Source organism: Bacillus sp. PPSBB_11 (assembly GCF_038023285.1).
Taxonomy (GTDB): Bacteria; Bacillota; Bacilli; order Bacillales; family Bacillaceae; genus Bacillus; species Bacillus altitudinis.
Genome location: NZ_CP150633.1, coordinates 1,486,200 through 1,541,478, shown reverse-complemented (window position 1 = coordinate 1,541,478; position 55,279 = coordinate 1,486,200). Strand labels below are relative to the sequence as shown.

Here is a 55,279-nt window from a genome sequence, read left to right as displayed (position 1 = left end):
GTATCATAGGATTTTTTTATAAAAACTCGAATTAACAGGTACGTTTTGTCTTGTTTAGTTTTCAAAGATCATCTTCGTTATCGCTCGTAAGCGACTTTAATATCTTAACATTTTGCTTCGGTTAAAGTCAAGAACTTTTTTCATTTTCTTTTTCCAACCTCGTTGCTGTTTTGCGGCAACGAATAATAATATACCATCTGGATTCTTTTCTTGCAATAGTTTTTTTAAAAAAGTTTCATTTTATGAAAAATAAAAAGCGCCACAGATCAAATGGCGCTTTTGTTGATGTATTAACGGTTTCTCATTTGCGGGAAAAGCAGTACATCTCTGATTGATGGAGAATTTGTTAGCAGCATGATTAATCGGTCGATACCGATTCCTAGTCCGCCTGTTGGCGGCATGCCATATTCTAATGCTTCAACAAAATCGTCATCCATGAGATGCGCTTCGTCATTTCCTTCTTCACGTTCTTTTAATTGAGCTTCAAAACGTTCTCTTTGGTCGATTGGATCATTCAGCTCGGTGAATGCATTTGCATGCTCGCGGCGCACGATGAATAGCTCAAAGCGGTCCGTGAAGCGCGGGTCTTCAGGATTTTTCTTAGCTAATGGAGAAATCTCGACTGGGTGCCCGTAAATAAAAGTAGGCTGAACCAGTGTTTCTTCTACTTTTTGCTCGAAGAACTCATTGATAATATGACCTACTGTCATGTTTTTTGTGATTTCAACACCGTGATCAGCAGCATTCTGTTTTGCTTCTTCTACAGACATCTCTTGCCAGAAGTCTACACCTGTCGCTTCTTTGACTGCTTCAACCATATGGAGTCTCTTCCATTCAGGTTTTAGATCAATTTCATCTTCTCCATATTGAATCGTTGTTGTTCCTAGTACCTCTTGGGCAATATGAGCAATCAAGTTTTCCGTTAGGTTCATGATATCTTTATAGTCTGCATATGCTTCATACAGCTCAATCATAGTAAATTCCGGGTTATGACGAGTTGAGACTCCTTCATTACGGAATACGCGGCCAATCTCGTATACTTTCTCTAGACCACCGACAATCAGACGTTTTAAATGCAGCTCGATCGCAATACGCATATAAAGCGGCATATCAAGTGCATTGTGATGAGTAATGAAAGGACGAGCTGATGCACCACCAGGGATGCTATGCATTGTTGGTGTTTCAACTTCTAGGTATCCTTTTGAATCTAAGTATCTTCTCATTGATTGAATGATTTTGCTTCGCATGATGAACGTCTGCTTACTTTCTGGATTGACAATCAAGTCAAGGTAACGCTGACGATAGCGTTGTTCTACATCTTTTAGTCCGTGATATTTATCAGGGAGCGGGCGAAGTGCTTTTGTAAGAACCTCAAAGCTAGTCGCTTTAATTGAAAGTTCTCCTACATTCGTTTTAAATACGGTTCCCGTCACACCGATAATATCGCCTAGGTCTGAGCTTTTGAATAATTCGTAAGCTTCTTCTCCTACACTATCTTTACGTACATAGATTTGAATTTGTCCTTCTAAGTCTTGAATGTGTGCAAAGCCAGCTTTCCCTTTTCCCCGTTTTGTCATCATACGGCCAGCAATTGTTACTTGAGCTGCTTTTTCTTCTAAGTCTTCTTTTGAAAACTCGTCATATTCAGCAATAATTTGTGCAGATTGATGAGAACGGTCATATCGTTCACCGAATGGATCGATACCCTCTTCTCTCATTTTATTCATTTTGTCACGTCTTACTTGGAATTGATCATTTAATTCTTCGTTATTAAGCCATTCATTACTCATTTATATCACTCCAATAATGTATTTTGCAGAGAAAAGCAGAAAAACTGCCAGTACGTGCACTAGCAGTGAGCTACAAAAAGAAAGATAGTCTTATCCTACTTTTATTCTTTGAAGCTCTTTTGCCTCGGCTTCGATCGTAAAGTCATCTAGAACTTTTACAAGCTCCGCTCTCGTTTCACTTTGATTGATTTGGTTTCTTACATCTGCATTGCCTCGGACACCTTTTAAGTACCATGCTGCATGTTTTCTCATTTCTCTGACAGCCACATGCTCGCCTTTCAGGTCTATGAGTCTGTCTAAGTGAAGTTTGCACACAGACATTTTCTCACGCACATTAGGCTCTTCTTTTAGTTCACCCGTTTCTAAATAATGAACCGTCCGGTAAATCATCCACGGGTTTCCTAGTGCGGCTCTTCCGATCATCACAGCATCCACACCTGTTTCATCAAGCATACGTTTTGCATCTTGAGGAGTTTTGACATCTCCATTCCCGATGACAGGAATTGATACAGATTGTTTCACTTCTTTCATGATATCCCAATTCGCCGTTCCTTCGTACATCTGTACACGGGTCCGTCCGTGAAGGGCAACGGCTTGTCCGCCTGCCCTTTCAACAGCACGGGCATTTTCGATAGCGAAAATATGGTCTTCGTCCCAGCCCATTCTCATTTTCACAGTAACAGGTTTATCTACAGCTTCTACGACTGCAGATACCATTTCGTAAATCTTGTTTGGATCCAGCAGCCATTTCGCTCCTGCGTCACATTTCGTGATCTTTGGTACAGGACATCCCATATTAATATCAATAATGTCCGCAGTTGTATTCTCGTCTACAAACTTGGCCGCTTCCACGAGCGTGTCCTTTTCTCCCCCAAATATCTGAAGGCTCAACGGTTTTTCACGTTCATCAATGTACAGCATGCCCATCGTTCTGGCATTATTAATCAAGATCGCTTTGTCACTGACCATTTCAGCGCAGACTAAGCCCGCTCCAAACTCTTTCACCGTGAGTCTGAAAGCAGAGTTACATACACCAGCCATTGGTGCGAGCACTACTTTGTTTTTAATTTCGATATCTCCGATTTTAAACATCATGTCCCCTCCTTTCTTCTTCAAGTATTGGTGAAAGTTCTTCCACCGTTATATTTAAAGCATCTGCTATTTGACCAACCATTTGGTTTGTTGGTAATCGATTGCCTCGCTCAATTTCCCCTAAGACAGAGACAGAGATGCCCAGTCTTTTGGCGAACCCTTCCTGAGTATACCCTTTTAGCTTTCGGTATGCACGAATTCTTCTACCCCACATGTCTTTTTCCATATGCTTACACCTTCTTGGTCTGTTACGGCGTTTATCTGGGCTTCGCCGATTTCTGGGCAAATCTCACTCATCGGAACAAGAACGAATAAACGTTCGTACATTCTAGGATGCGGCACTACAAGTTGTTCTGTTTCAATATTTTCACGATTATAAAGTAAAATGTCAAGGTCAGCTGTCCGCGGACCCCACCTCACTTCTCTTGTTCTGCCTAACTCCTGCTCAATGTTCTGAGTCAGTGATAGAAGTTCTTCAGGACGAAGCGAGGTGGAAATCTTCACAGCCATGTTCAAGAAGTCATCCTGATTCTCGTAACCTACAGGTGTTGTCTCATATATAGATGAAATGGATTCAACTTGAACACCTGGATGTTCGTGAAGTTTTTTGACAGCTTCTTTTAAGTATGTTTCCTTTTTTCCTATGTTTGAGCCTAAAGCGATATATGCTGTATTGTTCATGCGCGTGATCTCGTCATTTCAATGGCAACGGACTGATAGTGTCCTGGAATTGGCGGATCTGGTTTGATTACTTTTACTGTACATTCTTGAACTGTCGGAAAGTCCTTTAACACTTGGTTTGCAATTCTTTCTGTCAGCGTTTCAACGAGGTTCACTGGGTCCCCTTCTACAATATTTTTGCAGATGTTGTAGAGCTCAGCATAGTTGATGGTCTCATTTAGGTCATCCGTTTGTCCTGCCTTACTTAAATCAAGTGAAGCTGTTAGGTCCACACGAAAGCGCTGGCCTAGTTTATTCTCTTCTGCAAATACACCGTGATAGCCGTAAAATTCCATTCCGTTTACATATACTTTATCGATGATAAGCGCCTCCTTTATTCAGCATGGCATCCATCATTTTTGCCATTCTTGCGATTTCTTTTACATCGTGCACTCGGACCATCGCGCTGCCCTTTTGAATACCAAGACAGACCGTTGCACCCGTTCCTTCAGTACGTTCTTCAGGCGGCAGGTCTAAAACTGCACCGATGAATCGTTTGCGGGATGTTGCTAGCAGCAGCGGATACCCTAGGTGGCAAAAATGTTCAAGTTCATTCATGACCATGAGGTTGTCAGTTTTATTTTTCGCAAATCCTACACCAGGGTCTAAGATGATCATGTCATCACGGACACCCGCTTGTTTCACAATTTGAACACTTTCTTTCAGATCTGCAATCATATCTGAAATCAGATGGGTGTAATTCCGCTCTGGTCGATTGTGCATTAAGATGATTGGCACGTTGTGCTTCGCTGCCACATGCGCCATTTGAGGATCAGCTTTCGCGCCCCATACATCATTAATGATTGAGGCTCCTGCTTTCACTGCCTCATCTGCGACATGGGCTTTATACGTATCAATAGAAATAGGTATGTCTAATTCTTTTGTGATCTTCTCAATGACAGGAATGACCCTTGAAAGCTCCTCTTGCTCTGAGACAAGTGCCGCTCCCGGCCGAGTCGATTCACCGCCAATATCAATAATATGCGCCCCATCTTCTATGAGCTGCGCTGCATGAGCCAGCGCTTTATCCATTTGATTGAATTTTCCTCCATCTGAAAAAGAGTCCGGTGTGACATTTAAAATGCCCATGACCAATGTCTTTTCTTCATAACTAAGGGTATGGTGCTTGGCTTGTATGATTTTAGGCTGTTTTATCAATTGTTGTGTCATTGTGTCCACCTACTCTTTATGTTCTAGACGTGCTTTTGTATATTCTGTTCTCAGCTTGGTCGAAATCGTTCGGTTGTGGTTTTGCAGGACGTTGTCTCCGATATTTTTAAAAGGCACAATTCCCTGAACCGAATTGGTCATCCACGCCTCATCAGCTGAGAGCAAGTGTGAGAGTGGATATCTTCCTTCTATTAGTGGGATCCCCGAAGCTTGCAGCGTTTCGATACAATATCGACGGGTAACCCCGTTTAAAATGCCGGTATCAAGTGAAGGTGTATAGATCACATCTTTTTTTCGCCAAAATAGATTTGATGTAATTCCTTCTGCCACATCGTCTCCTTTTGTTAAAAAGATCCCTTCTACAGACGGATCGTTCCCTACTTCTCTTTTCGCCAGCAGGTTGTTCATGTAATGATGCGACTTGAGCCGTCTTGGACCTTCCGGTGTGTTTCTTCTTGTATCAAGAATGATTCCCTGTTTTTCATCTACTATTGATTCAGGCCGGAATGGGGAGATCATCACAAAAACAACAGGCTCCTCATAAGGGTCTGCAGAAAATCCATTGCCTCTGCCCGCAGAAACATTGAAGCGGATCCTCGCATGACCGCCCGTTATTTGGTTTTGATTGAATAATGTATGAATGATGTCGAGTACAAATGGTTTCTCTATTGTGGATTCGATGCAAAGGTCACGCAATGATTGATTGAGCCTTTCAAGATGCCAGTCTAACAAGAAGACTTGTCCTGCTAGAGAGGTAAATGTTTCGAATACACCGATGCCATATAGAAAACCATGATCAAAAGGAGAAAGAGTCGCGTCTTTCTCCTCTATATACTGACCGTTCAGGTAAATGATCATGCGTTTACTTCATTCCCCTTTTTACGATAGGTTTCAATGAAATTTCTGAGCATTTCTTTACCAAAGGACGTCATAATCGATTCTGGATGGAATTGAACACTTTCAATCGGAAGTTCTTTATGGCGAATGGCCATGAGTTCGCCTTCCTTTGTGCTCGCTGTTCTGACAAAGCACTCCGGCAGCGTCTCGTCTTTAACAATTAATGAATGATATCTCGTGGCGACGAGCGGATTTTGTAGTCCCGTGAAGACACCTTTGCCGTCATGTTCAATCTCTGATGTTTTCCCATGCATTAACCGCTCCGCACGAATGACATCTCCACCAAATACTTGTGCAATGGATTGATGACCTAAACAGACACCAAAGATCGGAATCTTCCCAGCAAAATGTTTGATCGCTTCCATACTAATTCCTGCTTCATCCGGACTGCAAGGTCCTGGAGAAATCATCAGAAAGTCTGGCTTAAGCTCTTCGATTTCTTGAATAGTGACTTGATCGTTTCGTTTTACAATCAGTTCTTCCCCAAGCTCACCTAAATACTGGACCAGGTTGTACGTAAATGAATCGTAATTATCAATCATTAATATCATACTCTGCTCACCTCTAACTCAAAATAGTCTCTTCTTTGCTCAACTGTAATGCTTTTTTCACTGCATAGGCTTTTTTAATCGATTCTTTGTATTCGTGCTTTGGTACAGAATCGATGACAATGCCTGCACCTGACTGCATGAAGGCTCTGCCCCCTGTACAATAAGCCGTACGAATAACGATATTAAAATGCATATCTTGATTGAATCCAAACCAGCCTATAGATCCAGTATAAAGCCCACGCCTTGTCGGCTCAAGCTCTTCTATGATTTCCATTGTTCTCACTTTTGGCGCACCTGTAATCGTTCCGCCTGGGAATACAGCTCTCATGACATCTACTGCATCACAATCATCACGCAGCTCCCCTTGGACATTTGATACAATGTGCATCACATGTGAATATTTCTCAATGGCCATAAACTCGTTCACCTTGACTGAGCCATAAGTAGACACTCGCCCAAGATCATTCCGCTCAAGATCAACGAGCATCACATGTTCTGCGCGTTCTTTTTCATCTTCAATGAGTTCTTTTGCCAGCGCTTGATCTTCCGCATCATCCTTGCCTCTTGATCTTGTGCCAGCGATCGGTCTTGTTTCGAGCTGAATGCCTTTTTTCTTAATAAGCAGTTCTGGAGATCCACAGACAATTTGGAAATCTGGCGTGTGCAGATATGACATATATGGAGATGGATTCACGTGACGTAATATTTTGTATAAATGATATGGGTGGGTATGAAGCTGTTCATCTTGTCTAATCGATAAGTTCACTTGGAACACGTCACCGTTCGCGATATATTGTTTAATTGTTTCTACAGCTTCCCCGAAAACTTCTTCAGTAAAAGGTGCAGCAGGTACACATTCCGAAGAAGACACGTTGACAGGTGAATGTGCTGATTCTTCTGATGTGCTTGTCCAGCTTTGCTTTAATTCTTCGAGTCTTTGATGAACTTCACTGACAGGTTCGTCTCCTTCTGTATGAGTCATCAGCCAGAGGACGTCTTCTTTATGATCAAAGACAGCGACATCATTGAATACGAGGAAATACAAGTCGGGCGTCTTCAAATCATCAATGGAAAGCATTTTAAAATGCTCGATATATCTCGCATAATCATAGCTTAAAAATCCAATCGCTCCACCTTGAAAGTCAGGATATTCGTCGCTCGTTTCGGTTTGAAGGGTTTGAAACCAATCAGCAAATGCCCTGAAAGGATCTCCCTCTTTGAAAAACACCTCACCCTGATAATGGATGGTGGTCATCCCGTCCTTCCCTTTCGCTTTAGCGATCGGATGAATGCCGGCAATACTGTATTCTCCGCCACGTGCACTTTCAAGAAGGACGTGATGTGATTCATGAGCCGTTAATTGTTCGTATCGTTTCAAGAATGCATCTTTCGTAAAAGGAATTTTGATGCCCATCGGCCTACGTTGTGTCATGTTATCATCCTTTTTCATTTTCATTAATCTTATTGTAATGCAATCCAATTTATTTAGAAAATAGTATTTGCTTTCCATCTTCAGAATTCATGAAAAAACCCCAGCAAATGCTGGGGTGTATTGTTTAATCAAATTGATAAAGCGGCGTACTAAGGTATCGTTCACCGTTACTTGGAATAATCGCTAGAACCTTTTTCCCTTTACCAAGCTTCTTCGCTGTTTGTAGCGCTGCATAAATGGCTGCTCCTGAAGATATACCACCAAGGATTCCTTCTTCTTTCGCTGCCTTTCTTGCAAGTTCAAATGCATCTTCGTTTTTCACTTGGATAATGCCGTCATATACTTCTGTGTTCAAGATAGATGGAACAAACCCTGCTCCGATGCCTTGAATTTTATGCGGACCTGGTTTCCCGCCTGATAGTACAGGAGAATCTGTTGGTTCTACCGCATAAAGCTGAATAGATGGGATGGCTTCTTTCAGGACTTCACCAGCACCTGTAATCGTACCGCCCGTACCAACTCCTGCAATAAATGCATCAAGGTCGCCGTCAAACTGTTCAAGAATCTCTTTCCCTGTTGTGCGGCGGTGAATCTCAGCATTGGCTTCATTGCTGAACTGCTGAGGCATGAAGTATCCGTGCTCTTCTGCTAATTCTTCTGCTTTTTTGATGGCACCTTTCATTCCTTCTGCACCCGGTGTTAATACAAGCTCTGCACCGTAAGCGCGTAAAAGGTTGCGGCGCTCCTGACTCATTGTATCCGGCATAACTAAAATCGCATTGATTCCTTTTGCAGCCGCGACCATCGCAAGACCGATTCCTGTGTTTCCACTTGTTGGCTCAATGAGTGTGTCACCAGCTTTTAATGTACCTTTTGCTTCAGCATCTTCGATCATCGCTAACGCAATACGATCTTTTACACTGCTGCCTGGGTTCATATATTCAAGTTTCAAGTAGACATCCGCACTGTCTTCATCTACTAAACGGTTTAATTTAACGACTGGTGTATTTCCTATTAGTTCAAAAACTGAATTTGCAATACGAGCCATCACTAACACCTCTATCTCCGAGTAATTTTATTGTATTAATATTAAATTATCAATTTCGAAAAATTTTGTCAATGCTTTTAGTCCTGCTCTCCATCGTAAAACCATGTGACTTTTGCTTCTTTCCACAGGGTTTTGACATTCGCCTTTTCACCCAGATCTTCCATGGCGATCTGCCTTTTGATCTGATCTTTGACTTCTTCATAAGAGAAGGAGCGGCCATTTAATTTTTCTTTTAATTGTATGATGGCATAACCATTTTTGATCTCGATCGGCTCTTTCGTCCATTCATCTGGCTGAAGCTTTTGGGCTTCTTGTATGTATAGGGCTGGGATGCTTTCTTGTTCTTCTGTGACAAATCCAAGATCTCCGCCGTAAGGAGAGGTATATCGATCGGTGGATCGTTCAGCTGCTACAGCTTCGAAACTAGATCCGCCCTTTAAATCTTTTAATACACTTTGTGCCTCGTCTTTTGTTTTCACAACAATGTGTCGAATTCGGTATGAGTCATCATATTGATACAAGTCTTTGTTTTTTTCATAAAAGGATTTGGCTTCTTTTTCAGAAACGACCGCATCTCTCGTTAGAAGCTGTTCCAATAAAATTTGATAACGAATCTGCTCTTTCCATTCCTTTTCACTTGTATGACCGTCTTCGTAGAAATTATTAGATACCGCTTTCAGCATCAGCAGCTCACGATTGATCTCTTTTGAAGATACCTCCAGCTTGTTTTCTTTCGCAAGCTGATTGACTACCTTCTGATTGATCATTTGTTCAAGTGTTGCCTTTCCGTAGCGGTCTTCCATTTTCTTTAACCATTCTTGACGTGTGACTTTCTCTTTCCCAATAGAAGCAATTTCTTCACCGCTCTTCCCATTTGAAGAAGCTTGCGACATTTGTGACTTTGTTAATACATATGCAATGACAACGGCATTAATCATGAGCAGAACGAGGATAAATGTCCATACCACTCTTGCTTTCAGTCTCATCTTTCGTCTCCTTTCCATTCTAAAAAGAAAACCCGCTGCTTAGAGCTTAGCGGGTTATTTCTTCACGTAGCTCTTCTAGCTCTTCTTTTGTAAATACATACGTTTCGTTACAAAAATGGCATTGAGCTTCTGCTTGTCCGTCTTGTTCAATCATATCCTCAATTTCGGCTTTCCCTAGGCTGATAATACCGTTGGCAAACCGTTCTTTTGAGCAGTTACAAGAAAATTCGACAGGTACAGTTTCTAAGATTTGAGGTTTTTCACCGAGCACTTCTTCTAAAATTTCTTCAGGAGTCATCCCTTTTTCAATCAGTTTAGAGATTGGTTCAATGGTTGATAATCTCTTTTCGAGTCTTTCGATGACTGCATCTTCTGTTCCAGGCAGCAATTGAATGATGAAACCGCCTGCTGCAAGGATCGAGTTATCTGGATTGACAAGAACACCCACACCTACAGAGGATGGCACTTGTTCAGAGGAGACGAGGTAATAAGTAAAGTCATCTCCAATTTCACCTGAGACAATTTCTGTTTGCCCTGTAAAGTGGTCTTTCAGTCCGATATCTTTGACAACACTTAACGTTCCAGATGTTCCAACAGCACGTCTAACGTCCAGCTTCCCATGTTCATTTAAATCAAAGTGAACTTGTGGGTTTGAGACATATCCGCGCACCTGACCTTTTGCGTTTCCATCCGCAATGATGGCTCCGATCGGCCCACCGCCTTCAATTTTGACAGTTAATTTATTCTCGCCTTTCAGCATGGCTCCCATCATGACAGTCGCTGTCATGGTTCTGCCGATTGCAGCTGAAGCAGTTGGCCACGTATGGTGTCTTCTCTGCGCTTCGTTGATTGTATCTGTTGTGTTCGCAGCATACGCACGGACTTTCCCGTCATATGCTAACGCTTTAACTAAATAATCCATTTTGATTAAACCCTCCTATAATACACCGACACGATTGCGTTCATAAATTAATTGAAGTCCTTTTAATGTGAGGAACGGATCGACAATATCAATACAGTCTGATTCATTTCCAATCAATGTAGACAAACCGCCTGTTGCAATGACTTTCGGTGTTTGTTTGGCTTGCTGCTTCATCCGTTTCACTATGCCCTCGACTTGACCAACATATCCATAAAGGATGCCGGATTGCATCGCACTGATGGTATTTTTTCCAACAATGTGATCTGGACGGACAATTTCAATTCTCGGCAGTTTTGCCGCTCTTGTATATAAAGCCTCTGTTGAGATGGTAATACCAGGTGCAATCGCCCCACCCATGTATTGTTTCTGTTCATTGATATAGCAGTAGGTTGTGGCTGTTCCAAAGTCTACCACAATGAGAGGTGCCCCATACAGGTGAATGGCCGCCACTGCGTTCACAATTCGATCAGCGCCGACTTCCTTTGGATTGTCACACATAATGTTTAATCCAGTCTTCATGCCAGGCCCAACGATTTGAGGAGTAATGTGAAAATACTTTTCGCACATTCTTTCCAGAGCAAACATCATTGGCGGGACAACAGAAGAAATGATAATCCCTTCTATCTGGTCAAACATCAGCCCTACATAGTCAAATAAGGATCGGATTGCCATACCAAATTCATCTTCTGTTTTATGACGGCTTGTTTCAATCCGCCAATGGTAGTTCAAATCGCCATTATGATAAACACCTAAAACGGTATTTGTGTTTCCTACATCTATCACGAGTAACAACTTCATCACCACTTTGAATAGTGTCTCAAAAAGAGCATTTTTCGACTTTCTATCATACCATACACGAATTGAGTTCCATTTGTAAACAATTCGAAACCGATCCATTCATGAATCGAAATAAAAAAAGCTGCCGGTGAGCCCGACAGCTTTTTATAGAAGGAGATTAAATCTCCTCGTCTTCTTCTTTTTTCTTGATGTTCACTTTCACATCATCGTTTTTCTCTTCGTCATCTGCGTATACACGCTCTGGAAGCTTTCCAGTATCGTAAAGAGATTTAATTTGTTCAGCATCTAATGTTTCCACTTCTAGAAGAGCTTGTGCGATGATTTCTAGCTTATCTTTATTCTCAGTGAGAATTTGTTTCGCACGTTCGTAGCTTTCTTTGATGAAGCGCTGAACTTCTTGGTCAATTTCATAAGCGATCGCTTCACTATAATTCGGCTCGTTGTTGAAATCACGGCCAAGGAATACTTGACCTCCTTGTGCTTGACCGAATTGTAGAGGACCAAGTTTATCAGACATACCGAACTCTGTGACCATTCTTCTTGCAATGCCTGTTGCACGCTGGAAGTCGTTGTGAGCGCCTGTACTTACTTCACCAAACGTAATTTCCTCTGCAACACGACCGCCGAGCAAGCCGACGATTTTATCAAGAAGCTCTGGCTTCGTTTGGAAATAACGGTCTTCTCTTGGAAGCATGACCGCATATCCGCCTGCCTGACCACGAGGAACGATCGTTACTTTATGCACCATGTCAGCTTCGTCAAGGACAAGTCCAATGACGGTATGACCTGCTTCGTGGTACGCCACGATATTGCGTTCTTTCTTAGAAATGACACGGCTTTTCTTAGCCGGTCCAGCAATGACACGGTCAGTTGCTTCGTCGATATCACGCATATCAATTTTCTTTTTGTTTTGACGGGCAGCAACAAGTGCTGCTTCGTTTAGTAAGTTCTCAAGATCTGCCCCAGAGAACCCTGGTGTTCTGCTTGCAATGGCTTTCAAGTTGACTGTATCATCAAGCGGTTTGTTTTTCGCATGAACCTTCAGTACTTCTTCACGGCCAATGACATCTGGGCGGTCAACCGTAATTTGACGGTCAAAACGTCCCGGACGCAGCAATGCAGGATCTAGGATATCTGCACGGTTCGTTGCAGCAATGATAATAATCCCTTCGTTGGCACTAAAACCATCCATTTCAACAAGAAGCTGGTTAAGCGTTTGTTCACGCTCATCATGACCACCGCCAAGACCTGCTCCACGCTGACGACCCACTGCATCAATCTCATCAATAAAGATTAAGCAAGGTGCATTCTTTTTCGCATTTTCAAACAAATCACGTACACGTGATGCACCGACACCGACGAACATCTCGACGAAGTCAGAACCACTGATGCTGAAGAAAGGAACGCCTGCTTCTCCTGCAGATGCTCTCGCAAGCAATGTTTTACCTGTACCTGGAGGTCCTACTAGTAAAACCCCTTTAGGGATTCTTGCGCCAAGCTCCGCAAATTTACGTGGATCTTTTAAGAATTCAACCACTTCTACGAGCTCTTGTTTTTCTTCATCCGCACCGGCAACATCTTTAAATTTCACACGTTTCTTCTCTTCTGTGTAAAGCTTCGCCTTACTCTTACCAAAGTTCATGACACGGCTTCCACCGCCTTGAGCTTGGTTCAATAAGAAGAAGAACAGGATAAAGATGATGATGAATGGAATGATGGTTGTCAGAACTTGCAGCCATCCATTTGTTTCAGGTGCTGGTTCTACTTTTACATCTGTATTCTTCAGTGCACTGTAAATTTGGTCAACTCCTTGACCGTCTGGAACGTGGGTAATGAAGTATTCATCTTTCTTCGCGCCATCTAATTGACCACGAATTTCATAAACCCCTCTTACAGGCTGGATGGAGATACTCTCCACTTTTCCCGCACTTAAATTTTGCGAAAATTTGCTGTAAGACATGTTCTCAGGCTTTTGATTAGGGGATCCTAACCAACTGACAACCCCTATCACAAGTAATAAAATAAGTATATAAAAAATCGTATTACGAAAAACCCGATTCATTCCTTACCTCCTCCCACAGTAAGCACAACTATGTTCAATAGTATCATAGAAAATCATTCCAACACAACCAATAACCTCATGTAAACGTGTGCTCATTAGCCTTCGTAAACAGATGGTTTTAACACTCCAATATACGGGAGGTTTCGGTAACGTTCGGCAAAATCCAATCCATAGCCAACAACAAATGCATCTGGTACTTCAAACCCAACATAATCTGCTTTGATGTCTGCTTTGCGGCCGCTTGGTTTATCAAGCAATGTCACAATTTTAATGGAGTTTGCTTTACGGTATCGGAAAAGCTCTACCAGATAACTCAAAGTTAACCCACTGTCGATGATATCTTCCATAATTAGAATATCTCTTCCTTCAACAGAAGTATCTAGATCTTTGATGATCTTCACTTCTCCAGAAGATACGGTAGACTTTCCGTAGCTAGATACATCCATAAAATCAAGCTCTAAATATGTATCAATGTGTTTGATCAGGTCTGCCATGAATGGAAGAGCCCCTTTCAAAACACCAATAGCCAGGGGAAATTTACCATCATAATCGCTGGTTAATGTTGCACCCAGTTCTTTCACTTTTAGCTGGATCTCTTCTTCTGAGATCAAAATCTTTTCAATATCTTGTTTCATGCTTTTGCTTGCCCCCTACAAATTTTCGTGCTGTCTATATTGTAATACAATGAGATCGCTGTTTGTCATATCAATTTCTTCAAAAACGGATTTTTTCAGACCTGGGATCCAGATGATTTGATGATCCGAGTCAGTGACGATCGGCCAGCTGTCTCTTTCTGCAAGAGGCACTTTTTTATCAATAAATATATCTTTCACCTTTTTTGATCCATTCATCCCTTTAAGTTTGATTCGATCACCGTTTTTTCGTGAGCGAATGATCAAAGGAAGACGAACATGATCTTTTTGAAGCAAGAAAAAATGGTTTCCGTTCCGTGCATCCTTCGGAACATGATTTGATACCAAGATAGACTGTCCATTCGGGAGAAAGAGTTCCTCGCCAAGCTCACCTTTTAAATGATGAGTATATGACTGATCTATGACAAGCGATCGTTCAAAGGTAAACATACAGTGATCATAAGATTTGACAGCTTGTAAACCTTTTGGCAAATCTAATGATCCAGACGGTTGATCAGTATGAGATAACCAGTCCAAAGTCCCTAGAATATGCTGGTTTGAAAACGCTGATTGAGTGTTTTCATAAAGATAGTTTAATATTAGTTGAATGCCTCTTCTTTGTAAAGGCAAAGGCAGGTCAAGCAAAGGCTTCGTTTTGATCTCAATTTGCTTAGGCGTTTGATTCGTAATGACTTGATGCATTTGATCCTTTGTTAATGCCTGCAAGTACTGCTCATCCTCAGTCAGCATGTCACTTACAAACTGAAAGCTTTCATGCACATGAGGTGCCTCTTCTTTTAACACGGGAAGAACGTGTCTTCTGATCCGGTTTCTCAAGTAGTCATCGGTGTGATTGCTTTGATCAATGACATAAGGAACTTGTTCTTTTTCGCAAGCAGTGAGTACATCATCCTTAGAATATCCAATCAGCGGACGAATCAGCCACCCTTCTTGAAAAGGTCGCTTTGCTTGCATACCTGCGAGTCCTATTCCAACAGTTCCCCTTGTCAGCCTCATCACCATTGTTTCTACTTGATCGTCTCCATGATGTGCAAGCGCTATAAATTGAGCGTTGTACTGTTCCATCAATTGACGAAAGAAAGCATATCTGCACTCTCTTGCAGCTGCCTGTTTGTTTAAGCGGTTTTCTTTTGCATATTGGGTGACCTGTATACGAGCCGATTCAAAAAGGATCTCATGCTCTTTACAATACGCTTCAACAAATGCCAAATCAGCAAAGGATTCTTCTCCTCTGAACATGTGATCTACATGGGCTGCAATCAGCTGAAAGGAACCTTTTCGACGTTTGTTTAGTTCATGCAGCAAGAGCATAGAATCTGGTCCGCCAGAAACCCCGACAATGACTGTCGTATTTTCAAGGAAAACATCATGTTTTTTCAAAAAAGATTCAATTCTATTCACAACTTCCTCCTCACAAAGAGCAGGTAATTTAAAGATATACATATCCTATCACTTTCATTAGCTCCAAGCAAAGAAGAAGCCTGCTTTTTTACAGCTCTATAATAGGAATAAAACCACATAGGCACAGTAAAGAGCGAGCACACTGCATAAGATGAGAATGGTTTCAAAAAGACCGCCTGATTTTTTGCGTACTGATGTTCTTTTCGCAGCAGCAGCTCTTGATCGTGAAGGTACGGTCTGTTGATGTTGAGGAACAGCTGACTTTTGCCTATTTTGCTGTGATGGCTTCTTTTGTCGTGATTTTCTTGAAGCAAGCAATTGTCCTTCTTTCAACATCGCGCTTTTCATGTCTGCCGCTGATTGATATTTGCCTTGGAGAGCCGCTTTTAACACCCTCTCATATCGCTTTAATAAAGGATGTCCTTCAATCGCTCGATAAAGCTGCTTTTCTGGTTCTGCCCCTTTTTTAAATTCTTTTTTATAGGCACAGTTCACCATGACCATACTTAAGGCAAATAGATCATAAGAAGGTTCTGCTTTTCTTGTACCGAAGCCCCAGTAGCCGCGGTCAAAAAACTCGGTGTATTCCTTAATCGCCCTTCCCGCCTTCGTTGTTCCTCCAACATCAATACATCGAATCGTAGCTGGGGGGCCTGAAACGATGAGATTATCAGGCTTCAAGTCACCGAATATCCAGCCTTCCTTATGTAAGTGAGCAAGGTTAGACAACAGTTGAATCATGAGAACGACGATCCATTCATCGCCTTTTTGTTTGACAAATTCAAGTAGCAATGGTCCTCTGACATACTCCATGACATAAAACGACCGTTTCTCTGACATACCAGGATAAAGAGCATCATCCATATCATAAAAAGAAGGCCCCATGGTTTTCACAGGAGCCTTTGAAAAGGATTTTAATACATTGACTTCAGATGCAATGAGCATACTGTCATCACTCACTTTAAGGGCCACTTGCCCCTTTGACGATTCGGCCAGATAAACCACACCGTTCGCCCCTTTTCCCAGCTCTTTTACAATGCGGTAATGTTGATGATGCCACTTTCCTTTTATCATTGTACCTAATGGGATGTTAGAAGCCGAATTCATCATGTTCTTCCTTCGCTTCAAGCAGCCCTTTTCGTGAACGAACTGATTTGAAATGCTGGAGTGCTTCTCGAATTGCTGGTCCAGTCGGTGTAATTCCTCCTGTTGTCAGCTTCGGGAAAATCGATGATAACGAATCGAACCGAGGCGTCCAGTTCAACACAATTTCTGCATCTGAGTTTTTCCCGGGAAATACACACATCCCAAACTGATTTTCACCAATTCTCGAATTTAGACTAATAGAGAGATCGATGAGTGCTTCTTTTACCGTTGGCAGCTTCGGTTTCATACTTGCACTCGTATCCACAAGCACAAGCACTTGAAGATGAACCGTCTCACCGAGCTCGTCCACAACCTCCATCACTTCTCCACGCTTATCTGGGGGAAGTTCTTCAATTTCAGTATCTTTGCCAAGAATTTGCTGCAATTCTTTATTCACAACACCTTGTAACGTTTGCGTCATCGCCTTTTTTGTCACCATTTGTACGGTTTGAGACAATTGCTGAACGTAGACAACCTGATGAATGCCTCCGCCTGCTAGAGCAATCCCCTCTACTTCTTTCATCGCTTCATGATCGTGTCTGTTCTCTTCCATAATGCCAATGACATTGACTGTGATCCCTTGCTCCTTTGCCAATGCGGCAATCGCAAGTGGGTCTTCCCCATGATTTGAGCAGCCATCTGTAATCAGTAAGATTTGGTTTACGTGACCTTTTCGCATCTTCATTCCTCCTGGGATTGTAACTGAATGCTTATATCCCCATCATCGCCAGAAGAAATTCATATTATACGATATTTCAAGAAATCTCTTGTTTCTGAAGGTAGAATGTACCTGTCGGAATGGATGCCCATTTTGGTGTATTGTGGTCGAGCCTAATGACGACAACCGTCATATCGTCATCGATTTGACCTGCTCTTGTGCGAATGACCTCCTCCATTAATAAATCAGCAATCTCTTGCGGATCTTCTGTTTTAAAGCTCTTCATTTTTCGTTTGACCCACAAATCATGATTTTCGATATGCTTTGGTCCTTCAAAGATCCCGTCGCTCATCATGATAAGGAGATCTCCTGCCTTCATCTGTTCACTCACCACTTCTACTTCAAATTCATCAATAATGCCAATAGGCAAGTTGCTGGCCTGTACCTTCATCACTTGATCACCACGTTTAATAAAACTTGGGGTGGAGCCAATCTTGAGGAACTTACAGCTCGCATCCTGTAAATCAATAATGGATAAGTCTAATGTGGAATAGACTTCATCTGTTGTCCGTAAAGATAAAATGCTATTAATCGTTTTAATCGCTACTTTTTCATCAATACCAGACGCCAAGATTTTTTCTAACAGCTTGATCGTTTCATTGCTTTCAAAATGGGCTCTTGCTCCATTTCCCATCCCATCACTAATAGCTGCGGCATATTTACCTGCACCCAGCTCCATCATGCTGTAGCTGTCTCCAGATACTAATCCTCCGCCTTTCGCTGCATGTGCTACACCTGTAGACACTCGATACGATTTTGCAGAACCGAATACAACATGACAATAACCTGTTGGATGCTCCGCACACTGCTCTGCTTTGACTAAAACTTGTTCTTCTAAAATATCCGAGAGCATTGGAGCGATGATTTTTTCGCATTCCCCATGACCTTGGCAATAGGGAATTCTCATCTCTATATCAACATTTCCCTGTTCTAAGCTATAAATTTCAACTTGCTGAATTTCAATTCCAAAATTCTGAAGTGCTTCTATCATCTGCTCTTCCTGAATAAAATGCTGCTCTCTTTCTCGTTTTATTTCCCGGGAAAAATCCTCCATGACTTGTGAGACACCCATAAGTTGTTCGGCCACAAGGCGCCTGCTGTCTTGGACCTTTTTCTTTAAGGTCTGATTTGCTTTATAGTAAGCTATCTCCTCTTCAATCAATTCTTCTACATGCTTTGATTTTGAGCAGTGCTGACTGAATTTCTTTTTCAACTTCCGGTTATGCTCGTACGTTTTTTCATCAGATTCATGCATAACTTGTTTCATGAGTTCATAGGTTGTATCAAAGTTCTGCACCCAGCATTTATTTTTCTTATAGCACGTTTGACAGGAACGTTCTGTGATCGTACTTAAAAAAAGATCTACATCCTCTTCCTGCTTCTTTTCCTCAGGAATGGATTCGTAAAATGTCGCAAAACTCTCAGACAGCGCATGAAATACATTAGAGAATTGATCTACCTTTTTTGCTGTCACGTCTCGTACTTTTCTGGCATATTGCTGCTGTTCCTGTACATGCTCTACCGTACCAGGAATATATTTTGCCACCTTAGACGTTACTGACTGTGGCGTGAGCAAAAACAGTGCAACTGCGATGAGTGATTCATATAGCGTGGTCATTAGCCCTGCTGACCCTTCACCGTAGAGGGAGATTAGTAAAGAACCCACAATCAAGCCGATGGCGGCTCCTGCTTTTTTCCCCTCTTTTAGTAATCCGCCTAATAAGCCCGAAAAGGCAAGCAGACTCATCTGATAAAGGTTGCCGATGTTGGCGAGACCAAGAATTAATCCAGTTACAACACCCACTGTACAACCAATACTCGCTCCTCCAATAAAGGCAAAGCTCAGCACTACATATCGTGACAAAATATGCTCTGCCTGCATTCCTTGAAATGTGATCCCAGCCAGACCTGTTAAAACTGAAGCGATTAATATCATAAAGCAAATAATTTCTTCAACCTTTAAAGAGTGTTTGATTTTCCTGACTGTAAAAATCGGCAAACTTTGAAGAAATATCAGTGTCAGAATGAAGGCAAGTCCAGCTTCAACCCCCGCCATCACATAGTCATAACTTTGAACCGCACCCTGCTCGAGGTATACAAAAGCTCCCCTGGTCATCAGCATTGAGAGCACAATCACAACCGGTAATGTTTTCACCGGGTCTTTGATGATAAAAGAAACGACCTTTGACATGAGGAGGAACACGATCAATGACGCAAACACGAATAATGCATTTTGAGGTGATATCGTCATCGCTCCAGCGAGTAAAGCAAGACAAGCAAGCATCGCTTTATCCCTTTTAATGAGCAGCATGGACCCAAAGAAAGGCAATGCAAACGGCATAATTTCAGATAAGATAAAGGCTCGTCCCAATAAAAAGCCTAGAACAACATAAATAAACCCTTTATAGAAAAAAAGAGAATGCGTATGATGAAGAAACAGGTTTTTCATCTTTTTTAACCCTGCACTGATTCTTTCAAACCCGGCTCCCGTTAAATCAGTTCTTCTTTCTAGTTTTTCCATCTTTTCATCCCCCACCTGATATTCGTTGCTTGTCATTATAGCGAAGGTGAAAAAGAAATTTTGTCAAAAGAAGTTGTCGTTTCCATAAAACGTTCGACGCTTTATTTGCCAAAGAGGCATACTTTCTTGAAAGTCGATGTCTTTCATCAGAATTTTACGAAAGCACAAAAAAACAGCTTTCCTATAGAAAGCTGTTTTGAAGATGACCCGTACGGGATTCGAACCCGTGTTACCGCCGTGAAAGGGCGGTGTCTTAACCGCTTGACCAACGGGCCTTGCTTATTGTTCTTTTTAAAAGGATAGCGGCGGAGGGGATCGAACCCCCGACCTCACGGGTATGAACCGTACGCTCTAGCCAGCTGAGCTACACCGCCATAATGTAAAATGCGCTAAGAAGCACAAGAACTATAATACAAAGGATTCGCTTGTCCGTCAATAGAAAGTTTTAAATTAAATGGCAAATGCACAAAAAACGTTGAATTTGTATTAAAAAAAAAGCACCCGCTAAACAGCAGATGCTTTGTTGTGAAAAATATATAGAAAGCAGCAACAAGTTAACCTCTTCTTGCTCCGCGCCCCCCACGTTTTGATTCCGTGTTACGTTTTAAAGATGTTAAGCGATCTTCGCTATCTTTTAAGAATTTGTTCATTTTTTGCTCAAACGATTCCTTCGGACGGAAATCATTTCTGCTCGGTCTTGATTGTTGTTGTTGAGGACGATCTTTTGCTTTTTTAATGGACAAGCCGATTTTACCGTCTTTTTCAACGTTAATCACTTTCACTTCAACTTGTTCACCGACTTTTAAATGCTCATTAATATCTTTTACATAGTTATCGGCTACCTCACTGATATGAACGAGACCAGTTGAACCGCCTGGCAACTCCACAAAAGCTCCAAAATTTGTAATGCCCGTAACTTTCCCTTGTAACTTGCTGCCAACTTCAATCGACATAAAAAAAGTGCTCCTCCTTAGACTTATAAAAAAATCTCATTTGTTCAATTATACATAAACTGAATTTTAAGTGTCAACAAGGCTAATCGCTCTTATTGCCCACATCAAAGATTTTTTCGCCTTTTTTAGACATATAATAGTCCCGTCGTGCCAGTTCGAGTACGTATTCTTTGCTTTTCAGCTTTTTGATTTCATCAGAAATATCTTCCTGCTTTGTTTGTAATTGCTTCAATTCTTTTTCAAGCGCAACCTTCTTCTCTTCTTTTTCTTTCAATGCAGACGATTGCGACCAGAGGGCACTTGTTACCAAAACAGCAAACATGAGCACAATGACTCCAAACACGGTAAGCCTTCTAAGGAGTCCCCGGCGTTTGCGTTTTAGGCGCTGCGCTTGCTGTTCCATTTGTTTTTGATAATCATTTTGAATTTGTGCGATATTTCTTTTTCTCTCGTTCAAGGATGAAGGCCTCCTCTCTTACTTTGTCCAGAATTGTTTCCATTTCGTTTTCATGGTACGAGATAATTTCTTGATCCCTTGTAAAATTCCTGCTCCTTTTGAGAAAAACAACCTCATTGATGTTCGCCATTTTTCGGGAATTCGATGAATAATGGTCACATTGAGTAACCAAATAAGCGGATAACAAACAATATACAGCACCTTCCACACGAGTCGAAACGCAAAACGAACAAGGCGTAAGAGCGAGTGGAACAAGAACAGAAGAGCACTTATGATCAAACCGACGATCCAGCGAATGGGCTGGAAAACCATCGACATGATCAGCCTTTTCAGGAAGAGAACAGTCTGATAAATACACCTCATCACAAACTTGAGGATGTTCATATACAGCTGTTTCATCAATGCCTGGTACATCGAGAAACCTAGAGCAACAGCTAGAAAAATATAAAACCTGAATTCTCCCTCATTGGTCAGCAGCAGGACATAAAAGAATAAGAGACCCTGCACCACCCAAAAAAGGAGGTCGTGAATGACCAGCAGCCATTTTGCTGTTTTTTCCCGGTTCACAAACAGCTTGTACGTATCCAGCGATGCGCCCAGCCAGATGCCCATCGCCGCCATCGAAAGCATCGTATAAAACTGGACCGTCAGTGTCATTTAAACAGCTTGCTAAAAAATCCTTTAGCTTTCTCCCCGTGCTGCTCATCTACATAGATTAAGTCAAAGACACGCCCTTTAATGGACACAACGCCCTTTTCTACATCTAAGTTTTTCATTTGCAAATTTTCTCCGCGAATGGCGAGGACTCCCATGACAGTCTCAAGCAGAAATTCTTCATTATCAAAGCTCTCGACTTGTTTGACCCCAGTAATATCTAAATGCTTTCTGTTGCGCATTGTGACATGATGCTCGGCTTCTGATGACAACTTTGTGCCTTGAGGTTGATTATAATATTGATTCATTTATACATCCCCCATATCTCATACTTGCATTGTTACTGCATTGTATGTGACAGGCGGGACATTTAGAACAAGCCCTATTCTGCTGTTTTCTCTTCTTTTAGCACGGTATACATGCCAGCAGCTTCTTCTTTTTTCGTTGTGTCTTTTAACTCGTTGACTTGAACAGTCACAAGCTTTTGGCCAAAGCGAATTTGAAGCTCGTCCCCTTCTTTCACGTCAGAGCTGGCTTTCGCCTGCGTGCCATTAATGGAAATTCTCCCTTGATCGGCTACTTCTTTTGCCAATGTTCTTCTTTTGATTAAACGAGACACTTTTAAGAATTTATCTAGTCTCATGTAAGTTCACCTCTTTCTATGCGTTTGGCATCGTTCCACAATTCGTCCATTTCTTCTAGGGTCAAGTCCTCTAGTGAACGCCCTATGTCCTTTGCTTTTTGTTCAATATGCTGAAAGCGCCGCATGAATTTTGTGTTTGCAGAAGAGAGGGCGGTTTCAGGCTCTAGGTGATAAAATCTGCCGATGTTGACGAGAACAAATAAAAGATCCCCAAATTCATCCTTCATCTGCTTTGTTGCACCTTCATCCGTTTTCTCTGCCACTTCCACAAGGAATTCCTGCTTTTCTTCTTCATATTTGTTCCAAATATCCTCTACTTCTGTCCAATCGAAGCCCACTTTCGCTGCTTTCTTTTGGAGCTTATAAGCTTTTGTTAAAGCTGGAAGTGTCGTTGGAATGGATTGCAAAATAGATGCTGCACGCTCCGGTTTTTCCTGCTGCTTGATTTTTTCCCAGTTGGCGACGACATCTGATGCTTCAGACACATCCGTATCACCAAACACATGCGGATGTCGTCGAATCATTTTTTCTGTGACATGCTGGATGACGTCATCCATTGAGAAGTAACCATCATCTTCACCAATTTGGGCATGGAGTAAAACTTGCAGCAGTACATCTCCGAGTTCTTCAACCATATGATCTGGATCGTCTTCATCTATGGCTTCCAGCAGCTCATAACATTCTTCAATTAAATATGGTTTGAGCGACTCATTCGTTTGTTTTTGATCCCAAGGACAGCCGCCAGGACCTCTTAATGTACGAATGACTTCACGGAAAGTGTCAAATTGTTGATAGAGTAGCTTTTCATCTTGGATTGGAGGCACATAAACACTCGTTAAGTTATTTATCGACACATCTCGATCAAGTTCAAATAAAGGAACACCTGTAATCTGTTCCTGACTGCTTCCAGCTGCCGTTACGATAAAGACTTCATAATCGTCAGGTAGCTTTTCCATGAGGGTCAGCTTCACATTCGAGGCTGTCATCTGATCATATACCTGACAGATCAGCACATGCTGGGTCAACTTCAGATCATCCGCTCTCATATCCCCTGCGTCAACGAATTGCAGCCCTTCAATTGGGTCAATCTGTAAGGAATTAAACGTCGCATCCAAAAAGCTTTGTCCACCAGCGACGTACACCTCAACCCCGCGCTCCTTCTGTTGTGAAACAAGAAGCTGCACTGTCTTTTCCGCTACAAACGGGTGACCTGGTACTGCATACACAATATCTTTCCCCTCAGCCTCTTGGAAGAGAATGTCTGTGATTTCCTCATACACTGCATCAAACTGATCATGCTTTTCATATATCTCATCAAAAAAGGTCAGAGACGGGACCTCCTGCATCAATTCTGCGGTGAGTGGATGATCCTGCGTTCTCATGTATACTTCTTTCGCCTGCTTCAGCTGCTTATATACACCGAGCGTCAGCTGATCCATGTCGCCTGCCCCAAGACCAACGACTGTAATCTTACCTGCCATTTCGATTCCCTCTCATCTGTTTAAAATATAAAATCTTTTCTCCTAATGGAATGAGTCTCCATTCCTCTTCCGTAAATACGTCTAGCTTAAGAATACTATATAAAAAGGCGAAACCACCAATAAAAACTGAAGTCAGGCTCTCTAAAACAGAAAACGGACGTTTCTCAAAGGGAATGACCCAAGAAAACAATGCCTGATATCCAATTAAAACGACAGCCATGAATGCTGCTGATAAAAGAATTTTCACTGGGAATAGCTCTCTTATTGAAATCCACCCTTTATGCTTCAAATACACCGCATTGAGCGCAGCGGCGGCGAGAAACCCACAAACAGTCGACCATGCGGCTCCATAAATGCCGAATAACGGGACAAGAGCCAGCGTCAGACCCCATTTCACCAGTACACTGATCAGGACCACAACAGCCGGGTACACGGTATGTCCCAGACCCTGAAGTAAAGCGGTTTGCGTAATCGCCATTGATGTAAAGGCAATGGATATGCAAAATATTTGCAGCGCATCTGTCCCTAAGTCATTACGAAAAAGCATGATGTTCACAGACGATAAAATACATATAAGACCGACAGCTGAACCAATCCCCAGCACCGATGTTGCCTTAAACGATGTACGTACTTTTTCACGAATTGCTTTATGCTGCCCTTTTCTTAAGGCCGACGACAAAAACGGAACAAGAGACGTCCCGATACTAATTGCAAACACCGTCCCGAGCTGCAAGAACGGCTGACCTCGGTCATACACGCCTTTTGCCGCCTTTGCATCTGCTTCACTCAGTCCCTCACTGCGCAGCAGCGCATACAGGTGAAAAGCATCGATCATTTGCATCCATAGGATCAGCAATCCACTCACACAAATCGTCAATGTATACAGCACCAAACTCTTCAGCACATCTTTTTTCCGCAGTGTAGCCTGTTTTAATGTCTTGCTCGCTGACGACCGCTTCCGATAGGTCAGCCAAAGGAAAAGAAGCAAAATGAGTGAAGCCGCACTTCCAGCTATAGAAGAGAACACCGCACCCGCTCCTGTTTCATAAAGCGAATAGCCATGTCTCACAAAATAGAAAGATAAAACAAGCAGGACGCCTACTCTGATGAGCTGCTCAGCCAATTGAGAGACCGCAGTGGGGAGCATCAGCCCATCACTCTGAAAAACACCCCTCAGCATCACGGTAAGCGGCAGAAACAAAAACACAAACGAACTCATCTGGATGAGCAGCATTAATTGACTGTCCGCCATGAGATTCGCAATTGTGCCTGCTCCTATGTATAAACAAAGAAATAAGGCCAAGCTCAGCAAAGTGATATACACCAAGGATACCTTTGTAATGATTCGGCGATTCTCCTCACCATGCTCGCTCAGGAGCTTGGACACCATCACAGGAAAACCAGTGGTGCCGAGCATGATCGCAATGCCAAGAAAGGGATAGACCTGCTGATAAATATAAAAACCTGTGTCTCCTACGATATTTTGAAAAGGGACACGATATACGGCACTCAGTACCTTTGATAACAAGCCTGCGATGGTTAAAATCACCGCACCTTGGAAAAGCCAATGCGGCTGATTCACAGCATTTTTCATGGATGACTCCTTTATGTTCAATCAAAAAATATACCTGCATTTAAACGCACTCATTATATCATACGTGACTGGCAAGCCGTTTCTTTCTAAGGAGTAGACGATACATTCATTGTTTTGTTTCATCCCATATAAAAAACGCCGACAAAATCAGATGATTTCATCGGCATTCTTTCGTTTTATCAAAATGAAGAATTATTAGACCTAATGTTCCATTTGACGGGCTAAGAAGCCAGCTGCCGTTTCTGCCGCTTTATGCTCCACTTCTCCCATTGAACGCTCTTTAGAAAATAAGACGACGGCGCCAATTGGATCTCCGTTTGCAACAATAGGTGCAATGGTATAAGCTGATACATCATCATCAATACCATCCACAAGCTGAATTTCTTTCTTGCTGTCCTCTAATACAGAATTACGCTGATCCATTGTTCGTTCAAGTAAATCACTAATGGATTTGTTTAAATACTCTTTTTTTGAACTACCGGATACAGCAATATACGTATCACGATCACAGATGAGGATAGAATGACCCAAACTGTCGAATAATGCATCAGCATATTCCTTCGCAAAGTCTCCTAGCTCACTAATCGGTGAATACTTCTTCAAAATCACTTCTCCATCGCGGTCGACGAAAATCTCAAGCGGATCTCCTTCCCGGATGCGCAATGTTCTGCGAATCTCCTTCGGTATAACCACTCTACCTAGATCATCGATGCGGCGTACAATTCCAGTTGCTTTCATTCACTGCTGCCTCTCTTTCGTTTGATGATGTGTTGGGTGAATGGAACAAAAGCGTCCACTTTATGCAACATTCACCACTTGACCCTGAGATTAGTATCCGTCACATCAAACGTAATATACACGAGAGACCAACAAAATTTTATGAAGATGGAATGGTTTCTTTTTTCACATCTTGAAGACCTCGAAGCATACGAAGAACGACTTCAAGCCACTCCTCCGTTTTCTTGCCTTTTGTTTGGACAGAAATAATCAGCTTGCTGCCTTCCATGCCAAGACCGATATCACGTCCATATTGACTGCCAAGCTCAAATAATTTTTGACCATCGATGTCGCTGCTTGCTTTTTCATCGAGAGTGAGTCTGACAATGCCTTTCTCCATCTTGATCAACTCGACACGTTCCTGCACAGCGTACACCTTCATCGTCGCAATCGTAAACAAATCAGCCACTTCTTGCGGATATTCTCCGAATCGGTCAATCATTTCATCTTGAAGCTCTTTCCGCTCTTCTATAGATCCAATCGCTCTAAACTGTTTATACATCTCGATCTTTTGTTTGCCATCAGAAATATAGCTATCTGGAATGTAGGCATCAATTTGGAGATCAATTTCCGGCTCAAATTTTTCTTGAGCAGTCGTATCGCCTCTTCTTTCTTCAATGGCTTCTTTCAGCATTTGAGAGTAAAGGTCGAATCCAACAGAATCAATAAATCCATGCTGCTGTGCACCAAGTAAATTTCCTGCTCCTCGAATCGTTAAGTCACGCATCGCAATCTTAAAGCCTGATCCGAGCTCGGTGAATTCTTTAATGGCTTGAAGCCTTTTCTCTGCAACTTCAGAAAGCACTTTATCTTTTCGATAAGTGAAATAAGCATAGGCCACACGATTCGAGCGCCCAACTCGTCCTCTTAACTGGTACAGCTGCGAAAGCCCCATTTTATCAGCATCATGAACAATGAGCGTGTTCACATTTGGTATGTCTACGCCCGTTTCGATAATGGTTGTACTAACGAGTACATCCGATTCACCTTCTAGGAAATTAATCATCACGGATTCCAGCTCGTTCTCACTCATTTTCCCGTGTGCGTAGCTTACTTTTGCGTCTGGAACAAGCATCGAGATTTCATCTGCTTTTCGTTCAATATCCTCCACTCGGTTATAAAGGAAGTACACTTGACCGCCTCTTGCCAATTCTCGCTCAATAGCTTCTCTAACTAACGCACCATTGTACTCGACAACATAGGTTTGAACTGGGAAACGGTTCTCAGGTGGTGTTTCAATAACAGATAAGTCACGTACGCCAAGCATCGACATATGAAGCGTACGAGGAATTGGCGTTGCCGTTAACGTCAACACATCAATATTGGCTTTCATTTGTTTAATTTTCTCTTTATGCGTCACACCGAAGCGCTGCTCTTCATCGATAATTAACAGTCCTAAATCCTTGTACACAATGTCTTTTGAAAGAAGACGATGCGTCCCAATGACCATATCAATCGTTCCATTTTTCAGCCCTTTTAAGGTTTCTGTTGTTTCTTTTCGTGTACGGAAGCGGCTAAGCTGAGCGATTTTAACAGGATAGTCTTGGAATCTGTCCATAATCGTGTCAAAATGCTGCTGCGCTAAGATCGTTGTTGGTACAAGCAGTGCCACCTGTTTCCCGTCAGCAATGGCTTTGAAGGCCGCTCGAATCGCCACCTCTGTTTTTCCATAGCCCACATCTCCACAAAGCAGACGATCCATCGGGCGCTCCCGCTCCATGTCTTGCTTGATTTCATGAATCGAGCGAATTTGATCATCTGTTTCTTGGTAAGGGAATGCAGATTCAAACTGGCGCTGCATCTCATGGTCAGGCGAGAAGGCATACCCTTTGCTTGCTTCACGTTCTGCGTACAGCTTAATCAGATCATCTGCAATGTCCTGCACAGATGATTCTACTTTTTTCTTCACACGTTTCCAGTCGCTGCCGCCTAGTTTATATAGCTTTGGTTCTTTTCCTTCTGACCCTACATACTTCTGCACCTGATCAATTTGTTCAACAGGGACATAAAGCTTGTCGCTTCCTTGATAATGAATATTTAAATAATCTTTATGAATGCCGCCAATTTCAAGCGTTTCAATTCCTAAATACTTACCGATCCCGTGGTTAATGTGCACCACATAATCGCCCACTTGCAGCTCTGAATAGCTTTTGATTCGCTCTGCGTTCGTCAGCTTTTGCTTACGTGCCTGCTTCTTCACACGTTTCTTGAAAAGTTCACCCTCTGTAATGACAGCAATTTTGGATAAAGGTAGTTCAAAACCGGTTTGAAGCTCACCTTGTAAAATATATACTTGCCCGCTGACAAGCTCAGCATCAGGTTTAGCAAGAGCTGCTTCAATGTCATAATCATGCAAGACAGATGACAACTTCTCTGTCCGCTCTTCATCCGCACCTAAAAAGACAACCGTATAATTCTGCTTTTTGTAGCGTTCAATTTCACTTGCAAGCACATTCATCTGGCCGTGGAAATTCTGCATTTGCTTACTAGATACATTGACGATATTTTGCGGATTGGTCTGCTGAACATGTCTCAAAAATAAGGAATAGTACAGAATCGATCTCGATTGCTGATTGAACAGCTCTTGAAATGGGAAGGAAAGGGCTAGATCATGCAGAATATTCCCTTCTTCCAGCAGACTAATTGTCCAATCTGCTTCTTCCTGTTCAAGCTGTTCTTCCATCTCCTGAATTCTGCTGATTTCATCTAGAATGATAATCGTATCCTGCGATGTATAATCTAGCAAACTAGCAGGCTTTTCATAGAAATAGGACAGATACTTCGTCATTTCTTGTGTCACAATACCTTCTAGCAGCTTCTCACGATCAGCAGAAATATTCTGATGGAGCAGTTCTTTTTGTTTATCCGAGTTGAATTTCTTTAAGCTACTGGCAAGACCTTCGTCAAGCTGTTCAATCGCTCTCACTCGTTCAGGCCCTCTTACAATCAGCTCTTTCGCCGGGCCAATCTTGATTTCTTGAAGTGTTTCCAATGAACGCTGCGTGTCAGAGTGGAAGGACCGAATAGAGTCCACTTCTGTATCAAACAGCTCTATACGGATCGGGTGGTCTTCCGTTAACGCATAAATGTCAATGATTCCTCCGCGCACACTAAAGTCTCCGGGCGCAGCGACCATGGACGTCCGGTCATAACCGATTTGCACGAGTTGTTTTGAAAACGTCTCCAAATCAATTTCTTCACCAACCTTTAAGTGGATCTGACTCTCCTTCCAGAGCTCAACAGGAGGAAGCATTCTACGCACTGCAGCTGCTGGGGTCACGACAATCGGATTTTCTCCATTCGCGAGACGATTCAATACATCAAGACGCTGCGCTCTAAGCTCAGGGCTTGCCACAGCAATTTCAGATGCAATGAGTTCATTGACAGGATAAAGAAGGACCGAGCGATCTGGCATCACACTTGCTAGATCATCTGTGACCTTCTGCGCTTGATATAAGTTGTGTGTCACAATAAACATCGGCCGCTTTAATTCGTCTGATATGGCGGCTGTAAATAAAGATCTGACGGAGCCTGATAGTCCAGCGAGCAGTTGTTCTTTTAAACCTTCCTTTAGCCCATTAAAAATGGACTGAAAATCATCACTTTGTTTGATAAATGATTGTATATTTTTCATTTGGCTCCTCCTCCCTGCTTGTTTAAAACAGAAAAACGCTTTGGTCTATTATCTACACCAAAGCTTTTTATTGAATAAAGGTATGATACTGATGGTAATCAGGATTTCTTTCGAGCGCCTCTTGGCAATCCTCACAAATGGTTTGTACATGTAAATCACCATTTTCCCTATAAGAAATCATATCGTTTCTTTCCTCATTTGTTAAGTGATGAAATCCAAGTGCTTCACTTTGGACAGCGGATTCATCTAGACTGCCAACCTTTACACCACAGTGCCGGCAGTAATAGTGCAAAGCCATACGTGATCCTCCCATGCTGAGATTTTATGATCAGTATGTGCTTTGCTTATCATTCTTATACCTTCTTGTTAAAATCATTCATCACTTCTAAAAATGGCTTTGTTAAAGCCGCTTCACAAGCTTCAACAGATGATTGAATAGCAGATGAGATATCAGGCTGTTCTTCCTCTGAGAAGCGTCCTAGTACGTAATCGACGACCTTCATGCCGTTTTGTGGACGGCCGATGCCGATACGGAATCGGTCAAACTCTGGTGAACCTAAATGCTGAATCAACGATTTGATTCCGTTATGTCCGCCTGCACTTCCTTTAGTACGCAAACGAATCCGGCCCGTTGGCAAATCAAGATCATCATAGATGACCTTCAAATGTTCAAGGGGAATATCATAGTAATCCATCAGCGGACGCACACATTCCCCTGATAAGTTCATATATGTAAGAGGCTTCACAAGTAGAACCTTTTGCCCCGAAACAAACCCAGTTCCATATTGTCCATGGAATTTTGATTGATTTAATGGGATGTCCCATTTTTTTGATAGTTCATCTATTGTCATAAACCCGACGTTATGTCTTGTTTTTTCATATTCTTTTCCTGGATTACCCAATCCAACGAACGCAATCATGAAACCAATAACCTCCTTTGTCGCACATGCACACGCCTAAAAAATGAGCCAATGTGATTGCCTCATGCAAAACGTATGAATTCTTTTCATTCTAGCACAAAAGACGTAACCGCGGGAGGGTTACGTCTCTAATTGACCAGTTATTCTTCGCTGTCATCTTTTTCTTTAATGGCCTCAGGCTCTTGCGTTTCCTCTTCACTATCTGGCTCAGGAACCTCTGATTGCTGAGGCGGTAAGATCGAAGCAACAACTTCTTCTGGATCATTATTAATTTGATACGTAGATTGAACAGTCAGATCACCAACTGTTAGTACGTCATTTACTTCTAAGTTTGTAATATCAGCTTCAATATTTTGCGGGATATCCTTTGGTTTTGCTGTAATGGATAGCTCAAATAGTGGCTGCTGAAGCACACCGCCATCCTTTACACCTTTGGATTCGCCAATGAGTTGTACAGGTACATCTGCGTCAATTTCTCGCTGTAAGTCGACCACTTGGAAATCAGCGTGGACAAGCTCATTTTTCAACGGATCTGTTTGCAGTTCTGTTACCATCACAGATTTTGTTTCACCGCCAACGTCTAATGTGATGATTGTGTTTTTTCCTTCATCACGTAATGTCTTTAATAAATCAATACTGTCTAATGAAACAGCCAGGTTGTCTGTATTTTTTCCGTATATGACACCAGGAACGTGTCCTGAATGACGGATTTTTTGCAGTGTGGAACGTTTGAAATCAGTTCTTTTATTTGCTTTTAAAGTTGCCATATTCAGCACCATCCTATTTCTTTTTTGTCACTACTTTCATAAATACCCATAACTGAATCATTTTAAACATGTTTGCCTTTCATTTATCACAGCAAAAAGACCCCAAGCTGATGCCTAGGGCCTTTTTCAATCAGAAAATTAGCTGAAAAGGTAGCTCACAGATTCTTCTTCATGTACACGGATGATGGCTTCTGCAAGCAAAGGCCCAACTGAAAGCGGAATGAATTTTCCAACTTTCTTGTCATCTGTTAAGTGAATACTGTTTGTCACAACTAATTCTTTAATTTTAGAGTTTGTAATACGTTCTACTGCTGGTCCAGACAATACTGGGTGAGTACAACAAGCATAGACTTCAGCCGCTCCATTTTCCACAAGTGCATTTGCAGCAAGTGTAATCGTACCAGCTGTATCAATGATATCATCGATGAGAATCGCCGTTTTGCCTTCAATGTTCCCAATGATGTTCATCACTTCAGCCACGTTCGGCTTCGGACGACGTTTGTCGATAATTGCGATTGGTGCTTTCAGGCGGTCCGCCATTTTGCGCGCACGCGTAACACCACCGTGGTCAGGAGACACAACAACGATATCATTCAAGTTTTTCTGTTCAAAATAGTTTGTTAAGATTGGCACAGCCATTAAGTTATCGATTGGAATATCAAAGAAACCTTGGATTTGCGGCGCATGAAGGTCAAGTGCAATGACACGTGTAGCACCTGCTGTTTCAAGTAAGTTCGCAAAAAGCTTCGCCGTGATTGGCTCACGAGGTTTCGCCTTACGATCTTGACGTGCATATCCGTAATAAGGGATAACAATATTGACCGTTTTCGCAGAAGCGCGTTTTAGTGCATCTACCATAATGAGTAGCTCCATAATGTGCTCATTGACTGGCGCACTAGTAGATTGAATAACATAACAATCACAGCCACGGATACTTTCTTCAATATTGATTTGGACTTCACCGTCACTAAAACGTTTAACAGAGCTCTTTCCTACATCAACTCCGATACGATCGGCAATTTCTTTGGCAAGTTCAGGGTTTGAATTCAAAGAGAATATCTTTAAATTCGCATCAGCATAACGATTAGACATGGTAAACCTCCGGGTATTTGGATTATTTTTTATGAATATTTTTCACATAATCTTCTTTATTGACTTGTCTTGCTCTAGCAATAGACAATGCATCCTGCGGTACATCTTCTGTAACCGTTGAACCGGCTGCAACATATGCCCCTTTTCCGACAGTGACTGGTGCAACGAGATTTGAATTACAGCCAATAAATGCGCCATCTTCAATCTTCGTTAAGAATTTGTTCTTCCCATCATAATTAACTGTAATAGATCCACAACCAAGGTTTACATCCGCTCCGACCTCTGCATCTCCAATATAGCTTAGATGAGACGCTTTGCTTCGGTCACCGAAAACTGTTTTCTTGATTTCGACAAAATTCCCGATCTTCACTTCATCGCCAATTTTCGACAACGGGCGAATATGAGCAAACGGTCCAATTGTCACATCTACCCCAACTTCACTATCGCAGACAACAGACTGCTTAATGACTGTCCGATCTCCAATTACGCTATCAACAATTTCAGTGTTCGGACCGATTGTGGCATCTGCACCAATCTTTACATTCCCTTTGATGACCGTCCCAGGATAAATCATTGTATCTTCACCGATGACTGCATCTGGCGAGATATACGTGTTCTCAGGATCAATCAAGGTTACACCATTCTTCATATGCTGATGATTAATACGTCGCTTCATGAATTGCTCTGCTTGTGATAGAGCGATACGATCATTGACTCCAAGTGTTTCTTCAAAATGCGGTGTTTGATACGCTGCAACCGTCTGTCCTTCATTCTTTAGAATTTCAATGACATCCGGCAAATAGTATTCACCTTGTGCATTTTCATTTGACACTTGCTCAATCACACGGAAGAGATCTTCATTTGAAAAGCAATAGGTTCCAGTATTAATTTCATTCACTTGACGTTCAGCATCATTTGCATCTTTATGCTCGACGATTTTTACTACAGCACCTGTTTCATCACGAATAATACGTCCATAACCTGTTGGATCATCCGCGTGTGCTGTCAAAATCGTCACTTTCGCTTGTTGTTTTTGATGCTCGCTTAACATGGCTTCCATTGTTTCCGCTGTCAATAATGGTGTATCTCCACAAATGACAATGGTTGTTCCCTTTTCCTGCGCGAGGAACGATTTAGCTTGTTTGACGGCATGTGCTGTTCCCAGCTGTTCTTCTTGAAGTGCATATTCACTTCTGTCCCCAAGCTGCTTCTTGACGTCCTCTGCTCCATGACCGACAATCGTCACAAGCTTGGCTAAAGATAGCTTTAACGCTTGATCTGCCACATGCTCGACCATTGGCTTTCCGCAAACTGGATGAAGTACTTTGTATAACTTTGACTTCATTCTTGTTCCTTTTCCCGCTGCTAAAATCACTGCGAACCGCTTATCCATTGATTGGCCTCCAATATCCCTATTATCCATAGAAAAATATATCCTAAATAAGGACTGATTTCAAGGATACAAGAGGAAGTGCATTAATTTTCTAATGAACGGGAGACATAAGGAACAAGAGAAAAAACGCAAAAAAGACAGCATTTAAAAGAAAACATTCATTTTCTCTTAAAGCTGTCTTTTTAGGTTCACATATCTTTAAGAAGCTCCAGCTTCTTCATATTCAATTGTCTCTTCCTCTTCGCCTAAGCGATGATACTCATTTAAAACAGCATCTTGGATTTTACCCCGAGTGCTTGAATTAATTGGATGTGCAATGTCGCGAAACTCTCCATCAGGCGTACGTTTGCTAGGCATTGCAACAAACAAGCCATTGTTTCCATCAATCACACGAATATCATGAACAACAAATTCGTGGTCCAGCGTGATGGATGCAATCGCCCTCATGCGACCATCGGTATTCACGCGGCGTAATCTTACGTCAGTAACTTCCACAGTAGTTCACCACCTTTTCCCAATATAAAAGCATTAATTAGGTATTCAACGATTGTGGTGATTCTCCTGCTCTTTTTTTAAACTTTTTTTGAAATATCGGGATATTTATACATTTTTTGTCATTTTAATGACGGCGCTTACATCGGTTGCGTGAAAAAAGACATCATGACGATGCCTTTTCATACATATAATGAAACCAAACGGCCTCCAAAGAGATGGTCTGTTTATTTCACTAATGCCACAACTTCAATTTCTACAAGTGCATCTTTTGGAAGTCTGGCTACTTCTACACATGAACGAGCTGGCTTATGTGTATGGAAGTATTCACCGTACACTTCATTCACTTCAGCGAATTGTTCCATATCTTTAATGAAAACCGTTGCTTTCACGACTGTTTCAAAGGAAGCACCCGCTGCTTCAAGGACGGCTTTAAGATTATGAAACACTTGATGTGTTTGTTCTTTAATATCTCCATTCACAAAATCTCCAGCTGGCGTTAATGGAATCTGCCCTGAGCTGTAAAACATGTTATTGACGATAATCCCTTGAGAGTAAGGTCCAATGGCTGCTGGCGCGTTTTTGGTTTGAACAACTTTTGTCATATCAATCTCTCCCATTCAAATACATGTTTGATCAAAACTTAAGCTTTCGAATGAAAAAACTCGTGGAAATTACCTTCATTAATCTCAATGATTTTCTGCTTCATATCAATGGTTGAAAGCTTTAAAAGTGATACATATTCATCGACAAGACGTTCATCTACGCCTTCATCTTCTAATAAAACACCGATCCCTGCAACATTTGCATTAAATTCCTCTAGAAGATTCATCATGCCATTAATGGTTCCGCCTGCTTTCATAAAGTCATCAATAATCAACACATTGGATCCTTTATCTAAGCTCCGCTTTGCAAGTGACATGGTTTGAATTCGGTTAGAAGAACCTGATGCATAATTAATACTCACAGTTGATCCTTCAGTTACCTTATTATCTTTTCTAACGATCACAACAGGCACATTTAAATAACCTGCAACAGAATAGGCAATCGGAATACCTTTCGTCGCAACAGTCATGACAACATCAATCGGTCGATCCGAAAAAATGGTCGCAAAAAGCTTACCGATTTTCGCAAGAATCGATGGATTTCCTAAAACATCAGTTAAATATAAATAACCGCCAGGAAGCACACGTTCAGGAGTTGATAATGCCTCTCCGATATCGTTTACGACTTCGTCTGCTTCTTTTAGATGAATCTTTGGAATATATTTCACTCCGCCAGCAGCGCCAGGTACAGTAAGTAAAGTCCCTATTCCCTGCTGTTCGAAGGTCTGTTTGATAATCGTTAAGTCTTCACTAATAGAGGACTTCGCAGATTGATATCGCTCTGCAAAAAAAGTTAAAGGTACTAGTACGTGCGGGTGGGTTAACAAATAATTTGTTAAGTCCACCAATCTGCCGCTTCGACGAAACTTCATGAACTTACCCCCAGAACCCGAATAATTTATGAATAATATAACTTAATATACGGATTTAATCAAGGGTATTTTGTTCGCCGATCATGCGGACAGCGTAAACCTGATCACAAAATCCTCTCAGTCCGTTATATATTCTTTGTACCTTCGATTCATATTGAATCAAGCCAAATACAGTTGGCCCGCTGCCGCTCATTAATACAGCATCTGCTCCGAAACGCTTCATCTGTCTCTTAATCATATCGACTTCCGGATACATCTTTAATGTCACAGATTCCAACACGTTACCGAGTGAGCCGCACATCTCTTTATAATCTTTCGCTTCAATTGCTTCAATCATACGCTGTACATTTGGGTGTTCTACTTTGCTTGCGTCATATTGTCTGTAGACCTCAGCTGTAGATACCCCAATCACCGGCTTCGCTAAAATCACCCAGCAATGCGGCGGTGTCGCAATATGCTTTAGTTTCTCTCCACGTCCTGTCGCTAGCGCCGTCCCTCCGTGTACACAAAAAGAGACATCTGAGCCGATCTCCGCTCCAAGCTCAGCTAGTTCATCTAACGTGAGATTTAACTTCCACAAACGGTTTAAGCCGCGAAGCGCTGCTGCGGCATCACTGCTGCCTCCAGCTAAACCTGCTGCGACGGGAATTGCTTTTGTGATGACAATCGATACGCCTTTTTGAATACCGAATCTTGTTTTTAATAATTTAGCTGCCTGATAAGCCAAATTCCGTTGATCATCTGGCACAAAACGATTATGAGATGATACACGGATTTCGTCTTTGTCCAGCTCCGTCAGCTCTAGTCGATCTGCAAGATCTATTGTTGTCATCACCATCTCCACTTCGTGATATCCATCCGGTCTTTTTCCATGAACATCAAGTGAGAGATTAATTTTTGCCGGTGCTTTTTCTAAAATACGCAAACATTTCACCTACTTCTCCATCTAAACATAAGTATCAATATTGTATCACATTTGATGGATCTGATGAATATTGGCTTTTGCCCCCAGCACACTCACTTTTTCAAGCAAAAAAGACCAGAGACACCCGAGGTATCCCTGATCATTTCTTTATCGTTGATTCTCTTCTTGAGCCATGTGCTGTTGAGCTAATTCAATGGCACGTTTGACCATATTTCCTGCGTCACGCGCACGAATCTCTCCCCAGCCTCCATTTTTGACGGTATCATAAAATCCAAGATCCTTCGCCAGCTCGTATTTGAACTCATCTGACATAATGCCTCGGCGTCTACCCAAACGAAACAGCCCCTTTGGTCGAGAATTCGAATCATCGCCACTCCTTTGTGGCTTTCTTATTTTGCATCGATTCCCGCCTTTTACCCCTTTCAAATAATGGACAGCCTCCCATACAGAAAAAAAGGCAAAACAAAAAGCAGTAAACAAAAAGTTCACTGCCCATTAATAGGCGACTGAGCTAGCGGTATCATCGAACGTTAATTCGACCGTCTCAGTCAGTATATCTGCATAACTGTAAGAAACTCTTTCAAACGAATTCTCATCTTGATCTAATTGAATCACAAAAACAGAAGGGTACGTTTCAGCTAAAATGCCCGAACGCTCAATTGTTTTTCGGCGGCCTCCGTTAGCCTTTAACGTCAAACGTTTACCTAAGTTACCATCAAGCGATCTTTTGATGTCGGACAAAGTCTTCGCCATTGCATCCACCTCACTGAGATAATTATACAACAACGGCCCATTTTTGTCAAATAAAAATTAAATTATATCAACCAACACGAGCCATTGTCAACAAAATAATTTTGACAAACTTCTACCTTTTCTCCTCCCTATTTTTCTCAAATTCCGGTGAATTATGTATTCATATGAAATTTCTTTTTGAGCATAAAAAAAACCAGACTGAAATCAGTCGGGTTATGTCGATTCATGGTCTCTTTTATATGGCATACCTACCCTTAAAACACCCCTTGTTTCAATCCCTCCGAGACCTTTTTCTCTCGTCAGTGTATTTCGGAGCACATCCCACACGTTGATTCGATCTACAAATGGAGTGAAGCTGATCTTGGCAACAATATAGACGGGGTCAAGTGCATGAATGTTGACACGTGAGGGTGAGCTTGCAAAATTAGCACCTGCTTGAATTAATGATTCAAAATGAGATTGGCAGGCACCTGCAAAGATCACGAGCTGATCTAAATGCGGAACCTTCCTTCTTGCCTTTTGAACCGTTTCAACGAAATGACGAGAATGACGATATGCACCGATATCGTGTACACCGCCCTTTTGTTTAGAATACGCATCATGTCCTGTGATGACCAAAATATCAGGCCGGTATTGATCAATTAATGAATCAATCATGCTTGGCATTTTCTTCTCGTGGCAATGCACACCATACACAGGTACACCAATTCTTTCATATACATCTAAGCATTTCTTTAAGTATGAAGCATCTCCATCTAAATGCAGAACCTTTCCGGGCATATGAAAATACTGCTCCTGATGCTGATATTGTCCAGACGTATAATACTCTTGTTTTTCACGAAGCAGCTGATAATCTTGCCTGAGTAAGTCGAGCGATTCGTTAATTTTCCGTTCATCGTCTTTCTCTCTTGTCAGTTGCTCCTCTTTTTGAATCAAGACCAAATCTGACATCTTCGCATCGGCGATCAGCCTCACTTCATTCCCATGCAAAATGGCGGTGGCTTCGTGCTGGTCTGTCTCATCAATTCGAATGATACGAAACATAATATCCATCTGATAGGATGCCCTCGTCACCATATCTCCTATTTGAAATTGCATGCTTTTCACTCCACAATCAGGCTCTTATCCTGTTGGTATCGTCTTACGCTACACTTGTTCTTCTTTCAGGTGTGTTGTTCTTTCTAGCCTATGCCTGAACAGGTGAAGTGGTGAAAACCAAAAGAAAAAAGCCCTTATGAAAGGGCTTTGTGTAAAACATTGGACAAACGGGCAAATTCATCGATTGATAATGATTCACCACGGCGTTTCCCATCAACCTCAGCTGTTACAAGGGCTTCTTCAATGATAGCTTTATGTTTCTTACCGTCTGGCAGATTGTTCATCAAGTTATTCATCAATGTCTTCCGGCGCTGGCCAAAACTCGCACGAATCAGTTGAAAGAAAAACGTATCATTGTCTACTGAGACCGCAGGCGTTTCACGAACAGTTAGTTTGATTACCGCTGAATCCACATTTGGTTGTGGGACGAAAACCGTTTTCGGCACAACCATGACCGTCTTCGCTTCTGTATAAAATTGCACTGCAATCGACAAAGAGTTGTATTCTTTTGATGAAGGAGCAGCGGCCATGCGATCTGCTACTTCTTTTTGCAGCATGACAACGATGCCTTTCAATGGAAGGTTTTCTTCAAGCAATTTCATAATAATTGGTGTCGTCACATAATAAGGAAGGTTTGCTACGACCATTACTTCTTTACAGTCAGCAAACTGTTCTTCAATCACCTTTCTTACATCTGCCTTCAATACGTCTTGATGAATAATGGTGACATTATCATATGGAGAAAGCGTATCGTTTAAAATCGGCAATAGGCGCTGGTCGATTTCAAAAGCCGTGACTTTCTTTGCCCGTTTGGCGAGCTGTTCAGTCAACGCACCGATACCAGGGCCAATTTCAATCACACCGGTCTCATCCGTTATCTCTGCATGATCGACAATGCGATCTAAAATATTCGTATCAATTAAAAAGTTTTGCCCTAAGCTCTTTTTAAAAGAGAAACCGTACTTCTTCAGTATTTCCTTCGTTCTGATGGGCGTCGCAATATCTTTATTCATCGGCTTCCTCCTGCATGACGGTCTTTAAGGCCGCAATAAAATCCTCTTTCGTTATTTGGAACATGTGAAGACGCTTTTGCAGCTGCTTCGCATTTGTATATCCTATATTTAAAAGCACACCTAATCGTTCGCGGCGGCGTTTTGATGCTTCGCCTCCGATAAGGCCTGCGTCAAATAAATCGTCTAACGTAATCTCGCTTTCTGATTCTTCCATTTCCTCATGGACATGAGCAAGGCATTCTCGAATACTATCCAAGGAAGCATGCTCGACACCAATTCCTTTGTCCCGCTTCGCTTTCGCAAGGTATTTTGGTAAAAAGGCGTGCTTACAGCCAGGGACAGCCTCTGCGATGGTTTTACGGATCTTTTCCCCAGGGAAATCAGGATCAGTTAAAATGATAACCCCCCTCGTCTCCTGAGCAAGACGCACTTGTTGAATGACTGTATCGCCAATGGCAGATCCATTCGTTTCAATCGTATCTGCATCAACTGCCATCTTTACTCTAGCAGTGTCGTCACGACCCTCCACCACAATGATTTCTTTGATTTTCATGTATTCCTCCGCTTGCAAAAACAATCTACATTTTTTTGTCAAAAAATGAAACCTTCCATGCTGTTTTTGCGTCTAATTAATTAGAAAACAGTGCTTCTATTATAACCAAAAAAACAGAGGGTGCGCAAAGCCCTCTGTTCATATAAATGATTTGATGTGTTTATTTGAGCACTCTAATTTTCACTCGTTTATTTCCCCATTGATAAGCTGCCGACTTACTTGGGACGAACACATCAATTTTATTCCCTTTTATAGCAGATCCAGTGTCTGATGCAACGGCATACCCATAGCCTTCCACATACACTTTAGAGCCCAGCGGAATGACACTCGGATCTACTGCTATGACCTTTGCACCCGGATTTGCTTTTAAATTAAAGCCTGTAGACGTTCTACCCGTACATCCAGCACAGCCCGCTGTATAGGCTGTGGACGTCACATAGAACTCTTTTCCTGACGATTCATTACTTCTTGAAACCGCAGGGGACGCTTTAGGTTCTTTCTTGGACACTTGTGTACCAACGGCCACTAAACGATCCTTACTGTCTTTTGCAGTAACCTCTTTAATTAATTCTTTAGACACCACTTTGCCGTTTTCTTTCACAATGGCATAGTGCTTCTTCAATTTACCTTCTTCACCTTTTTCAAGCACCTTCTCTTTTCCTTTTTCAAGAGATCGATCCTTTTTATGTTTGGTATCAAAAGCAATTTTCTCTTCCACTACATCGGTGACTTTTTCCACCCGAGTGATCTTCACATCTGCGCTTTTTTTAGAAAGGTGACTATGTAACGCAGGTTTGATCTTATCGTGCTTCTTGAGCTTCAGCTCTTGTTGCTTTAAAAAGTCAGCGACCGTAGTCGAAGTGGTCCACACTTTCTTATCCTTTCCTCCATCGTTTAAGCTGACCTGAAAGGCCTGCTGAACCACAAGATCCATATTCTTTTTAATCTTGTCATTCTTTCCTGGAGTTACTTGATCGTGCTTCCCAATATCTATCTTCTCATTCTTCAATAATGCTCCAACCGTCTGATCTGTTGTCCATATCGTTTTCTCTTTCCCATCTAGGGTGAGATGAACCGGTATAGCCGCATCATACACAATGTTCATGTTGTCTTGAATCTTTGTATTTAGACTTGGAGAGATATGATCCTCCGCCCTGGTCCTTATTCCAAGGTCTGAAAGCAGCTGTGCTACTGTCTCTTCATGTGTACGAATTGTCTTCTCTTTGCCATTGATTGAAATGGTAATAGACTGCTTAGTGAGCTCATGCGCACCGTAAGCCGTCCCAGTTCCAGCTAAAAGCAAGCAAGCGACTAGAAATAAAACCTTGCCTTTTCCTAGCTTGACAGAAAACAGATTTTTCATTTTTTGTACGATGAAAAACGCCTCCTTCTCCTCGGAGAGATTATATAGAGTATCTCAAAACCTGTCAACCCTTCCACCCACTGTACAAAAATGCTCGATTGTAAACCTATTATGGGAGATTTTTGGAAGGAAGGGAAGAAAGACATATCGACAACTTATCCTATGAGGAGGCGCAAACGTGTAGAACTTTTTCGTTATGTTTCACAATTGGACAAGCTTAAACAAGGATTGACATCATATACTGTCAGTTTATACGGAAAACTTTTTTCGCATTTTCTGTTGTCAATGCAGCAAGCTCTTCAAAGCTTATTTCTCGCAATTCAGCAATTTGTTCTGCGATATATTTCACATAGCTCGGCTCATTTCGTTTCCCTCTAAATGGCGCTGGAGTTAAATACGGGCAGTCTGTCTCAATCAGAAGACGATCGCTTGGAATATCCTTGACAACTTCTTTCGGTTTTTTCGCATTTTTAAATGTCACAGGTCCACCGAATGAGATATAAAAGTTCATTTCCATACACGCTTTTGCAATTTCGAGGCTGCCAGTAAAGCAGTGCATAATTCCTCCGACTTCTGCCGCTCCTTCTTCTTTTAAGATCGTCACTACATCTTCCGTAGCGTCACGGTTATGAATGATAATTGGCAGATTCACTTCTTTTGCAAGAGCAATTTGACGTCTAAAGACTTCTTTTTGCACATCTTTTGGCGACTTGTCCCAATAGTAATCTAGACCCATTTCTCCAATGGCAACAACCTTTTCATGCTGAGATAATTCTTTGATCCAAGCCAAATCTTCATCTGTCATATCAATGGCATCAACAGGATGCCAGCCGATGGCTGCATACATAAAATCATATGCTTCAATTAGCTCCATCGCTCTCGTAATGGTTGGACGATCAAACCCGACCACCACAATCTTCTCTACCTTTTCACTTTTTGCTCTTTCAATCACCTGCTCTAAGTCTTCATTATATTGTTCAGCATTTAAGTGGGCATGTGTATCAAATAACATGGTTGATGGCTCCTTTCGACAATTCTTCTGAAAAACAAAAGGTGTTCGACGAAATGTTACACGTGGAACACCTTTGTTAAATTATAAAATTTTCGTTCCATTTGCTAGAGATTGATCTACTTCAAGAACCTGCAATTTACCACCAGTTTCTCCAGTTAAAATCATTCCCTGGGAAATTTCCCCTCTTAGTTTAACTGGTGTGAGATTCGCTACGCAGACGAGCTTCTTCCCTACCAATTCTTCTGGTTGATAATGCTTGGCAATCCCTGAGACAATTTGTCTCTTTTCAAATCCAAAATCAAGCTGAAGCTTTAAGAGACGGTCAGCTTTTTTCACTGGTGCTGCTTCCAATACTTGTGCTACACGAAGGTCAACTTTCGAAAAATCATCGAAGGCAATTTCGGCACCCAGTTCAGGTAATTCAGTTTCTTCTATTTCAACTGACTCTTCTTCTACCTTAGGCGCACTTCCTTGCATCTTCTCTTTAATGTATGCCACTTCTTCTTCAACCTCTAAACGAGGGAACAACGGCTCACCTTTTTGTACCGTCGCTTTTTGAATCGCACCGAAAGAAAGAATGCTTTCCCAGCTTTTGAGTTTCTCTTCTTCAATTCCAAGCTGGAAGAAGATTTTCTCAGGTGTTTTTGTTAAGAATGGTGTTAACAATACAGCTGTGATTCGAAGTGATTCTGCTAAATGGTACATCACAGAATGCAGTTCTTTTCGTTTTGTTTCATCCTTCGCTAATACCCAAGGAGCTGTTTGATCAATATATTTATTCGTTCTGCTGATTAATGTCCAAACATTTGAAAGAGCCACTGAGAATTCGAGGTTTTCCATCGCTTCTTCATAGGCTTTCACCGTTTGTTCAGCTACAGCTTTTAGTTCCTCATCAAACTCATTGACTGGTCCCTTATAGCTGCTTAATGTACCGTCGAAGTATTTTTGCACCATCGCCACTGTACGGTTAAGTAAGTTCCCTAAATCATTGGCAAGGTCATAGTTTACACGTTCCACGAATCCTTCTGGTGTAAACACACCGTCTGCACCAAATGGTACTTCGCGTAGCAGGTAATAACGAAGAGCATCAAGACCATAGCGATCAATTAACGTAACAGGATCTACTACGTTCCCTTTTGATTTAGACATTTTGCCATCTTTCATGAGCAGCCAGCCATGTGCAAAAATTTGTTTTGGCAGCGGCAGATCAAGTGCCATCAGCATAATTGGCCAGTAAATTGTATGGAATCGTACAATTTCTTTCCCGACTAGGTGTACGTTGGCAGGCCAATATTTTTTATATTTTTCATCTTGATCGGTTCCGTAGCCAATCGCTGTTAAGTAGTTGAATAACGCATCAATCCATACATAGATGACGTGCTTCGGATTATTAGGTACTTTAATGCCCCAATCAAAGGTTGTTCTTGATACAGCTAAATCCTCTAACCCCGGTTTAATGAAGTTATTAATCATTTCATTCTTTCTTGATTCAGGCTGAATGAACGACGGGTTCTTTTCGTAATAGTCTAGTAAGCGATCAGCATACTTACTCATACGGAAGAAATATGATTCCTCTTTAATCAATTCAACAGGGTGTCCACTGTCTGGGCTTTTCCCTCCAATGACTTCCCCTTTCTCATTTCGCTCAACATCAACAAGCTGTGTTTCCGTATAGAATGTTTCATCAGGAATACTGTACCAGCCCTCATATTGATCTAAATAAATATCTCCTTGATCAAGCAGCTTTTGAAAGACTTGTTCAATGATTTTCGTATGTCTTTTTTCCGTTGTACGAATGAAATCATCGTTGGAAATGTCGAGTTTCTTCCATAATGATTTAATGTCAGCAACGACCGGATCTAAATACTCAATCGGTGTAATATTTTGTTCTTCAGCTTTTTGCTGAATTTTTTGTCCGTGCTCATCAGTACCCGTTAAATACATCACATCATAGCCTTGCAGACGTTTATAACGAGCCATGGCATCCCCTGCCACTGTCGTATAAGCATGTCCAATATGTAATTTTCCGCTCGGATAGTAAATTGGTGTAGTCAGATAAAACGTTTTTTTCTTTTCCGGCATGTCGGAACCTCCTGCTTGTGTGTAAATGTCAAAAACTCCCGCCCAATGGACGAGAGCGGTCATCATACTTCATTAAAATGTGTCAGATCATTTCATTATGTTTTGCACTTGTGCTTTCTCTATGATACCATCTTAGCCTTTAAGATCAAGCATATATACATAGAACAGAATGAAATGAATGAAAAAGATGAGTTTTTCGAAAAAAACGACAAACCGCTCGACATTTTGTCGAATATTGTCGTATAAAATCTATTTCCAGATTTACAATTGGCTAAATTAGGGCAAAAGTCTTGTTAATCTGTTATCGTCATTTTTCATATTTTTATAGATAAATTCTGAAAAATCCTTATACACCGGTAGTTTCAAGGTCCTTTGACTTTAAGAGTCATATTTTACAAACAATAGTAAACAAAATGATTGACGATTTATGGAAACCTTGTTATGCTAGGAATGTAAGGAATTTGTCGAATAATGACGAAGATAATATTATATTAAGAATAAGAACTTTTTGGGAGGAGAATGAAGATGAAATCTACAGGTATTGTACGTAAAGTTGACGAATTAGGACGCGTGGTGATTCCAATCGAGCTTCGCCGTACGTTAGGAATCGCAGAAAAAGACGCTTTGGAAATTTATGTTGATGATGAAAAAATTATCCTAAAAAAATATAAACCAAACATGACTTGCCAAGTAACAGGTGAAGTATCAGACGATAACCTTAAACTTGCTAATGGTAAATTAGTTCTTAGCCGTGAAGGTGCAGAGCAAATCATTAACGAAATCCAAAACCAACTTCAATCACAAAAATAAGTTTTATATAAAAAGGTTCTTGCACCGTTTGCAAGAACCTTTCTTTATTGTTCAATATGATACGCATCATAGATCGTCCGCTTTGGCACACCACGTTCGACCGCAGTACGTTTAATGGCCTCTTTTGACGTTAATCCTTCCTCTATGTAATGGATCACGTGCTCTTTTTCAGATAAAGAGTTCCACCAAGCTTCTTCATTCAGTTCTTCTTCATCCTGATCATTTCCTTGTACGACGAGACAGAACTCACCACGGATTTGTTGTTCTGTCACCCAAGTCAGCGCGTATTCTAAATCTCCACGAATAAACTCTTCAAATTTCTTTGTCAGTTCTCTCGTAATGGCAATATTCCGGTTCCCCCACACTTCTTTCATCACAGTCAGCGTTTCTTTTAACCGATGGGGCGCTTCATAGAAAATAATTGTTTCTTGGCGTTTCTTCAATGCTTCCAACTGTTTTTTCTTTTCCTTTTTTTGACGATCAAGAAAACCGTAAAAGAAAAATGGCTGTGGTGCGATTCCTGACGCAATGAGCGCCGTAAGTGCTGCATTTGCACCAGGTAACGGAATGACATAGCCTCCGATGTTCGTAAAGTCGCGAACCACTTCGGCTCCTGGATCAGAGATCGTCGGTAAACCGGCATCGCTCACGAGTGCAATATTCTTTCCTTCTTTTAACCATTCGATTAACTTGTGACCACTGCTATCTTTGTTATGTTCATGATAACTCGTTAATGGGGTATCAATTTCATAGACATGACAAAGCTTTTTCGTTTGTCTCGTATCTTCTGCGGCAATATAGTCTACATCTTTTAACGTTTGTATCGCTCGAAATGTCATATCTTCTAAGTTTCCAATCGGGGTTGGTACGAGATAAAGAATACCCATTTCTGATTGACCATCAAAGCTTTTCTGTGTCTTTTTCATGTGCCGCCTCCTTTTTGATTCGCTTTTCTTCTATATACATGTCCTTTTTTCGACGTGTCCACGTTTTGAAACGATATTCCTGTTGCATGGCTTCTCTTTTGGTTAAAAAGCATTCGTGGTAATAGAGTTCCACCGGCCGTCTAGCTCTCGTATACTTTGCACCCTTCCCACTATTATGGGCAGTCAGCCTTTTTTGTAAGTCATTTGTATACCCAGCGTACAAACTGCCATCTGCACATTTCAATACATAGAAATAATGACTATGCTTCTCCATACAGTATCGTCCTGATTTCTTTTGTATACTCTTGGTCTTCTCCATAAACAAAAAGCGGCGGGAGGATTTTCAAATCCGGCTTTCCATCTTTCATCCCTTCCACTAAAATGGTATTCGCTTCTTTTCCTTGTTTCGGATATACAAATTGAATTCGTTTTGGCTCAATTCGGTATTTCTTCATCATTTCAACAATCTCAAGCAGCCGTCCAGGACGGTGAACCATTGCCAGTTTGCCTCCTTGCTTTAGCAAAGTGGAAGAAACACGAATGACATCTTCTAATGTACAATGAATCTCATGACGTGCGATCGCCAAATACTCATTTTCATTGATTTCATCCTTAGAAGGAGTCTTAAAATATGGCGGATTACAAGTAATCACGTCTACTTTGTGGTTTCCGTACCGTTTAGGCATATCATTTAAATCACCATGGATCAACTCAATCTGCTGCTCCAGTTGATTATGCGCCACACTTCTCTTTGCCATATCATATAGGCGTTCTTGAATTTCAACCCCTGTAATAGAGGCTTTAGATCTCGTCGAAAGCAGCAATGGAACGATGCCATTTCCCGTACAAAGATCAATAATCTCCCCTTTTTGAATCGGCACATACGCAAATTTTGCTAATAACACTGCATCCAATGAAAAGGCGAACACCGTTTTACTTTGAATAATTTTCATATCTTCTGCAAGCAAGTAGTCTAAACGTTCATCTTCTCTTAACGAAACCATGATGTATCCTTTCTTTTCCTGTGAAAAAGGCTCCCGATTCAGCGGAAGCCTTTTCTCATTTTTTATTTAAAAATGACAGACAGAACAAACAGTCTCCCTCTTTCCGAATGCTCCCATAATGTACATTACAAATATGGAAGCCCTCCTGATATAAACGAGCTAGGTTATCATGACCTTCTCCTATATCAGAATGACTTGGCTTCTGGGCAGAATCATGCTCTGCCTCAGACGATTTATCTCGATCGGATTGATCCAGACGTTCACGCAAGTGCTGATTCTCCATCTGCAGCTGATGATTTTCTTCAATCACTTCACCGATATGATTTTTCAAATCACCTAGCTGGCGATAAAGAGAACCGATTTGTTCTTCTAAATTAATCACCGTATCAAATAGTTCCTTTTTATCCAAGGTGGCACACCTCGTTACTCAGTTGTTTGTGCAGATACAACGCCTTCTTGTAATAATTCTTCCCAAGTATATTCTATCACTTTTTCTTGCCCGGTTAATTCAACTTGCAAAATTCGTTCTAAAATATTAAGCCCTACTACCTTTGCAGAGCCATTAGACGTCTGAATCGTTTCACCGATGTCCGGTAATTGTTCTTTTGCTGTTTCGTACTCATCATTCTCATATTTCAAGCAGCACATTAAACGGCCGCAAAGCCCTGAAATTTTGGTAGGGTTTAACGAGAGGTTTTGATCTTTTGCCATTTTAATGGACACAGGTTCAAAATCTCCTAAGAAAGTTGAACAGCAAAGCATACGTCCACACGGACCAATGCCGCCTAGCATTTTTGCCTCGTCTCTTACACCGATTTGACGAAGTTCAATTCTCGTCTTAAAAATAGATGCAAGATCCTTGACCAGCTCACGGAAATCTACTCTGCCATCCGCTGTAAAATAGAAGATGACCTTGTTGCGGTCGAATGTAAATTCGACATCAACCAGCTTCATTTCTAGGCCGTGTTCACTTACTTTCTGAAGACATGTGTCAAAGGCTGCCATCGCTGCTTCTTTGTTCTCCTCAACGATGAGCCGGTCTCGTTCGTCTGCGACGCGAATCACCTTACGCAAAGGGAGAACCACATCGTGTTCATCTACTTTTTTATTGGCGATGACCACTTGCCCGTACTCAACACCTCTGACTGTTTCTACAATTACACAACTATCATTTTCTATATGAAATCCATTAGGATCGAAATAATAGATTTTGCCCGCTTTTTTAAAGCGAACACCAATTACGTTGTACAAGCTTATCCCTCCTGCAACATCAACACCAATTGCTCCATTAGCCCTTGGGCATTCACGTTGGATTGAAGTCTCTTTTTCGCTTCTAATACAGCAAGGATCTGATTCGTCACCATCTGCTGTGTGGAATGCAGCGCGTGCTGCTTCATTGTCTGGAATAAGTCTTGATAAATGACTTTATCTTCATTTCCTATTTGAATCGACAATACATCACGATATATAAATAAAAGCATATCAAGACCAGTTTCTTGAAGGTCTTTCTCTTTGAAAAAAGGCATCCATTGATCTTGTATATAAAAAAATGCATGTTCTTTTCGCTGGTGTAAGACTTCATACAATTTTATCACTTTCGCTCTAGACTCTGCAAACTGATCATTTCGACTTAATTCGAGTGCTTCTGCTAAATTATTGGTTAAATTCGACAAAAGCCTTGCAAGATCCTGAGACACGCCTTCTTGTAAAAGCTGCTGCTCCAAAGATTGCGGCTGCAGCGGCTTAAAGCTAAGCATCTGACATCTTGAAATAATCGTATCCAGCATTTTATGCGATTGTTCAGTGATTAAAACTGCCATCGTTTCCCGGTTGGGCTCCTCTAGGAACTTTAATAAACTGTTCGCAGCATTGACCGTCATTTTGTCCGCATGGAGAATGATATACATTTTCCGATGCGATTCTACGCCTGCTTTTGTAAATTCCTCCTGCAAAGCCTGCACTTGCGCCTTCTTAATTGATTGACCGTCAGGCTGCACTAGATGTAAATCTGGATGGTTGCCAGACTGAATTCTTTTGCAGTTTTGACAGGACTCACATGGTTTCACTCCTGCTTCCAAACAAAAAAAGCTCTTCGCTAAAAGCATCGCAGCATCTAGCTTTCCGGTCCCTTTTTTTCCTTCAAATAAGTAAGCATGAGCCAGTCGGTCTTTATCAATACTATTAAAAATCAGCCGCATGACGCGCGGCTGTAAATCATTCATGTCATCCCAGCTAATTGCCATGTTATCACTCTCTATGTGTAAAGGTTAATCAATAAACCTTTTATTTCTCCAATACGTTCAAGCAAATCAATCGAGGGTTTCTCTTGATTCATCATATCCTCTGTTAACTCAATCAGCTTTTCATCTAATGCTTTGACTAAAGCGAGTGTTCTCGTGTTGCCATAAATGTCAAAGCTCCTTGATGTCTCTATATTTAATCCATTATCGACTGTTTCTTTTACAAAGCGTTTCACAAGTCCTTTAAACCTAGCCAAATCTTTAAGGTTTCGTGACTTTGTCAGTTTCTTGCCGAAGACTTCGATATCGCTCAGCATGACTGTCAGCTGCTCTAAACGCATTTTACCACTTTGTGTCTCCATCGATGATTTAAACGATGCTGAAGTTTGGCTTCCTTTCATCGCTTGAAGTTCGCGCTTTTCTAAAAGCAGCCGCATATCTTGATTAATTTTCACAGCAACCCATCCTTAAAATTGATGAAATTGTTCAACTGGCAGAATAAAGACGGTAGCTCCACCAACTTCAACCTCAACAGGGTATGGTACATATGAATCTGCATTTCCACCCATTGGTGATACAGGCGCGATCATTTGATCACGTTTACGGCAATTTTCCTTGATTAGCTGTAACGCTTTATCCACTCGGACATCATCACAACCAATGATAAAAGTCGTATTCCCAGACTTTAGAAATCCACCAGTCGAAGCTAATTTTGTCACGCCGAATTGATGTTCGGTCAATATTTTCAATAACTTGCTGCTATCTTGATCCTGTACAACGGCAACAATTAATTTCATTTGAATGGCCTCCTTCATTTTAGGCACAGGTGACATGCCGATGTCTTCCTCTATATTATAACAACGATTGGGAATGAGGTCATATTTGATTTTTCTTTAATGTGTCCTGAATCAGCTGAAACACTTCATTAAAGACATCCTGAACAGGCTGAGACGCATCTACTACACGGAATCGTTCTGGTGATTGCGCAATCAGCAGCTCATATCCTTCTCTGACCATTTGATGAAAATTCAGTGTTTCCATGTCTAATCGATTTTTTTCTCTTCCTTGATTGGCATCAATTCGCTTTAGACCTTCCTCTGGTGTAATGGAAAAGTAAATGGTCATTTGCGGCATCGTGCCATCAATGGCAAAATCATTAATGGACTTGACTTCTTCAATCCCAAGCCCTCTCGCATAGCCCTGATAAGCAAGGGAGCTGTCGACAAAACGATCACATAAAACAGTTTCCCCCCGCTTCAATGCCGGTTCTACTTTTTCAGCCAAATGCTGCCTTCTAGCTGCTGCATAAAGCAGTGCCTCTGTTTTTGCGTCCATTTTTGTATTTTTTTCATTTAAAATCACTTCACGAATTTGCTCTGCAATGTCAATGCCTCCGGGCTCACGTGTCGCCATCACTGCATAGCCTTGACGTTCCATTTCTTCGTACACTTTTCGAATCACTGTCGTTTTTCCAGCACCCTCAGGCCCTTCAAACGTAATAAACATACCGCTCATAGTGTCTCCTCTTCTATATAAACATATAATTTTCTCTGGTGAATCACCTGACTTGCTTGCACATGAACTTGATGCCCAAGCAAACGGCTTAACGTCGCAATTTGATCTGATTCAATCGGTTGTCCTTTAATCATCAAAGGAATGCCAGGCGGATAGGGAATGACCGATTCTGCACTAATCCGGCCAGCTGCTTTTTCGAATGGAACAGCTTCTACATCTCGCTTTTGCTGATCGTGCTCTAAGAAGAGCGATCCCGTTTGAGGCTCTTTTTTTATAAGCAATGAATCACTTTGCTGAAGAGCCTGCTCTATAGCTGTAAAAGGAACGTCCTTTGTCTGTCCTAGACCAAAAACAAGTAAGACTTGATGTTCATCCGCAAGTTCTGGGTGAACCTCCACCGACTCAAGCACCTTTTTTAGTTCATAGCCTGTCAGCCCTTTTGTTGAACGAATGACACATTTTAATGGATCCATAGGTAAAGAGTCAGACTCAACCACTTCGAGATTGGAGATCATATTGAACTGTGCTTTCAGATTTGCCAAGTCTCTCATGATTTCGTCCATTAACCCTTTTCCCTTCAACTCCTCCACATAAGCTCTCGCCACATCTAACGAAGCCATAATTGGATAGGAAGGTGAACTGCTTTGAAGCATCGTTAATAACGTCTTTATCCGCTTCACATCCATTCGGTCTCCTTGAAGATGAAGATAAGACCCCATCGTCATTGCCGGAAGGGTTTTATGTGCTGATTGTACCACCACGTCTGCTCCATAGGAAAGGGCAGATGGAGGAAAGGCACCGCCTAATACAAAATGAGCACCATGTGCCTCATCAACTAATACAATGATGCCAGCTTCATGACACATTTGAATGAGCCCTGATAAATCAGCTGCATGTCCGTAGTAGTTCGGATATGTCAAAACGATTGCCCGGCAGTTAGGATGTGTCGCCATAGCTTGTTTGACTGTTTCCTCCGTCACATGAGTTGGGACGTGCAAGTACGGATCACTCTCAGTTTCTAACATAATAGGCGTCGCTCCCGCAAGCTCAATCGCATGGAACACAGACTTATGACAATTTCGCTGAACGAAAATGCCCTCCCCAGCCTGACAAGCAGACATCACCATTGCCAAATTGCCAACGGTTGTGCCATTCACAAGGAAAAAACTTTGTTTAGCTCCATATAGCTTTGCCAATAAATCCTCTGCCTCTTGAATCACCCCAGTCGGATGGTGAAGATCATCTAGACCTTCAAGTTCTGTCACATCCAGCTGAAGAATAGATGCATAATAGGACCGTGCCTCATCAAAAAAGACATCTCCATTGTGATGTCCCGGAACGTGAAAAGAATAGGGCTTCTTTTCCGCATGTTGTGATAATGCTGTATATAAAGGTGTTTTCAAACAAATCGACCCTTTTCACTTAAACGATATCTTATATCTATTATAACGTTCAAACAAGTGAACTGAAAGATGGATTCTCATTCCTTTATTGGTTTATGATTCACCAGCTTCTGCTCTGCCTCATACATGCTGCTTTTTAATTGAGCTCGTTCTTGGCTCCCATGTTCTTTTACCTGCAACGTTTCTTGCAATGTTTCGGCCAATTGGCGCTGAACCTTTTTCAACGTATCTATAGGCGTTAAGGATGCATCTTCAAGAAGCTGTCCTTGCTGCTTCGATACCTGTTCATATGTTTGCTGGATACGCTGCTCAAGCGCTGAATTGGCTCGCTGCTGAATATGATTGAACGCAATCGACATTTGGTTGATCCATAAAGGAATTGATGCGGAAACAGTTGATTGAATATGATTGGCTAATGTATGGTTTGTATGCTGAATCATTCGAATTTGGGCATTACATTGCAGTGCAATTTGACGGCTCAACAGCAAATCATACTTCCGTTCTTTTAATCTCTCCATATATTCTTCTTCATCGACTTCCCGACTCATCAATTGCTCCTCTAATGTCCGATCATGTGACTGTGTTGATTCTGTTAGGGCATGTCGCTCTAACAGCGTCAATTTTGCTTCAACTGCTGCAACCTGTAACGTCATCTCTTGAAAGTATGATTGATTTTCTTCAAATAAACGCTCCAATAACTTATGGTCCGAAATTAACACGCCTCTGGCGTAACGAAGCCTTGCTGACAATCTCTCTATCTGTGCTTCCGCTTGTTTAAAACGAGATATGATCTCCTGAGTCGAACGCTTTTCTCGCTGAAACAACCTTGAAAAAAAGCCTCGCTTCTTTGGCAATAAATCCTCTGGCTCCACTAAATGCAGTTGCTGCAAAAAAGCTTCTAGAACGTCTCCGATTTGGTCAATATCTTTTTTCTCCACATATTGCATCATTTGTTTTGATTGTTCTAACAATCGTTCCTGCACACGTGTGCCATAGAAAAGCAGTTTTTGTGGATGGTCAGGGATCTTCTCAGCTCGCTGTAGCGCCTCCTGCTTTTCCTCATCAGATAAGGTATCAAACACCCGAAACGGAAGATCTGTAGTAGATGGGGCTGTTGGTATGACTGGATCTTCTGGTTTCATCGAGTTTGACTCCTTTCATATCTATTTTTTAATCATTTTATCGGCCACTTCAAGTTCAATATGAAGTGCTTCTATATCTCTTCCTAAAACTTGCTGTAAATCAATCGTTAATTGCTTTTGCAGTTCAGTCAGCGTGACTCGAGTTTGGCTTAATGTCATTTCAAGCTCATGGCTACGATTCGGCTGATTATACAGCAGTGCATATTTCTCAGTTAATTCAACAACAGAATCCAAACTCTCAAAATAAAACCGCTGTGCATCATAAAACCGGTTCGGTTCCTTTTTTGTTATCGTATAGATGCGTCGTGCAAGCCGAAGAATTTCATAATTATGCTTGATCGTCTGTACGTTCTTCACAGCAAATAAAGCTTTCTTCAAACGAACCAGCTTTTGCCCGGCTTCTTTTAAATGCTGTTTAATATATACATAATCACTACGAGACAGTCCGTGTTTCTTCAAAAACAACTGGAAGGCAGCCCATCGGCTTCCTGCAAACATCACACCCCACCCAATCATCGCATACAGTATCGACAATCCAACATGATGATGGAAAACACCAATACTGACAGTTAAAATCACCAGCGAAAAAAGAGTAGAGAGAACGGCCCATACAAATGTGTAAAAAATTGATTTCATGTTCATCGACTCCTATGAATAATCAGGCTCTCTGTTTATCTTATTATTTATTACGGTTGATGTCCAAACTAAGTTCCAAAAAACAGGCCCAATCCCCGATTGCCCATAAAAAAAGACCATCTAATGGTCTATGAATACAAAGGCGGCGTATGAAGATTTTTAAGCTTTCTTACATAATCAGCATAACTAGGATCCGAGGTTGATGTAGAAATTAACTTCCGTTCACAATCTCGGCATAAAAACTGATGATATAAATAAATTCCCTTTGTTTTTTTCTCTTCACAAATCAAACAAATTGCTTCTCGCTCTTTTTTGCTCATTGTGACACCTCCACTTATAGCTTCAGTATGCCCTAGCGCTTTCAATTGTATACAAAATTAAGAATGTTTTAGATGATAGTTTAGTATATGTATCCATGCCAGATCGAGTGTTTGTTCCTTTTTTAAAATACAAAAAAGACCAGTTCCGATTGGAACTGATCCTTTAAAAAGCTTGGCGGCGTCCTACTCTCACAGGGGGAAACCCCCAACTACCATCGGCGCTGAAGAGCTTAACTTCCGTGT

59 protein-coding genes and 2 tRNA genes are annotated in these 55,279 nt (G+C 41.6%); 1 reads left to right on the top strand and 60 read right to left on the bottom strand.

Annotation, left to right across the window (positions count from 1 at the left end):
- Positions 1 to 290: 290 nt before the first annotated feature.
- The 47 genes from lysS to metG form a co-directional block, all read right to left on the bottom strand.
- On the bottom strand, positions 291 to 1,790 hold the full coding sequence (gene lysS / locus V7L95_RS07705; RefSeq protein WP_340968715.1) for a lysine--tRNA ligase: 1,500 nt from the start codon (positions 1,788 to 1,790) through the stop codon (positions 291 to 293).
- A gap of 90 nt (positions 1,791 to 1,880) precedes the next feature.
- Positions 1,881 to 2,882: a tRNA dihydrouridine synthase DusB gene (dusB, locus tag V7L95_RS07700; RefSeq protein WP_017359306.1), complete on the bottom strand. Its 1,002-nt coding sequence runs from the start codon at positions 2,880 to 2,882 to the stop codon at positions 1,881 to 1,883.
- The gene (locus V7L95_RS07695; protein WP_008341798.1) at positions 2,875 to 3,108 is read right to left on the bottom strand and encodes a helix-turn-helix transcriptional regulator; all 234 of its coding nucleotides are present in this window, start codon (positions 3,106 to 3,108) and stop codon (positions 2,875 to 2,877) included. The genes dusB and V7L95_RS07695 overlap by 8 nt, the downstream gene beginning before the upstream one ends.
- Entirely contained in the window at positions 3,060 to 3,563 is a 504-nt protein-coding gene (folK, locus tag V7L95_RS07690) for a 2-amino-4-hydroxy-6-hydroxymethyldihydropteridine diphosphokinase (protein ID WP_007496156.1), read from the bottom strand. The genes V7L95_RS07695 and folK overlap by 49 nt, the downstream gene beginning before the upstream one ends.
- Entirely contained in the window at positions 3,560 to 3,922 is a 363-nt protein-coding gene (folB, locus tag V7L95_RS07685) for a dihydroneopterin aldolase (protein WP_024719372.1), read from the bottom strand. The genes folK and folB overlap by 4 nt, the downstream gene beginning before the upstream one ends.
- Complete coding sequence (gene folP / locus V7L95_RS07680) at positions 3,915 to 4,772, bottom strand: dihydropteroate synthase (protein ID WP_035391541.1); 858 nt, start codon at positions 4,770 to 4,772, stop codon at positions 3,915 to 3,917. The genes folB and folP overlap by 8 nt, the downstream gene beginning before the upstream one ends.
- Before the next feature lie 9 nt (positions 4,773 to 4,781).
- Positions 4,782 to 5,630 (bottom strand): aminodeoxychorismate lyase, encoded by an 849-nt coding sequence (pabC, locus tag V7L95_RS07675; RefSeq protein ID WP_076822920.1) that lies wholly within the window; start codon positions 5,628 to 5,630, stop codon positions 4,782 to 4,784.
- A complete protein-coding gene (gene pabA, locus V7L95_RS07670) occupies positions 5,627 to 6,220 on the bottom strand; it encodes an aminodeoxychorismate/anthranilate synthase component II (protein ID WP_008341810.1) in 594 nt (197 codons plus the stop codon). The genes pabC and pabA overlap by 4 nt, the downstream gene beginning before the upstream one ends.
- Before the next feature lie 13 nt (positions 6,221 to 6,233).
- Complete coding sequence (locus V7L95_RS07665; RefSeq protein ID WP_206115912.1) at positions 6,234 to 7,652, bottom strand: anthranilate synthase component I family protein; 1,419 nt, start codon at positions 7,650 to 7,652, stop codon at positions 6,234 to 6,236.
- A 124-nt stretch (positions 7,653 to 7,776) separates the two neighbouring features.
- Complete coding sequence (cysK, locus tag V7L95_RS07660) at positions 7,777 to 8,700, bottom strand: cysteine synthase A (protein ID WP_008341814.1); 924 nt, start codon at positions 8,698 to 8,700, stop codon at positions 7,777 to 7,779.
- 77 nt (positions 8,701 to 8,777) lie between these two features.
- Positions 8,778 to 9,680, bottom strand: a complete 903-nt coding sequence (locus V7L95_RS07655) for a peptidyl-prolyl cis-trans isomerase (RefSeq protein WP_025206605.1) — start codon at positions 9,678 to 9,680, stop codon at positions 8,778 to 8,780.
- A gap of 52 nt (positions 9,681 to 9,732) precedes the next feature.
- Entirely contained in the window at positions 9,733 to 10,608 is an 876-nt protein-coding gene (gene hslO, locus V7L95_RS07650) for an Hsp33 family molecular chaperone HslO (RefSeq protein WP_007496169.1), read from the bottom strand.
- A 15-nt stretch (positions 10,609 to 10,623) separates the two neighbouring features.
- Positions 10,624 to 11,400 (bottom strand): type III pantothenate kinase, encoded by a 777-nt coding sequence (locus V7L95_RS07645; RefSeq protein WP_008341820.1) that lies wholly within the window; start codon positions 11,398 to 11,400, stop codon positions 10,624 to 10,626.
- Between the two features lie 163 nt (positions 11,401 to 11,563).
- Complete coding sequence (gene ftsH / locus V7L95_RS07640) at positions 11,564 to 13,468, bottom strand: ATP-dependent zinc metalloprotease FtsH (protein WP_007496173.1); 1,905 nt, start codon at positions 13,466 to 13,468, stop codon at positions 11,564 to 11,566.
- Between the two features lie 95 nt (positions 13,469 to 13,563).
- On the bottom strand, positions 13,564 to 14,103 hold the full coding sequence (gene hpt / locus V7L95_RS07635; RefSeq protein WP_007496175.1) for a hypoxanthine phosphoribosyltransferase: 540 nt from the start codon (positions 14,101 to 14,103) through the stop codon (positions 13,564 to 13,566).
- Between the two features lie 15 nt (positions 14,104 to 14,118).
- Entirely contained in the window at positions 14,119 to 15,522 is a 1,404-nt protein-coding gene (gene tilS, locus V7L95_RS07630; protein ID WP_017366442.1) for a tRNA lysidine(34) synthetase TilS, read from the bottom strand.
- Positions 15,523 to 15,618: 96 nt separating this feature from the next.
- A complete protein-coding gene (locus V7L95_RS07625) occupies positions 15,619 to 16,629 on the bottom strand; it encodes a protein kinase (RefSeq protein ID WP_017359313.1) in 1,011 nt (336 codons plus the stop codon).
- Positions 16,613 to 17,347: a VWA domain-containing protein gene (locus V7L95_RS07620; RefSeq protein WP_008341829.1), complete on the bottom strand. Its 735-nt coding sequence runs from the start codon at positions 17,345 to 17,347 to the stop codon at positions 16,613 to 16,615. The genes V7L95_RS07625 and V7L95_RS07620 overlap by 17 nt, the downstream gene beginning before the upstream one ends.
- 76 nt (positions 17,348 to 17,423) lie before the next feature.
- Positions 17,424 to 19,907 carry a stage II sporulation protein E gene (spoIIE, locus tag V7L95_RS07615; RefSeq protein WP_024719363.1) on the bottom strand — a complete coding sequence of 828 codons (2,484 nt, stop codon included), beginning with the start codon at positions 19,905 to 19,907 and terminating at the stop codon, positions 17,424 to 17,426.
- 203 nt (positions 19,908 to 20,110) lie between these two features.
- Positions 20,111 to 20,182: transfer RNA gene (locus V7L95_RS07610), tRNA-Glu, on the bottom strand.
- 25 nt (positions 20,183 to 20,207) lie between these two features.
- Positions 20,208 to 20,281 (bottom strand) — tRNA-Met (locus V7L95_RS07605).
- 180 nt (positions 20,282 to 20,461) lie between these two features.
- Entirely contained in the window at positions 20,462 to 20,860 is a 399-nt protein-coding gene (locus tag V7L95_RS07600) for a S1 domain-containing RNA-binding protein (RefSeq protein ID WP_003217901.1), read from the bottom strand.
- An 82-nt stretch (positions 20,861 to 20,942) separates the two neighbouring features.
- Positions 20,943 to 21,317: a septum formation initiator family protein gene (locus tag V7L95_RS07595; RefSeq protein WP_007496186.1), complete on the bottom strand. Its 375-nt coding sequence runs from the start codon at positions 21,315 to 21,317 to the stop codon at positions 20,943 to 20,945.
- Between the two features lie 18 nt (positions 21,318 to 21,335).
- The gene (gene yabQ / locus V7L95_RS07590) at positions 21,336 to 21,974 is read right to left on the bottom strand and encodes a spore cortex biosynthesis protein YabQ (RefSeq protein WP_098680952.1); all 639 of its coding nucleotides are present in this window, start codon (positions 21,972 to 21,974) and stop codon (positions 21,336 to 21,338) included.
- The gene (yabP, locus tag V7L95_RS07585) at positions 21,971 to 22,279 is read right to left on the bottom strand and encodes a sporulation protein YabP (protein ID WP_007496190.1); all 309 of its coding nucleotides are present in this window, start codon (positions 22,277 to 22,279) and stop codon (positions 21,971 to 21,973) included. Before yabP ends, yabQ begins: the two co-directional genes overlap by 4 nt.
- Positions 22,280 to 22,353: 74 nt before the next feature.
- A complete protein-coding gene (locus V7L95_RS07580; protein ID WP_008341839.1) occupies positions 22,354 to 22,614 on the bottom strand; it encodes an RNA-binding S4 domain-containing protein in 261 nt (86 codons plus the stop codon).
- The gene (gene mazG, locus V7L95_RS07575) at positions 22,611 to 24,095 is read right to left on the bottom strand and encodes a nucleoside triphosphate pyrophosphohydrolase (RefSeq protein ID WP_098680953.1); all 1,485 of its coding nucleotides are present in this window, start codon (positions 24,093 to 24,095) and stop codon (positions 22,611 to 22,613) included. Before mazG ends, V7L95_RS07580 begins: the two co-directional genes overlap by 4 nt.
- The gene (locus tag V7L95_RS07570) at positions 24,085 to 25,689 is read right to left on the bottom strand and encodes a polysaccharide biosynthesis protein (protein WP_017359317.1); all 1,605 of its coding nucleotides are present in this window, start codon (positions 25,687 to 25,689) and stop codon (positions 24,085 to 24,087) included. The genes mazG and V7L95_RS07570 overlap by 11 nt, the downstream gene beginning before the upstream one ends.
- Positions 25,690 to 25,890: 201 nt before the next feature.
- A complete protein-coding gene (spoVT, locus tag V7L95_RS07565; protein WP_007496196.1) occupies positions 25,891 to 26,427 on the bottom strand; it encodes a stage V sporulation protein T in 537 nt (178 codons plus the stop codon).
- Positions 26,428 to 26,566: 139 nt separating this feature from the next.
- Positions 26,567 to 30,100, bottom strand: coding sequence for a transcription-repair coupling factor (gene mfd, locus V7L95_RS07560; RefSeq protein WP_046342420.1), 3,534 nt, complete (start codon positions 30,098 to 30,100; stop codon positions 26,567 to 26,569).
- Positions 30,101 to 30,167: 67 nt separating this feature from the next.
- Complete coding sequence (locus tag V7L95_RS07555) at positions 30,168 to 30,398, bottom strand: anti-sigma-F factor Fin family protein (RefSeq protein ID WP_003217967.1); 231 nt, start codon at positions 30,396 to 30,398, stop codon at positions 30,168 to 30,170.
- A gap of 55 nt (positions 30,399 to 30,453) precedes the next feature.
- Positions 30,454 to 31,020, bottom strand: coding sequence for an aminoacyl-tRNA hydrolase (pth, locus tag V7L95_RS07550; RefSeq protein WP_024719358.1), 567 nt, complete (start codon positions 31,018 to 31,020; stop codon positions 30,454 to 30,456).
- A gap of 140 nt (positions 31,021 to 31,160) precedes the next feature.
- Entirely contained in the window at positions 31,161 to 31,787 is a 627-nt protein-coding gene (locus tag V7L95_RS07545) for a 50S ribosomal protein L25/general stress protein Ctc (protein ID WP_017359319.1), read from the bottom strand.
- A 138-nt stretch (positions 31,788 to 31,925) separates the two neighbouring features.
- A complete protein-coding gene (locus tag V7L95_RS07540; protein WP_003217907.1) occupies positions 31,926 to 32,879 on the bottom strand; it encodes a ribose-phosphate diphosphokinase in 954 nt (317 codons plus the stop codon).
- A gap of 22 nt (positions 32,880 to 32,901) precedes the next feature.
- Entirely contained in the window at positions 32,902 to 34,272 is a 1,371-nt protein-coding gene (gene glmU / locus V7L95_RS07535; protein WP_045035090.1) for a bifunctional UDP-N-acetylglucosamine diphosphorylase/glucosamine-1-phosphate N-acetyltransferase GlmU, read from the bottom strand.
- Positions 34,273 to 34,470: 198 nt separating this feature from the next.
- On the bottom strand, positions 34,471 to 34,767 hold the full coding sequence (gene spoVG / locus V7L95_RS07530; RefSeq protein ID WP_008357439.1) for a septation regulator SpoVG: 297 nt from the start codon (positions 34,765 to 34,767) through the stop codon (positions 34,471 to 34,473).
- 224 nt (positions 34,768 to 34,991) lie between these two features.
- Positions 34,992 to 35,369 carry a 2-iminobutanoate/2-iminopropanoate deaminase gene (gene ridA / locus V7L95_RS07525; RefSeq protein ID WP_008341860.1) on the bottom strand — a complete coding sequence of 126 codons (378 nt, stop codon included), beginning with the start codon at positions 35,367 to 35,369 and terminating at the stop codon, positions 34,992 to 34,994.
- A 38-nt stretch (positions 35,370 to 35,407) separates the two neighbouring features.
- A complete protein-coding gene (gene purR, locus V7L95_RS07520) occupies positions 35,408 to 36,241 on the bottom strand; it encodes a pur operon repressor (RefSeq protein ID WP_007496210.1) in 834 nt (277 codons plus the stop codon).
- 55 nt (positions 36,242 to 36,296) lie between these two features.
- A complete protein-coding gene (gene ispE / locus V7L95_RS07515; RefSeq protein WP_017359321.1) occupies positions 36,297 to 37,166 on the bottom strand; it encodes a 4-(cytidine 5'-diphospho)-2-C-methyl-D-erythritol kinase in 870 nt (289 codons plus the stop codon).
- Positions 37,167 to 37,313: 147 nt separating this feature from the next.
- A complete protein-coding gene (locus V7L95_RS07510; RefSeq protein WP_017366434.1) occupies positions 37,314 to 37,499 on the bottom strand; it encodes a small, acid-soluble spore protein, alpha/beta type in 186 nt (61 codons plus the stop codon).
- A 162-nt stretch (positions 37,500 to 37,661) separates the two neighbouring features.
- A complete protein-coding gene (locus V7L95_RS07505; protein WP_003217979.1) occupies positions 37,662 to 37,919 on the bottom strand; it encodes a Veg family protein in 258 nt (85 codons plus the stop codon).
- 213 nt (positions 37,920 to 38,132) lie between these two features.
- Complete coding sequence (yabG, locus tag V7L95_RS07500; RefSeq protein WP_007496216.1) at positions 38,133 to 39,017, bottom strand: sporulation peptidase YabG; 885 nt, start codon at positions 39,015 to 39,017, stop codon at positions 38,133 to 38,135.
- Positions 39,018 to 39,151: 134 nt separating this feature from the next.
- Entirely contained in the window at positions 39,152 to 40,030 is an 879-nt protein-coding gene (rsmA, locus tag V7L95_RS07495; protein WP_024719357.1) for a 16S rRNA (adenine(1518)-N(6)/adenine(1519)-N(6))-dimethyltransferase RsmA, read from the bottom strand.
- Positions 40,023 to 40,583: a ribonuclease M5 gene (gene rnmV / locus V7L95_RS07490; protein WP_340968694.1), complete on the bottom strand. Its 561-nt coding sequence runs from the start codon at positions 40,581 to 40,583 to the stop codon at positions 40,023 to 40,025. The genes rsmA and rnmV overlap by 8 nt, the downstream gene beginning before the upstream one ends.
- 160 nt (positions 40,584 to 40,743) lie before the next feature.
- Positions 40,744 to 41,946 (bottom strand): G5 and 3D domain-containing protein, encoded by a 1,203-nt coding sequence (locus V7L95_RS07485; protein WP_007496219.1) that lies wholly within the window; start codon positions 41,944 to 41,946, stop codon positions 40,744 to 40,746.
- Between the two features lie 244 nt (positions 41,947 to 42,190).
- Complete coding sequence (locus tag V7L95_RS07480) at positions 42,191 to 42,958, bottom strand: TatD family hydrolase (protein WP_017359325.1); 768 nt, start codon at positions 42,956 to 42,958, stop codon at positions 42,191 to 42,193.
- 81 nt (positions 42,959 to 43,039) lie between these two features.
- Positions 43,040 to 45,040, bottom strand: coding sequence for a methionine--tRNA ligase (metG, locus tag V7L95_RS07475; protein WP_041506541.1), 2,001 nt, complete (start codon positions 45,038 to 45,040; stop codon positions 43,040 to 43,042).
- A 519-nt stretch (positions 45,041 to 45,559) separates the two neighbouring features.
- Between metG and V7L95_RS07470 the strand changes: the two genes are divergently transcribed.
- Positions 45,560 to 45,850: an AbrB/MazE/SpoVT family DNA-binding domain-containing protein gene (locus tag V7L95_RS07470; RefSeq protein WP_087975202.1), complete on the top strand. Its 291-nt coding sequence runs from the start codon at positions 45,560 to 45,562 to the stop codon at positions 45,848 to 45,850.
- 44 nt (positions 45,851 to 45,894) lie between these two features.
- Here the strand turns inward: V7L95_RS07470 and rsmI are convergent, their stop codons facing one another.
- From rsmI to V7L95_RS07405, 13 genes are all read right to left on the bottom strand, one after another.
- Entirely contained in the window at positions 45,895 to 46,776 is an 882-nt protein-coding gene (gene rsmI, locus V7L95_RS07465) for a 16S rRNA (cytidine(1402)-2'-O)-methyltransferase (RefSeq protein ID WP_008341890.1), read from the bottom strand.
- Complete coding sequence (locus tag V7L95_RS07460) at positions 46,751 to 47,050, bottom strand: GIY-YIG nuclease family protein (RefSeq protein WP_019744059.1); 300 nt, start codon at positions 47,048 to 47,050, stop codon at positions 46,751 to 46,753. The genes rsmI and V7L95_RS07460 overlap by 26 nt, the downstream gene beginning before the upstream one ends.
- Positions 47,037 to 47,780: a tRNA1(Val) (adenine(37)-N6)-methyltransferase gene (locus V7L95_RS07455; RefSeq protein WP_046527641.1), complete on the bottom strand. Its 744-nt coding sequence runs from the start codon at positions 47,778 to 47,780 to the stop codon at positions 47,037 to 47,039. Before V7L95_RS07455 ends, V7L95_RS07460 begins: the two co-directional genes overlap by 14 nt.
- A gap of 55 nt (positions 47,781 to 47,835) precedes the next feature.
- Complete coding sequence (gene yabA, locus V7L95_RS07450; protein WP_007496228.1) at positions 47,836 to 48,189, bottom strand: DNA replication initiation control protein YabA; 354 nt, start codon at positions 48,187 to 48,189, stop codon at positions 47,836 to 47,838.
- A 14-nt stretch (positions 48,190 to 48,203) separates the two neighbouring features.
- Entirely contained in the window at positions 48,204 to 49,031 is an 828-nt protein-coding gene (locus V7L95_RS07445) for a stage 0 sporulation family protein (RefSeq protein WP_007496230.1), read from the bottom strand.
- A gap of 2 nt (positions 49,032 to 49,033) precedes the next feature.
- Positions 49,034 to 50,023: a DNA polymerase III subunit delta' gene (gene holB / locus V7L95_RS07440; protein ID WP_017359329.1), complete on the bottom strand. Its 990-nt coding sequence runs from the start codon at positions 50,021 to 50,023 to the stop codon at positions 49,034 to 49,036.
- An 11-nt stretch (positions 50,024 to 50,034) separates the two neighbouring features.
- On the bottom strand, positions 50,035 to 50,475 hold the full coding sequence (locus V7L95_RS07435) for a YaaR family protein (protein WP_008341898.1): 441 nt from the start codon (positions 50,473 to 50,475) through the stop codon (positions 50,035 to 50,037).
- 12 nt (positions 50,476 to 50,487) lie between these two features.
- Complete coding sequence (locus V7L95_RS07430) at positions 50,488 to 50,817, bottom strand: cyclic-di-AMP receptor (RefSeq protein WP_012008640.1); 330 nt, start codon at positions 50,815 to 50,817, stop codon at positions 50,488 to 50,490.
- Between the two features lie 79 nt (positions 50,818 to 50,896).
- Complete coding sequence (tmk, locus tag V7L95_RS07425) at positions 50,897 to 51,535, bottom strand: dTMP kinase (RefSeq protein ID WP_007496237.1); 639 nt, start codon at positions 51,533 to 51,535, stop codon at positions 50,897 to 50,899.
- Positions 51,532 to 52,938 (bottom strand): aminotransferase class I/II-fold pyridoxal phosphate-dependent enzyme, encoded by a 1,407-nt coding sequence (locus tag V7L95_RS07420; RefSeq protein WP_129548017.1) that lies wholly within the window; start codon positions 52,936 to 52,938, stop codon positions 51,532 to 51,534. Before V7L95_RS07420 ends, tmk begins: the two co-directional genes overlap by 4 nt.
- Positions 52,939 to 53,015: 77 nt before the next feature.
- Positions 53,016 to 54,080, bottom strand: a complete 1,065-nt coding sequence (locus V7L95_RS07415) for a toxic anion resistance protein (RefSeq protein WP_048003021.1) — start codon at positions 54,078 to 54,080, stop codon at positions 53,016 to 53,018.
- Positions 54,081 to 54,101: 21 nt separating this feature from the next.
- Positions 54,102 to 54,716 carry a 5-bromo-4-chloroindolyl phosphate hydrolysis family protein gene (locus tag V7L95_RS07410; protein ID WP_046342403.1) on the bottom strand — a complete coding sequence of 205 codons (615 nt, stop codon included), beginning with the start codon at positions 54,714 to 54,716 and terminating at the stop codon, positions 54,102 to 54,104.
- A 128-nt stretch (positions 54,717 to 54,844) separates the two neighbouring features.
- Positions 54,845 to 55,036 (bottom strand): sigma factor G inhibitor Gin, encoded by a 192-nt coding sequence (locus tag V7L95_RS07405; protein ID WP_017359334.1) that lies wholly within the window; start codon positions 55,034 to 55,036, stop codon positions 54,845 to 54,847.
- Positions 55,037 to 55,279 lie beyond the last annotated feature (243 nt).

What these genes read in the sequence shown, in the direction of transcription:
- yabQ (WP_098680952.1), bottom strand. Translation starts at nt 21,974, where the DNA reads ATGACACTGACGGTCCAGTTTTATACGATGCTTTCGATGGCGGCGATG.
- mfd (WP_046342420.1), bottom strand. Translation starts at nt 30,100, where the DNA reads ATGAAAAATATACAATCATTTATCAAACAAAGTGATGATTTTCAGTCC.
- rnmV (WP_340968694.1), bottom strand. Translation starts at nt 40,583, where the DNA reads ATGAAAATCAAAGAAATCATTGTGGTGGAGGGTCGTGACGACACTGCT.
- rsmA (WP_024719357.1), bottom strand. Translation starts at nt 40,030, where the DNA reads ATGAATAAAGATATTGCGACGCCCATCAGAACGAAGGAAATACTGAAG.
- cysK (WP_008341814.1), bottom strand. Translation starts at nt 8,700, where the DNA reads ATGGCTCGTATTGCAAATTCAGTTTTTGAACTAATAGGAAATACACCA.
- V7L95_RS07430 (WP_012008640.1), bottom strand. Translation starts at nt 50,817, where the DNA reads ATGAAATTAATTGTTGCCGTTGTACAGGATCAAGATAGCAGCAAGTTA.
- V7L95_RS07540 (WP_003217907.1), bottom strand. Translation starts at nt 32,879, where the DNA reads ATGTCTAATCGTTATGCTGATGCGAATTTAAAGATATTCTCTTTGAAT.
- ridA (WP_008341860.1), bottom strand. Translation starts at nt 35,369, where the DNA reads ATGACAAAAGTTGTTCAAACCAAAAACGCGCCAGCAGCCATTGGACCT.
- V7L95_RS07480 (WP_017359325.1), bottom strand. Translation starts at nt 42,958, where the DNA reads ATGTTATTTGATACACATGCCCACTTAAATGCTGAACAATATAATGAA.
- folK (WP_007496156.1), bottom strand. Translation starts at nt 3,563, where the DNA reads ATGAACAATACAGCATATATCGCTTTAGGCTCAAACATAGGAAAAAAG.
- V7L95_RS07555 (WP_003217967.1), bottom strand. Translation starts at nt 30,398, where the DNA reads ATGGCTTTGCACTATTACTGCCGGCACTGTGGTGTAAAGGTTGGCAGT.
- rsmI (WP_008341890.1), bottom strand. Translation starts at nt 46,776, where the DNA reads ATGAAAAAGACACAGAAAAGCTTTGATGGTCAATCAGAAATGGGTATT.
- V7L95_RS07470 (WP_087975202.1), top strand. Translation starts at nt 45,560, where the DNA reads ATGAAGATGAAATCTACAGGTATTGTACGTAAAGTTGACGAATTAGGA.
- glmU (WP_045035090.1), bottom strand. Translation starts at nt 34,272, where the DNA reads ATGGATAAGCGGTTCGCAGTGATTTTAGCAGCGGGAAAAGGAACAAGA.
- V7L95_RS07665 (WP_206115912.1), bottom strand. Translation starts at nt 7,652, where the DNA reads ATGACACAACGTAGGCCGATGGGCATCAAAATTCCTTTTACGAAAGAT.
- V7L95_RS07625 (WP_017359313.1), bottom strand. Translation starts at nt 16,629, where the DNA reads ATGAATTCGGCTTCTAACATCCCATTAGGTACAATGATAAAAGGAAAG.
- V7L95_RS07415 (WP_048003021.1), bottom strand. Translation starts at nt 54,080, where the DNA reads ATGAAACCAGAAGATCCAGTCATACCAACAGCCCCATCTACTACAGAT.
- holB (WP_017359329.1), bottom strand. Translation starts at nt 50,023, where the DNA reads ATGGCAATTAGCTGGGATGACATGAATGATTTACAGCCGCGCGTCATG.
- pabC (WP_076822920.1), bottom strand. Translation starts at nt 5,630, where the DNA reads ATGATCATTTACCTGAACGGTCAGTATATAGAGGAGAAAGACGCGACT.
- folP (WP_035391541.1), bottom strand. Translation starts at nt 4,772, where the DNA reads ATGACACAACAATTGATAAAACAGCCTAAAATCATACAAGCCAAGCAC.
- yabG (WP_007496216.1), bottom strand. Translation starts at nt 39,017, where the DNA reads ATGCAATTTCAAATAGGAGATATGGTGACGAGGGCATCCTATCAGATG.
- hpt (WP_007496175.1), bottom strand. Translation starts at nt 14,103, where the DNA reads ATGAAACAAGATATTGAAAAGATTTTGATCTCAGAAGAAGAGATCCAG.
- metG (WP_041506541.1), bottom strand. Translation starts at nt 45,040, where the DNA reads ATGCCGGAAAAGAAAAAAACGTTTTATCTGACTACACCAATTTACTAT.
- V7L95_RS07580 (WP_008341839.1), bottom strand. Translation starts at nt 22,614, where the DNA reads ATGAGACTAGATAAATTCTTAAAAGTGTCTCGTTTAATCAAAAGAAGA.
- purR (WP_007496210.1), bottom strand. Translation starts at nt 36,241, where the DNA reads ATGAAGTTTCGTCGAAGCGGCAGATTGGTGGACTTAACAAATTATTTG.
- pabA (WP_008341810.1), bottom strand. Translation starts at nt 6,220, where the DNA reads ATGATATTAATGATTGATAATTACGATTCATTTACGTACAACCTGGTC.
- V7L95_RS07695 (WP_008341798.1), bottom strand. Translation starts at nt 3,108, where the DNA reads ATGGAAAAAGACATGTGGGGTAGAAGAATTCGTGCATACCGAAAGCTA.
- spoVT (WP_007496196.1), bottom strand. Translation starts at nt 26,427, where the DNA reads ATGAAAGCAACTGGAATTGTACGCCGCATCGATGATCTAGGTAGAGTG.
- dusB (WP_017359306.1), bottom strand. Translation starts at nt 2,882, where the DNA reads ATGTTTAAAATCGGAGATATCGAAATTAAAAACAAAGTAGTGCTCGCA.
- yabP (WP_007496190.1), bottom strand. Translation starts at nt 22,279, where the DNA reads ATGAATCAATATTATAATCAACCTCAAGGCACAAAGTTGTCATCAGAA.
- hslO (WP_007496169.1), bottom strand. Translation starts at nt 10,608, where the DNA reads ATGGATTATTTAGTTAAAGCGTTAGCATATGACGGGAAAGTCCGTGCG.
- tmk (WP_007496237.1), bottom strand. Translation starts at nt 51,535, where the DNA reads ATGAGCGGTATGTTTATTACGTTTGAAGGGCCTGAGGGTGCTGGAAAA.
- V7L95_RS07620 (WP_008341829.1), bottom strand. Translation starts at nt 17,347, where the DNA reads ATGCGAAAAGGTCACGTAAACCAAATCTTACTGATTACAGATGGCTGC.
- spoIIE (WP_024719363.1), bottom strand. Translation starts at nt 19,907, where the DNA reads ATGGAAAAACTAGAAAGAAGAACTGATTTAACGGGAGCCGGGTTTGAA.
- V7L95_RS07485 (WP_007496219.1), bottom strand. Translation starts at nt 41,946, where the DNA reads ATGAAAAATCTGTTTTCTGTCAAGCTAGGAAAAGGCAAGGTTTTATTT.
- V7L95_RS07505 (WP_003217979.1), bottom strand. Translation starts at nt 37,919, where the DNA reads ATGGCGAAGACTTTGTCCGACATCAAAAGATCGCTTGATGGTAACTTA.
- V7L95_RS07410 (WP_046342403.1), bottom strand. Translation starts at nt 54,716, where the DNA reads ATGAAATCAATTTTTTACACATTTGTATGGGCCGTTCTCTCTACTCTT.
- ftsH (WP_007496173.1), bottom strand. Translation starts at nt 13,468, where the DNA reads ATGAATCGGGTTTTTCGTAATACGATTTTTTATATACTTATTTTATTA.
- mazG (WP_098680953.1), bottom strand. Translation starts at nt 24,095, where the DNA reads ATGGCAGGTAAGATTACAGTCGTTGGTCTTGGGGCAGGCGACATGGAT.
- V7L95_RS07600 (WP_003217901.1), bottom strand. Translation starts at nt 20,860, where the DNA reads ATGTCGATTGAAGTTGGCAGCAAGTTACAAGGGAAAGTTACGGGCATT.
- V7L95_RS07545 (WP_017359319.1), bottom strand. Translation starts at nt 31,787, where the DNA reads ATGGCAACTTTAAAAGCAAATAAAAGAACTGATTTCAAACGTTCCACA.
- lysS (WP_340968715.1), bottom strand. Translation starts at nt 1,790, where the DNA reads ATGAGTAATGAATGGCTTAATAACGAAGAATTAAATGATCAATTCCAA.
- V7L95_RS07460 (WP_019744059.1), bottom strand. Translation starts at nt 47,050, where the DNA reads ATGGAGAAGCATAGTCATTATTTCTATGTATTGAAATGTGCAGATGGC.
- V7L95_RS07455 (WP_046527641.1), bottom strand. Translation starts at nt 47,780, where the DNA reads ATGGTTTCGTTAAGAGAAGATGAACGTTTAGACTACTTGCTTGCAGAA.
- V7L95_RS07405 (WP_017359334.1), bottom strand. Translation starts at nt 55,036, where the DNA reads ATGAGCAAAAAAGAGCGAGAAGCAATTTGTTTGATTTGTGAAGAGAAA.
- V7L95_RS07570 (WP_017359317.1), bottom strand. Translation starts at nt 25,689, where the DNA reads ATGAAAAATGCTGTGAATCAGCCGCATTGGCTTTTCCAAGGTGCGGTG.
- pth (WP_024719358.1), bottom strand. Translation starts at nt 31,020, where the DNA reads ATGATTGCGTTCGTTGGATTGGGTAATCCAGGAAAAGAATATGAAAAA.